This is a genomic window from Pseudarthrobacter sp. NCCP-2145, from assembly GCF_023708005.1.
Taxonomy (GTDB): Bacteria; Actinomycetota; Actinomycetes; order Actinomycetales; family Micrococcaceae; genus Arthrobacter; species Arthrobacter oxydans.
The window spans coordinates 56,219-106,888 of record NZ_BRCG01000017.1 but is presented as its reverse complement, the minus strand read 5'-3'; the positions used below and the strand labels follow the sequence as shown (position 1 = coordinate 106,888).

General features: G+C 66.0%; 52 protein-coding genes. 29 read left to right on the top strand and 23 right to left on the bottom strand.

Annotated features, from left to right (window positions below):
* A partial coding sequence (locus NFU08_RS15240) for a transposase (protein WP_251424489.1) occupies positions 1–217 on the top strand: 217 nt, incomplete at its 5' end.
* A 55-nt stretch (positions 218–272) separates the two neighbouring features.
* Here NFU08_RS15240 and NFU08_RS15235 read toward each other — a convergent pair.
* The 5 genes from NFU08_RS15235 to NFU08_RS15215 form a co-directional block, all read right to left on the bottom strand.
* On the bottom strand, positions 273–614 hold the full coding sequence (locus tag NFU08_RS15235) for a YciI family protein (protein ID WP_251424487.1): 342 nt from the start codon (positions 612–614) through the stop codon (positions 273–275).
* Between the two features lie 28 nt (positions 615–642).
* Positions 643–1,458, bottom strand: coding sequence for a glycosyltransferase (locus NFU08_RS15230; protein WP_174178464.1), 816 nt, complete (start codon positions 1,456–1,458; stop codon positions 643–645).
* A gap of 272 nt (positions 1,459–1,730) precedes the next feature.
* Positions 1,731–2,864: a glycosyltransferase gene (locus NFU08_RS15225; RefSeq protein WP_174178462.1), complete on the bottom strand. Its 1,134-nt coding sequence runs from the start codon at positions 2,862–2,864 to the stop codon at positions 1,731–1,733.
* Positions 2,865–2,956: 92 nt separating this feature from the next.
* Entirely contained in the window at positions 2,957–4,528 is a 1,572-nt protein-coding gene (locus NFU08_RS15220) for a polysaccharide biosynthesis tyrosine autokinase (protein WP_251424485.1), read from the bottom strand.
* A gap of 267 nt (positions 4,529–4,795) precedes the next feature.
* Positions 4,796–7,825, bottom strand: a complete 3,030-nt coding sequence (locus NFU08_RS15215) for an Ig-like domain-containing protein (protein WP_251424483.1) — start codon at positions 7,823–7,825, stop codon at positions 4,796–4,798.
* Positions 7,826–8,225: 400 nt separating this feature from the next.
* On the opposite strand from NFU08_RS15215, the gene NFU08_RS15210 reads away from it, so the two are divergent.
* From NFU08_RS15210 to NFU08_RS15175, 8 genes are all read left to right on the top strand, one after another.
* Positions 8,226–9,647: an amino acid permease gene (locus NFU08_RS15210; RefSeq protein ID WP_251424480.1), complete on the top strand. Its 1,422-nt coding sequence runs from the start codon at positions 8,226–8,228 to the stop codon at positions 9,645–9,647.
* Positions 9,648–9,968: 321 nt separating this feature from the next.
* Positions 9,969–10,274 carry a 30S ribosomal protein S6 gene (gene rpsF, locus NFU08_RS15205; RefSeq protein WP_050683795.1) on the top strand — a complete coding sequence of 102 codons (306 nt, stop codon included), beginning with the start codon at positions 9,969–9,971 and terminating at the stop codon, positions 10,272–10,274.
* Positions 10,275–10,345: 71 nt separating this feature from the next.
* Positions 10,346–10,936 carry a single-stranded DNA-binding protein gene (locus tag NFU08_RS15200; protein ID WP_066272611.1) on the top strand — a complete coding sequence of 197 codons (591 nt, stop codon included), beginning with the start codon at positions 10,346–10,348 and terminating at the stop codon, positions 10,934–10,936.
* Between the two features lie 127 nt (positions 10,937–11,063).
* Complete coding sequence (gene rpsR / locus NFU08_RS15195) at positions 11,064–11,303, top strand: 30S ribosomal protein S18 (RefSeq protein ID WP_003800144.1); 240 nt, start codon at positions 11,064–11,066, stop codon at positions 11,301–11,303.
* Positions 11,304–11,320: 17 nt separating this feature from the next.
* Positions 11,321–11,773: a 50S ribosomal protein L9 gene (rplI, locus tag NFU08_RS15190; protein ID WP_104186774.1), complete on the top strand. Its 453-nt coding sequence runs from the start codon at positions 11,321–11,323 to the stop codon at positions 11,771–11,773.
* Positions 11,774–11,845: 72 nt separating this feature from the next.
* Entirely contained in the window at positions 11,846–12,703 is an 858-nt protein-coding gene (locus tag NFU08_RS15185) for a PhzF family phenazine biosynthesis protein (protein ID WP_251424479.1), read from the top strand.
* Positions 12,704–12,787: 84 nt separating this feature from the next.
* On the top strand, positions 12,788–13,414 hold the full coding sequence (locus NFU08_RS15180; RefSeq protein WP_251424499.1) for an FMN reductase: 627 nt from the start codon (positions 12,788–12,790) through the stop codon (positions 13,412–13,414).
* Positions 13,415–13,637: 223 nt separating this feature from the next.
* Positions 13,638–15,731: an Ig-like domain-containing protein gene (locus NFU08_RS15175; protein WP_174177818.1), complete on the top strand. Its 2,094-nt coding sequence runs from the start codon at positions 13,638–13,640 to the stop codon at positions 15,729–15,731.
* Between the two features lie 58 nt (positions 15,732–15,789).
* Here NFU08_RS15175 and NFU08_RS15170 read toward each other — a convergent pair whose 3' ends face one another.
* Together NFU08_RS15170 and NFU08_RS15165 are read right to left on the bottom strand one after the other, a co-directional pair.
* Positions 15,790–16,359, bottom strand: a complete 570-nt coding sequence (locus tag NFU08_RS15170) for a hypothetical protein (RefSeq protein ID WP_251424477.1) — start codon at positions 16,357–16,359, stop codon at positions 15,790–15,792.
* 3 nt (positions 16,360–16,362) lie between these two features.
* Positions 16,363–16,638 (bottom strand): hypothetical protein, encoded by a 276-nt coding sequence (locus NFU08_RS15165; protein ID WP_066272598.1) that lies wholly within the window; start codon positions 16,636–16,638, stop codon positions 16,363–16,365.
* Positions 16,639–17,299: 661 nt separating this feature from the next.
* Between NFU08_RS15165 and dnaB the strand changes: the two genes are divergently transcribed.
* Positions 17,300–18,682 (top strand): replicative DNA helicase, encoded by a 1,383-nt coding sequence (gene dnaB, locus NFU08_RS15160; RefSeq protein ID WP_066272593.1) that lies wholly within the window; start codon positions 17,300–17,302, stop codon positions 18,680–18,682.
* Between the two features lie 27 nt (positions 18,683–18,709).
* On the opposite strand, the gene NFU08_RS15155 is transcribed toward dnaB, so the two are convergent.
* The gene (locus NFU08_RS15155) at positions 18,710–19,681 is read right to left on the bottom strand and encodes an acyl-CoA thioesterase (protein ID WP_251424474.1); all 972 of its coding nucleotides are present in this window, start codon (positions 19,679–19,681) and stop codon (positions 18,710–18,712) included.
* Positions 19,682–19,883: 202 nt separating this feature from the next.
* The gene (locus NFU08_RS15150; protein ID WP_251424472.1) at positions 19,884–20,318 is read right to left on the bottom strand and encodes a DoxX family protein; all 435 of its coding nucleotides are present in this window, start codon (positions 20,316–20,318) and stop codon (positions 19,884–19,886) included.
* Positions 20,319–20,425: 107 nt separating this feature from the next.
* On the opposite strand from NFU08_RS15150, the gene NFU08_RS15145 reads away from it, so the two are divergent.
* From NFU08_RS15145 to NFU08_RS15135, 3 genes are all read left to right on the top strand, one after another.
* On the top strand, positions 20,426–21,778 hold the full coding sequence (locus tag NFU08_RS15145) for an MATE family efflux transporter (protein WP_251424470.1): 1,353 nt from the start codon (positions 20,426–20,428) through the stop codon (positions 21,776–21,778).
* 55 nt (positions 21,779–21,833) lie between these two features.
* Positions 21,834–22,424: a hypothetical protein gene (locus tag NFU08_RS15140; RefSeq protein WP_251424467.1), complete on the top strand. Its 591-nt coding sequence runs from the start codon at positions 21,834–21,836 to the stop codon at positions 22,422–22,424.
* Between the two features lie 104 nt (positions 22,425–22,528).
* Positions 22,529–22,885 carry a hypothetical protein gene (locus NFU08_RS15135; RefSeq protein WP_251424466.1) on the top strand — a complete coding sequence of 119 codons (357 nt, stop codon included), beginning with the start codon at positions 22,529–22,531 and terminating at the stop codon, positions 22,883–22,885.
* Here NFU08_RS15135 and NFU08_RS15130 read toward each other — a convergent pair.
* Positions 22,882–23,427, bottom strand: coding sequence for an ABATE domain-containing protein (locus NFU08_RS15130; RefSeq protein ID WP_104186797.1), 546 nt, complete (start codon positions 23,425–23,427; stop codon positions 22,882–22,884). The two genes, NFU08_RS15135 and NFU08_RS15130, sit on opposite strands and share 4 nt — an antisense overlap.
* 71 nt (positions 23,428–23,498) lie before the next feature.
* Here NFU08_RS15130 and NFU08_RS15125 point away from each other — a divergent pair, with 71 nt between their 5' ends.
* On the top strand, positions 23,499–24,551 hold the full coding sequence (locus tag NFU08_RS15125; protein WP_251424464.1) for a DMT family transporter: 1,053 nt from the start codon (positions 23,499–23,501) through the stop codon (positions 24,549–24,551).
* Between the two features lie 99 nt (positions 24,552–24,650).
* Here the strand turns inward: NFU08_RS15125 and NFU08_RS15120 are convergent, their stop codons facing one another.
* Positions 24,651–24,914, bottom strand: coding sequence for a WXG100 family type VII secretion target (locus NFU08_RS15120; protein WP_104186801.1), 264 nt, complete (start codon positions 24,912–24,914; stop codon positions 24,651–24,653).
* A gap of 214 nt (positions 24,915–25,128) precedes the next feature.
* On the opposite strand from NFU08_RS15120, the gene NFU08_RS15115 reads away from it, so the two are divergent.
* A complete protein-coding gene (locus NFU08_RS15115; protein WP_174177798.1) occupies positions 25,129–25,401 on the top strand; it encodes a DUF2277 domain-containing protein in 273 nt (90 codons plus the stop codon).
* 23 nt (positions 25,402–25,424) lie between these two features.
* Here NFU08_RS15115 and NFU08_RS15110 read toward each other — a convergent pair whose 3' ends face one another.
* From NFU08_RS15110 to NFU08_RS15085, 6 genes are all read right to left on the bottom strand, one after another.
* Positions 25,425–27,722, bottom strand: coding sequence for a cation-translocating P-type ATPase (locus NFU08_RS15110; protein ID WP_251424462.1), 2,298 nt, complete (start codon positions 27,720–27,722; stop codon positions 25,425–25,427).
* A gap of 25 nt (positions 27,723–27,747) precedes the next feature.
* On the bottom strand, positions 27,748–27,987 hold the full coding sequence (locus tag NFU08_RS15105; protein ID WP_174177794.1) for a heavy-metal-associated domain-containing protein: 240 nt from the start codon (positions 27,985–27,987) through the stop codon (positions 27,748–27,750).
* A 55-nt stretch (positions 27,988–28,042) separates the two neighbouring features.
* A complete protein-coding gene (locus tag NFU08_RS15100) occupies positions 28,043–28,387 on the bottom strand; it encodes a metal-sensitive transcriptional regulator (protein ID WP_066272565.1) in 345 nt (114 codons plus the stop codon).
* A 244-nt stretch (positions 28,388–28,631) separates the two neighbouring features.
* Positions 28,632–29,150: a universal stress protein gene (locus NFU08_RS15095; RefSeq protein WP_251424460.1), complete on the bottom strand. Its 519-nt coding sequence runs from the start codon at positions 29,148–29,150 to the stop codon at positions 28,632–28,634.
* Positions 29,151–29,217: 67 nt separating this feature from the next.
* On the bottom strand, positions 29,218–29,964 hold the full coding sequence (locus NFU08_RS15090; RefSeq protein ID WP_174177788.1) for a class F sortase: 747 nt from the start codon (positions 29,962–29,964) through the stop codon (positions 29,218–29,220).
* 148 nt (positions 29,965–30,112) lie between these two features.
* Positions 30,113–30,811, bottom strand: coding sequence for a hypothetical protein (locus NFU08_RS15085; protein WP_251424458.1), 699 nt, complete (start codon positions 30,809–30,811; stop codon positions 30,113–30,115).
* 293 nt (positions 30,812–31,104) lie between these two features.
* On the opposite strand from NFU08_RS15085, the gene NFU08_RS15080 reads away from it, so the two are divergent.
* The 3 genes from NFU08_RS15080 to NFU08_RS15070 all read left to right on the top strand — a co-directional run bounded on the left by NFU08_RS15080 (position 31,105) and on the right by NFU08_RS15070 (position 32,768).
* Positions 31,105–31,305, top strand: coding sequence for a hypothetical protein (locus tag NFU08_RS15080; RefSeq protein WP_066280037.1), 201 nt, complete (start codon positions 31,105–31,107; stop codon positions 31,303–31,305).
* 61 nt (positions 31,306–31,366) lie between these two features.
* Positions 31,367–32,473 (top strand): exo-alpha-sialidase, encoded by a 1,107-nt coding sequence (locus NFU08_RS15075; protein ID WP_251424456.1) that lies wholly within the window; start codon positions 31,367–31,369, stop codon positions 32,471–32,473.
* A gap of 7 nt (positions 32,474–32,480) precedes the next feature.
* Positions 32,481–32,768 carry a MoaD/ThiS family protein gene (locus NFU08_RS15070; RefSeq protein ID WP_174177838.1) on the top strand — a complete coding sequence of 96 codons (288 nt, stop codon included), beginning with the start codon at positions 32,481–32,483 and terminating at the stop codon, positions 32,766–32,768.
* Between the two features lie 76 nt (positions 32,769–32,844).
* Here the strand turns inward: NFU08_RS15070 and NFU08_RS15065 are convergent, their stop codons facing one another.
* The 5 genes from NFU08_RS15065 to NFU08_RS15045 all read right to left on the bottom strand — a co-directional run bounded on the left by NFU08_RS15065 (position 32,845) and on the right by NFU08_RS15045 (position 37,460).
* Entirely contained in the window at positions 32,845–33,081 is a 237-nt protein-coding gene (locus NFU08_RS15065) for a hypothetical protein (RefSeq protein ID WP_066272548.1), read from the bottom strand.
* Positions 33,082–33,279: 198 nt separating this feature from the next.
* A complete protein-coding gene (locus tag NFU08_RS15060; protein ID WP_066272546.1) occupies positions 33,280–34,509 on the bottom strand; it encodes a pyridoxal phosphate-dependent aminotransferase in 1,230 nt (409 codons plus the stop codon).
* A 109-nt stretch (positions 34,510–34,618) separates the two neighbouring features.
* A complete protein-coding gene (locus NFU08_RS15055; protein WP_251424454.1) occupies positions 34,619–34,780 on the bottom strand; it encodes a hypothetical protein in 162 nt (53 codons plus the stop codon).
* The gene (locus tag NFU08_RS15050) at positions 34,777–36,471 is read right to left on the bottom strand and encodes an alpha-amylase family protein (protein WP_251424452.1); all 1,695 of its coding nucleotides are present in this window, start codon (positions 36,469–36,471) and stop codon (positions 34,777–34,779) included. Before NFU08_RS15050 ends, NFU08_RS15055 begins: the two co-directional genes overlap by 4 nt.
* Complete coding sequence (locus NFU08_RS15045; protein ID WP_174177777.1) at positions 36,468–37,460, bottom strand: TIGR03885 family FMN-dependent LLM class oxidoreductase; 993 nt, start codon at positions 37,458–37,460, stop codon at positions 36,468–36,470. The genes NFU08_RS15050 and NFU08_RS15045 overlap by 4 nt, the downstream gene beginning before the upstream one ends.
* 140 nt (positions 37,461–37,600) lie before the next feature.
* Here NFU08_RS15045 and NFU08_RS15040 point away from each other — a divergent pair, with 140 nt between their 5' ends.
* On the top strand, positions 37,601–38,524 hold the full coding sequence (locus NFU08_RS15040) for an AEC family transporter (RefSeq protein WP_251424497.1): 924 nt from the start codon (positions 37,601–37,603) through the stop codon (positions 38,522–38,524).
* Positions 38,525–38,576: 52 nt separating this feature from the next.
* Complete coding sequence (locus NFU08_RS15035) at positions 38,577–39,665, top strand: ATP-dependent DNA ligase (protein WP_174177773.1); 1,089 nt, start codon at positions 38,577–38,579, stop codon at positions 39,663–39,665.
* A 168-nt stretch (positions 39,666–39,833) separates the two neighbouring features.
* Here NFU08_RS15035 and NFU08_RS15030 read toward each other — a convergent pair whose 3' ends face one another.
* Positions 39,834–41,153 (bottom strand): MFS transporter, encoded by a 1,320-nt coding sequence (locus NFU08_RS15030; RefSeq protein WP_251424450.1) that lies wholly within the window; start codon positions 41,151–41,153, stop codon positions 39,834–39,836.
* 228 nt (positions 41,154–41,381) lie between these two features.
* Between NFU08_RS15030 and NFU08_RS15025 the strand changes: the two genes are divergently transcribed.
* The 9 genes from NFU08_RS15025 to NFU08_RS14985 all read left to right on the top strand — a co-directional run bounded on the left by NFU08_RS15025 (position 41,382) and on the right by NFU08_RS14985 (position 50,670).
* Positions 41,382–42,209 (top strand): IclR family transcriptional regulator, encoded by an 828-nt coding sequence (locus tag NFU08_RS15025; RefSeq protein WP_251424448.1) that lies wholly within the window; start codon positions 41,382–41,384, stop codon positions 42,207–42,209.
* Positions 42,210–42,344: 135 nt separating this feature from the next.
* Positions 42,345–43,226, top strand: a complete 882-nt coding sequence (locus NFU08_RS15020; RefSeq protein ID WP_174177767.1) for a shikimate dehydrogenase — start codon at positions 42,345–42,347, stop codon at positions 43,224–43,226.
* Positions 43,226–45,109: a bifunctional sugar phosphate isomerase/epimerase/4-hydroxyphenylpyruvate dioxygenase family protein gene (locus tag NFU08_RS15015; protein ID WP_251424446.1), complete on the top strand. Its 1,884-nt coding sequence runs from the start codon at positions 43,226–43,228 to the stop codon at positions 45,107–45,109. Before NFU08_RS15020 ends, NFU08_RS15015 begins: the two co-directional genes overlap by 1 nt.
* 62 nt (positions 45,110–45,171) lie before the next feature.
* Positions 45,172–46,044: a protocatechuate 3,4-dioxygenase subunit beta gene (gene pcaH / locus NFU08_RS15010; RefSeq protein ID WP_174177763.1), complete on the top strand. Its 873-nt coding sequence runs from the start codon at positions 45,172–45,174 to the stop codon at positions 46,042–46,044.
* A 16-nt stretch (positions 46,045–46,060) separates the two neighbouring features.
* Positions 46,061–46,624 (top strand): protocatechuate 3,4-dioxygenase subunit alpha, encoded by a 564-nt coding sequence (pcaG, locus tag NFU08_RS15005; RefSeq protein WP_251424444.1) that lies wholly within the window; start codon positions 46,061–46,063, stop codon positions 46,622–46,624.
* A complete protein-coding gene (locus tag NFU08_RS15000; RefSeq protein WP_251424442.1) occupies positions 46,621–48,111 on the top strand; it encodes a lyase family protein in 1,491 nt (496 codons plus the stop codon). The genes pcaG and NFU08_RS15000 overlap by 4 nt, the downstream gene beginning before the upstream one ends.
* Positions 48,104–48,922, top strand: a complete 819-nt coding sequence (locus tag NFU08_RS14995) for an alpha/beta fold hydrolase (protein WP_251424440.1) — start codon at positions 48,104–48,106, stop codon at positions 48,920–48,922. The genes NFU08_RS15000 and NFU08_RS14995 overlap by 8 nt, the downstream gene beginning before the upstream one ends.
* Positions 48,919–49,368: a 4-carboxymuconolactone decarboxylase gene (pcaC, locus tag NFU08_RS14990; RefSeq protein WP_174177757.1), complete on the top strand. Its 450-nt coding sequence runs from the start codon at positions 48,919–48,921 to the stop codon at positions 49,366–49,368. Before NFU08_RS14995 ends, pcaC begins: the two co-directional genes overlap by 4 nt.
* Positions 49,369–49,455: 87 nt before the next feature.
* On the top strand, positions 49,456–50,670 hold the full coding sequence (locus NFU08_RS14985; RefSeq protein WP_251424438.1) for a thiolase family protein: 1,215 nt from the start codon (positions 49,456–49,458) through the stop codon (positions 50,668–50,670).

Here is a 50,670-nt window from a genome sequence, read left to right as displayed (position 1 = left end):
GGAAGCCGCACGGCCGGAGACGAACAGGCTGTACCGTACAGTCTGCCGGTGGTGGAAGGAGATCGAGGTGCTGATCATTACCGGCGCCACGACAGGCAAGGTCGAGGCGAACAACACCGCAATAAAGAACATCAAACGAACCGCCCGCGGGTACCGCAACGCCGCCAACTACAAATCGGTTATTCTCTTGAGAAGTGCCGTCAGGACGGCGGCATGACGCTCATTCCAGGGATCCATTTCCCCACGAACCGCGAAGAGCCAGGTTGCCTCCGTCAGCTCTCGGGGTCGTACTGGAACTGCCGGACCTCTTGGGGGCAGCGGCAGGCGACGGCGATCTTGGCAGCCCATTCAAAGGCCGCTTCCCTGGAGGGCAGCTCGAGGACCGTGTAGCCGCCGTCGGCTACTGCATGGCCTGGGTACGTGCCCTCGGTGACGGTGCCGTCACCGGCCACGCGCACGGGTGCCACGTTCTCATCGATCCCGCCGCCGAAGACGTACACGCCCGCCGCCTTGGCCTCGCCGATGACGGCGTGCGCGGCTTCGACCACCGCCTCGAAGTCCTCGGCGGGGACCACCATGGCGTCACTGGGGAACGAGATCAGGAACTTCGTCATGCGGGTATTCTCCTGCAGGAAGGCCGGGTCAGCCCCTGGCAAATCCTTCGGCCAGCATGCGGCGGCCGAAGGCGCGCCAGCTCTCGGACGCCTCCTCATGAAAGAGTTTGGCCGCGAGGACCGTTTCGGTTCTTCCTTGGCCCATTGCATACTCGATGGCGGCTGCCCACGCCTCGACCTCCTGGCCGGGCACCACGTGGTCCGCCGCGACCAGGAGCCGTGATTGCGGTCCGTACAGTTTCTCAAGGCTCGTCCCGACGCGACCGACAATCGGAACGCCGTGTTCAAGAGCGCGCATGGCTATGCCGCTTTGGTAGAAGCGCTTATACGGGATGACTATGGTGTCGCTGGAGACGATCAGTTCCTCCAGCTCGTCCTCCGGGACGAAGCGGGCATCGACATGCCAACCCTCGACGGGAGGCCAGCCACGGCCCACTATGTCGAGGTCGCATTTCGGGCCAAGCCTGCCGGCCAGTGATTTCAGGAGGTCAATGTCCCGGTCGGCCTTGTACTGGCCCAGCACGCGAACCCGCGGCCTTTTCCCGGACTGCCCGCCAAAGGCGGCGTCCTTGGCTGCTCCGGCCGGGGGAAGCATTGGATGGGGCACCTGCGCCAGGCCCCCGGTGAGTCCGACGGCGTCCATGGCCTGGGCAGCTTCATCGCTGTGTACCACCGTTCCGGGCCGCTTCTTCACCCGTCGAACGAGGCCCGCCACCAGGGGGCTGCTGCCCACGGACCGGACGAGCGGTTGTGGATCGTGGTAAATAACAACCCCTGAGTCGCCGCAAAGGACTTTCATCATCAGGAGGTCCAGGAACCCCAGAACCGGCCACGTGAGGAGCACCCTTTCAGGTGAATTCCTTTTTCGTGTCCGCCGTCCCGCAGCATAAAGCATTGCGGTATATGCGCCGAGCCACTGAAAGCGGCTTTTACCGGACTGGGAAGGTTCGGTAATGGAAAACAATTCTGTTTCTATTCCGGCATCGGCTAATTGATGCAAAAGTGCCTCGGTGTAATGGCTTAAGGCCACTCCCAGGGGATTCAAGACCAGTATTCGGGGGGTTCCGCTGCATATTTGTCCGGCTGATTCAGGTGCGCTCGGGCGTAATCCAAAGGTCATTGACGCACCTCGCTGCCGATCTTGGCCGCTTTCTCCCCCAGGACCGCTTCCTGGAGTGTCAGTTCATATCTCCGGCACACATCGTCCCAGTCATAATGGGTGGCTGCGCGGGCCTGGTTTGCTGCCCGGGCCTTCGCCCGCAGATCGTGGTCAGTCAGCATGCGCCGCAATGCGCTCTCGATGGCAAGCGGATCCGGTGCCACCAGGTGCTCATCCGCCCGCAGGACCTCGGCGTTGTATGGCGTCTGCCGGGCAACGACCGGTGCTCCGCAGGCCATCGCCTGGACCAGGGCTGGATTGGTCCCGCCTACGCTGTGGCCGTGGAAATACGCTCCGGCATGATGCCAGAGTGAGAGGAGCTTCTTGTCATCACTGACGTGGCCGAGCCACTGGACGTTGGGATGTTCACCCAGCCGCTGGGCGGCCTCATCCAGCGGCCCGCCATATCCGCTGGATCCCACGATCACCACAGGATGTTGCTCCGCCAGGCGTTCAGCTGCCTGGAAAAACTCAGACACCGTGTTCTCGGGAACAAACCGGGCCACCATGAGCACATAGGATTCCGGTTCGAGGCCAGGAACAACCTCGCTGGGGCTGGCGAGGTTGGCGCCGTAAGGAATGAAGACGCTCTTGCGCCCGAAGTCCCGCTTCCAGCGGCGCTGGATCTCCAGGGAGTCGCTGATCAGGATGGTGCCGTAACGGGCCGTCAGCCGGGCGCCCAGCCGGAAGACGAACTTGGCGAAGCGGTTCCACTTGGCGCGTTCCCACTCGATTCCGTCCACGTTCACCACGGTTGGTATCCCGCGAAGCTTCAGCAGCGGCAGGAAAAAGCCGTTGGCAACGTTCATGACGAGTGCCACCTGGGGCTTGTGCCACAGGGCGTGGAGGACCGAAGACAGCCCGAAGGAGAGGGTGCTCAGCGACTTGCTCTCAAGCCCCACTGTCCTGGTGGTTCGGATGCGGGGGTCGCGTGCCTCGTCGTCGTCCTTGGTTTGGCCTGCCCGGCAGTAGACGTTGACGTCCCAGCCGGCATCGGCGAGGAATGGTGCCAGGCGCCGGACTGCAGTCTCAAAGCCGCCATAGTAACTTGGGTAGCCGCGTGTCCCGATGACGACGACAGACTTGGACATGGGTTCTCCTAGATGAGTGTGTCGGCCCGTGCGCGCGTGACCGGGTTGGCTCGGATAGGGCGCACGGGGCAGCTGCAGGCGGTGGATGGTGCCTAGTAGGACGTGACGCTCCGCGAAGTCTGTTCCCTGCTGGAACCACGGAACGCAGGGGGGCTTTCGGGCTCAATCACTACAGGTGAGTCGTCCGCGTCGTCCCCGGACGGGTCGCTGTCCGCGGAATCAGGATCCGAGGTGTAGTACGAGTAGCCGTCAAACTCCTTTGCGGGCACGCAGTTCAGAAGGGTTCCAAGTACGGCTCCATGCACCTTCCGGATGTTCCCCAGCGACTTTGTCAGCTGATCCTTGGTTGTCCGGCCAGCCTTTACAACCACAATGGCGCCGTCCGCGATCCTGGCAAGGAGCACGGCATCAGTCACCGGCAGCAGCGGCGGAGCGTCAATGATCACGATGCCTTTTTCGGACAGGGATTCGATCAGCTGTTTCATGGCATGTGAGCCGAGGAGCTCGGTGGGATTGGGCGGGATCCGGCCGGAGCCCAAAATCGACAGGTTGGGCAGATCGCTCCGTTGCTGGAGAACGTCATCTACCTCTGCTTTTCCGGTAAGGACGTCGGTAATGCCTATTCCGGGAATTACGTCAAAGATCTTGGCCATGCTGGGGTGCCGCAGGTCGCCGTCGACAACGATGACCTGTTCCCCTCCGGCCGACATCGCGGAGGCCAGGTTGGCTGCAATAGTTGACTTGCCTTCCCCGCTCACCGAGCTCGTGACGACGATGATCCGGGGCGGGTTGTCCACGTCAAGGAAAGTCAGGTTGGTGCGGAGTTCCCGGAGCGCCTCGGCGAAAGCAGGGCTCTGTGCCCGTGAACCGGGTGTGGGAGCGGCTGGGACGCCTCCCAGGACCTTGTTCTCCCCCGTCAGCCGGAGGTCGACCGGCAGGGCGCCTATGACCGGTACGGAGAAGAGGTGTTCCACTTCAGCCGCGGAATGCAGGCGGCGGTCGAGGCGGTCGCGAAGGAGTGCGGAAGCGTAGGCCAGAAGGAGGCCCAATGCTGCCCCGTACACAGCTGTCATTGCGACGCCGGGAGAGACGGGTGTGGTTGGCAAGGCCGCTGGATCCAGCGGTACAAGGGAGAGCGGCGGCGTGACTGCTTCGAGGGGCTGGCCTGACGCAGCTGTGGCGGCCTTCTCCCTTTCCTGGACCTGCTTGCTCAGTTCGATGATCCACGCATCTGCAACTCGTTGGGCAATCGTCGGATCCGGAGACTCGGCAGTGATCCGGACTTCGGCTGTGTCGCGGGGAACGGTAACAGAGATGGCACCCAGCAGGGCGTCGCTGGACATGTTCAGGCCAGTGGAGAGGCGCACGTTGTCCGCCACGAGCCGGGATTCAGCCAATGACTTGTAGTTCTTTGCCCTTGCTTTGGCCAGGGTGTCGCCGGCCAGCAGGCTGCTGACGTTGTCGGTTCCCACCGCAATAACAACTGCGCTGGCTTCGGCGGCATAGATGCGGGGGCGAAACGTGCTCCACGCCGTGGCCAGCAGGGTGACGATCAGGGTCACAACCGCAATGTGCTTCCAGTACGTCCTCGCGACGCGGGCGTAGTCCCTCAGTCCCATTCCGGCGGCTGGTACGTCGCTGCCGCTAATATCCTGATTACTCAAGGATCCGATCCCTCCTGCAGGTTGACGTGCTGAATGGGCAGGTGCGACGGAAGGGCCTGGTGCGGCCGGGTCGATTCGAAAGACCTTTTCTTCTGCCATGATTGCCCCTTTTCCGGCGGGTTTCCTGTGTCTCTGTGCCGCTTTGGCGTGTTGCAAAGCTAGTACGGGGCCGGATGCCGCGGTCCGATAAAACAGGGGGCTTGTGGCTGCCCGGGGGTAAGAATGTGGAAATTGCGGTTACCTGCAGCCGGGCCGCCTCACCCTGGCCTAGCTCAGGGTGAGGACGAGTTTGGGTGCGGTGGTGCTGCCGGCTTCCTTGGAGGTGAGGTCCAGGCCGTCGGTGCTGGTGGAGTCCAGGGCGAGGGAGAGTTGTTGGCCGAGGTCGCCGGTCAGGGCGTTGGCGGTGAGCGGGACGCTGTAGTTGCTGTTGGCTGCTGTGGGGCCGAGCGTGCCGATGCTGGTGCCGGGCGCGGGGCGGTTGTTGTAGGTGATTCCGCCTTCGGTCCAGCTGTCATCGGTGACGAGTTTGATGTTCTGTTTGCCTATGGACCCGCTGCCGGCGCTGCGCAGTTGCAGTGTTGCGCTCTCCACGGTCCGGCCCGCGTAGGCTGAGAGGTCGAATTTCAGGTAGGTGACCTCCACCGGGCTGTTGTCTACGCTCAGCGAGGTACTCGTGCCGTAGTTCGTTGCTGCCGCTCCGCCCGCGACCCAGCTGTCCGCCGTGGCGGTGAGGGTGACGGTTTCCGGTGTGCCGCCCCCGCCGCCGGCGGTGGCCGTGGTGAAGGTCCAGGTCTTGTCTGAGGCCAGCGCGTTGCCGGCGGCATCCTTCGCCCCGGTGGAGCCGCCCTTGATGGTTGCCGTGTAGGTGGTGTCGGCTGCCAGGTCCGCGCCTGGGTTCAGCGTTGCGGTGTTGCCTGTGCTGTTGTAGCTCACCGCGGCCGTCACCGTCGTCGTCCCTGTCTTGAGGGTGAACGTGCTCGAGGTAATGGTTGATGCGTTCATCGCTTCGGAGAACGTGGCAGTCACGTTTGTGGACACCGCCACGCCGGTAGCACCATCTGCCGGGGACGTGCCCGACACCACCGGAGCCGTCGTATCACCGCCACCACCGCCACCACTGCCGCTCCCGGACAGGGTGAGGACGAGTTTGGGTGCGGTGGTGCTGCCGGCTTCCTTGGAGTTGAGGTCCAGGCCGTCGGTGCTGGTGGAGTCCAGGGCGAGGGAGAGTTGTTGGCCGAGGTCGCCGGTCAGGGCGTTGGCGGTGAGCGGGACGCTGTAGTTGCTGTTGGCTGCTGTGGGGCCGAGCGTGCCGATGCTGGTGCCGGGCGCGGGGCGGTTGTTGTAGGTGATTCCGCCTTCGGTCCAGCTGTCATCGGTGACGAGTTTGATGTTCTGTTTGCCTATGGACCCGCTGCCGGCGCTGCGCAGTTGCAGTGTTGCGCTCTCCACGGTCCGGCCCGCGTAGGCTGAGAGGTCGAATTTCAGGTAGGTGACCTCCACCGGGCTGTTGTCTACGCTCAGCGAGGTACTCGTGCCGTAGTTCGTTGCTGCCGCTCCGCCCGCGACCCAGCTGTCCGCCGTGGCGGTGAGGGTGACGGTTTCCGGTGTGCCGCCCCCGCCGCCGGCGGTGGCCGTGGTGAAGGTCCAGGTCTTGTCTGAGGCCAGCGCGTTGCCGGCGGCATCCTTCGCCCCGGTGGAGCCGCCCTTGATGGTTGCCGTGTAGGTGGTGTCGGCTGCCAGGTCCGCGCCTGGGTTCAGCGTTGCGGTGTTGCCTGTGCTGTTGTAGCTCACCGCGGCCGTCACCGTCGTCGTCCCTGTCTTGAGGGTGAACGTGCTCGAGGTAATGGTTGATGCGTTCATCGCTTCGGAGAACGTGGCAGTCACGTTTGTGGACACCGCCACGCCGGTAGCACCATCTGCCGGGGACGTGCCCGACACCACCGGAGCCGTCGTATCACCCGGCGGAGGGGCCGTTCCAAGCGACCGGTCCGAGAACCAGTAGCGCTGGGTGGCTTTGTTGCTCGCCATCACGACGACGCCTGTGGTGGCGTTGACGCCCTGCTTGGTGGTGGTGACGTCGTTGATGTTCGCAGATGCCCCGTCCTGAATCACGGGGGTGCCGCGGCCGCTGCCAAAAACGGGATTGTCCATGGATGCAGTCTTCTCGTAGATACTGCCGGGGACTCCTGAGTATGCGCATCCCGAAACCGACGTGGATGGTGCAGTGTGGAAGGCCCGCACCACGTTGTTGGTTGTATCCAGCAGGATCTGGGGACGGGTCACGCAATCGGCAAGAGTGGCGATGGTGGATCGCGTGAAGGAGCCGGTTCCCGGCCGGAAGACCAACAGCTGCAATTGCGGAAGCGTCTTGTCAGTCGAAGAATCCAGGCTCGTCTTCACCGCCGCGTACACACGTCCTGCCGAGTCAGCCAGGAGTGCCTTGATATTCAAATGATCGTCGGCCTGGCCTTTGCCCTGTACCGCGGGCTGCACCTTCCATGATGATGCTGCGGAAGGAGAGGTTCCATCCGTGCGGGTGGCCCAGTACACGGTTCCAGCGGGAGCATCGCTCCACATCACACCGATCTTGTTGTTTCCAAAGGCGACGATGGCCGAAATGTCATCCGGAGCCGGGTTCGGATCGGCGACCGGCAGGACAAACGGTGTCCCCCAGGTTGTTGTGCCAGGGTTCACCGAATTGACATAAACGCTGCTGGTGAACCCGGAAGTTGAGCTCCCCGACACCTGCGTCCATGTGGCCCACACAGCACCTGTAGTGTCCTTGTCGATGGTCATGGATTCGCTGCTGTTGTTATTGATGTTGCTGGGAAAACCGGAGTCCAGCGTGTATTTGCCGGCAGCGTAGCTGTATCGGTACAGCTTGGCAGGCTGCCCTGTGAGTGACGCCTTTGAGCCGGAGTCCCCGGAGATGGTTGCCACATGGGAGGCGATGTACAGTTTGTTGCCGTCCCACAACGTGTCGGACAGCGTGCTGCTCCTGGTGTCGTTGGTAACCCCGGTGCTCACCCACGTCTTGGTTGCCCTGTCGAGCCGGTAGATTTGCCAGCCGGTTCCCGTGGTCCACATATCGGCCCACCAGGATCCGTCGTTCCACCACAGCTTGCTCTGCGGCTTGTCGGAGGTCGGCGTGTTGGCCACCCCCGAGTAACTGATGCTCTGGTAGCCGTAATTCTCTGCCGCCTGGGCTGTGCCGCCAGCCGCCATAAGGCCCAGGACAAGGGCAACGGCCAAGGCCAGGGCTTGCGGAACGGGATGGCGAACTATTGCTGTGTGCATATTCAGGTCCTTGGTGGCGCAGGTAGTCCTCGACGGCGTACCGCTGCTCTGGCGTCCCGCTTGAGTGCGGGTGGAAGCCAATGTAGACCTCCAAATTTGCCGGGGGCAATGGGGGAAACCGTGCGGAAAGTCACTAGGGGATACGGGGCTGGGGACTATTTCCTTCGTGTTTCCTTGTTGTCTGGAGGGCTTCTTCTGATTCCTGTGGGTACTCGCACTTGGGCCATGGCCAAAATTGGGTGGCCCAAGGCTGTGCCGATGCACAGCGCATCCACTTCTCCGCGCCATTTACAGTGAGAGAAAGGTGTGACCGGCCCCACTGAGCGGAGCGGTCCTCAATCTCGCCGGCAAGCCCCTGCCTGCCAATACCATCTGCATACCCACGAAGGACGGCGCTCCCATGCCCGCTGACCAGCAATTAGCCAAGTCGCTTAAGCCGCGGCACCTGTCCATGATCGCGATTGCGGGCGTCATTGGCGCCGGCCTGTTTGTCGGCTCCGGCGCCGCCATCCAGCAGGCGGGACCGGGGATCCTGCTCGCCTACATGGCCGCCGGCGTCGTGGTGATCCTGGTGATGCGCATGCTCGGTGAAATGGCCGCGGCCAACCCGGAGACGGGCTCGTTTTCCACCTACGCCGACAAAGCGCTAGGCCGCTGGGCCGGCTTCAGCATCGGATGGCTGTACGCCTGGTTCTGGATCATCGTGCTGGGCATCGAAGCAACGGCCGGCGCGGCCATTATGCACCGCTGGGTACCCGGGATCGACCAGTGGATCTGGGCGCTCATCCTGATGGTCCTGCTGACGCTGACCAACCTTGGATCCGTTAAGTCCTACGGTGAATTCGAGTTCTGGTTCGCTTCCATCAAGGTCGCCGCAATCGTGCTTTTCCTGCTGTTCGGCGCCGCCGCCATCCTGGGGTTCGTCCCCGGCGTCCCGGCTCCGGGGCTCAGCAACCTGATCGACAACGGCGGGTTCCTTCCGAACGGACCGGGCGCTGTGCTGGCCGGCATCCTGGTGGTGGTCTTCTCCTTCTTCGGTGCGGAGATCGCCACCATCGCCGCAGGTGAATCGGAGAACCCGGTGGACGCCGTCAAGAAGGCCGTCAAGTCCACCGTCTGGCGCATCCTGGTCTTCTACATCGGATCCATCGCCATCGTTGTCACCCTGCTGCCCTGGAATGACGCCAGCGTTGCCAAGAGCCCCTACGTTGCAGTCATTGAACTGTTCGGAATCCCGGGAGCCGGCACGATCATGGACATCGTGGTCCTCACGTCCGTCCTGTCCTGCCTCAACTCCGGCCTGTACACCGCCAGCCGCATGCTCTTCTCGCTGTCCAAGCGGGGAGACGCTCCGGCCGCCTGGACCAGAATCTCCCCGCGGGGCGTCCCGGGCGCTGCCGTGCTCGCCTCCACCGTGGTGGGTTTTGTGACGGTAGGCCTGAACTACATTGCACCCGACACGGTATTCCTCTTCCTGGTCAACACCTCAGGTGCCATCGCCCTGTTCGTGTGGCTGGTCATCGCGTCCTCCCAACTGATCCTCCGCAAGCGCATGGGTGCCGCAGGCAAGGATCTGGAGCTGAAGATGTGGCTCTTTCCCTACCTGACGTGGCTTTCCATCGTCAGCATCGTGGCACTGCTGATCGGTATGGTCATCCTGGAATCCACCCGGGAGTCCCTGCTGCTGTCGGTGGCGCTGGCGGCTGTTGTGGTGTCCGTCGGCGTGTGGCGCTACCGCAAGTCCGGTACGCGTCCGGGTGGCGGGGATCTGCGGGATCGCCCAACCCCCGAGCCGGCAGTGGAGTCCACTTCGGCGTCGTAATTTCTTTGCTTGTCCGCCTGGCATTGAACCGCCCGCACCCGCAGCCGCACCTGGCTCGCCGGTGCGGGCGGTTTCTTTATGCAGGAAGGATGCCGGCTGCACGTTTTCCACATAGGAGCCGTGGATGCTGCAACCTTCGCCAGCACGGCCATAACCTTGAGTCAAGCGCGAATCGCCTATCCGGTCCAGATGCACTAAGATATTGAAGTCTGTGCTGCGTCCTGCCTCCCTTCCGGCGGCGGGGCCTTGCATGGCATCGCAAATGAACCTCCTGTTACGGAAATGCCGTAACCGCTTAGCCCAAAGGAGGTGGGTTCACATATGCGTCCTTACGAATTGATGGTAATCATCGACCCCGAGGTCGAAGAGCGTACCGTTGAGCCGTCGCTTCAGAAGTTCCTGAACGTCATCACCAACGATGGTGGAACCATCGAAAAGGTTGACATCTGGGGCCGTCGCCGTCTGGCTTACGACATCAAGAAGAAGTCTGAAGGTATCTACGCCGTGGTGAACTTCACCGCCAAGCCGGACACCGCCAAGGAACTTGACCGCCAGCTGTCTCTTAACGAGACCATCATGCGCACCAAGATCACCCGCCCCGAAGAGCAGAAGGTTGTTGCTGAGTAATTTCAGCACCGATTCTTCATTCTTTACCGCAGGAACGCACCCTTCACCCAGGATCAACAAGGAGGCAGTAGATGGCAGGCGAGACCACCATTACGGTCATCGGTAATCTCACCAATGATCCGGAATTGCGGTTCACACCGTCCGGTTCAGCAGTAGCGAACTTCACCATCGCTTCCACCCCGCGTACCTTTGATCGCCAGTCCAACGAGTGGAAGGACGGGGAAACCCTGTTCCTCCGCGCCGCTGTCTGGCGTGAAGCAGCCGAGAACGTCGCCGAGTCCCTGACCAAGGGCATGCGTGTGATTGTGACCGGCCGCCTGAAGAGCCGTTCCTACGAAACAAAAGAAGGCGAAAAGCGCACCGTTATCGAGCTTGAGGTCGACGAAATCGGCCCCAGCCTGCGCTACGCCAATGCAAAGGTCAACCGCACCCAGCGCTCCGGCGCTGGGGGTGCCGGAAGCGGCGCCCAGGGTGGCTTCGGCGGCGGCAACAGCGGCGGCGGCTTCGGAGGCGGCAACTCTGGTGGAAACCAGGGCGGCAACTCCGGTGGAGGCTGGGGCGGCGGCAACCAGCAGGCTGCGCAGGACGACCCCTGGGCAACGCCCGGCGTCTCCAACGCAGGCGGCTGGGGCAACGGCCCCGATTCCGAACCTCCCTTCTAAACACCCCATTAAGGCCCGACGCCGGGACAGCCGAAAGTGCCTCCAGGCACCGAGGTGACTGCCGCCGTCGGACCACCACCATCCCGTGGATCAACATCCACGGGCTCCCTAGAATAGGAGCTCCACGATGGCTAAGGCTGAACTCCGTAAGCCCAAACCAAAGTCCAACCCCTTGAAGGCCGCTGACATCACTGTCATCGACTACAAGGACGTAGCATTGCTGCGCAAGTTCATCTCCGACCGCGGAAAGATCCGCGCCCGTCGCGTCACTGGCGTCACGGTGCAGGAACAGCGCAAGATCGCTCAGGCAATCAAGAACGCCCGCGAAGTTGCTCTGCTGCCTTACTCCGGCGCTGGCCGCGGCTAAGGAAGGGATTAACTAACATGGCAAAGCTCATTCTGACCCACGAAGTAACCGGTCTCGGTGCTGCTGGCGACGTTGTCGAGGTCAAGGACGGTTACGCACGTAACTACCTGCTGCCGCGCAACTTCGCCCTGACCTGGTCGAAGGGTGGCGAAAAGCAGGTTGAGTCCATCAAGGCTGCCCGCGCTGCCCGCGAGCACGCTTCCCTGGAAGATGCTCAGAAGCAGGCTGCTGCACTGTCCTCCAAGCCGGTCAAGCTCGTCGTCAAGGCCGGCGAAACCGGACGCCTGTTCGGCACCGTCAAGCAGGGCGACGTCGCTGACGCCGTCGAGGCCGCTGGCCTCGGCAGCATCGACAAGCGCAAGGTTGAACTGCCCGTGCACATCAAGTCGGTAGGTTCCTACCAGGCCAACGTCCGTCTGCACGAGGATGTTGCCGCTGTCATCGAACTCGATGTCGTGGCTGGCAAGTAGTCCCTGACTGCTGGAAAGACCCCCGCTGCCGGATTCCGGCGGCGGGGGTCTTTTGCTTGATAGCTTCGTACGGTGAACAGCACCGAAATTCCAGCCCGCAGCCGCCCGTTCCACCAGGTCGACGTCTTCTCCAGCGAGGCCTACCGCGGAAACCCGCTCGCCGTCGTCGCTGATGCAGAGGGGCTGACGCCGCAGCGGATGCAGCAGTTCGCCAACTGGACCAACCTGGCGGAGACCACGTTCCTGTTGCCCCCCACCGATCCGCGTGCGGACTACCGGGTGCGGATCTTTACCGGAAGTGAGGAATTCCCCTTCGCCGGTCACCCCACGCTGGGGTCTGCCCACACGTGGCTTGAGTGTGGGGGAACGCCGCAATCGGAGGACTTCGTGGTCCAGGAGTGCGGTGCGGGGCTGGTCCGCGTCAAGCGCGACGACGGGGGACTCGCCTTCGCAGCTCCCCCCTTGACCCGTTGTGGTCCGGTGGACGGGGCCATCCGGAGCCGGATCGCTGCGGGGCTCCGCCTGCCTGAAACCGATGTGGTGGATGCGTCGTGGCTGGTGAATGGCCCGGAGTGGATCGGTGTGCTGCTGGGTTCCGCGGAGCATGTCAGGGCTGTGAGGCCTGACCTCGCGGCCCTGGGCAATCTCAAGATCGGGATTATCGGTCCGGGGCGGGCGGATGGCGGCGCAGACTTCGAAGTCCGCACGTTCATCCCGGGCGACGCCATGGTGGAGGATCCCGTCACCGGCAGTTTTAATGCGGGTGCGGCGCAGTGGCTGATCGGCAGCAACAGGGCTCCGCGTGAGTACGTGGCGGCCCAGGGGACAGCCCTGGGCCGCGCAGGCCGCGTCCATATCAAAGCGGACGACGGCGGCATTTGGGTGGGTGGACACTCCACCACCTGCATCCGGGGGTCAGTGCTTCTCTAGCGGGAATACCCCGTTGCCTCCTGCTGTTCACCATGTAGATGCATATGCATATATGCTGGAATGATCGAGCAACAGGAGAATGCCATGGAGACCCGCCGCATCACAGTCCTTTCCGCCGGACTCGGCGTACCGTCGTCGAGCAGGCTGCTGGCAGACCAGCTGGCCGCCGCAGCCGAGCGGCACCTGACCGGCGCCGGCCTCAGCGTGCGGGTGGACGTCGTCGAGCTCCGCGACCTGGCCGTGGACATCGCCAACAATTTCGTCACTGGTTACGCCGCACCCCGGCTGGCCGAGGTGATAGCAGGCGTGGAAGCCTCGGACGGGATCATCGCGGTGACGCCGGTGTTCAGCGCGTCCTACAGCGGCCTGTTCAAATCCTTTATCGACGTCCTTGACCCCAAGTCACTGGACGACAAGGCCGTCCTGCTGGGCGCTACCGGCGGCACGGACCGCCACCAGATGGTCCTGGATTACGCCCTGCGCCCGCTGTTCAGCTACCTGCGCACCAGGATTGTTGCCACGGGCGTCTTTGCGGGTCCGCAGGACTGGGGCACCACGGACGACGGCGGCTCTTCACTTTCGGACCGCATCGACCGGGCGGCAGGGGAGTTTACGCGGCTCCTCGAGGGGCCCCAGCCGGGCCGGAAGCCCGCTCCGATGGAGTCCCTCCCTTTCGAGCAGCTGCTGGCCGGCATCTCCGGAAACGGGTGACGCCCGCCGCCCCGCATGAGGCAATGTCCCTTTCGAATTAGGGGTTGCAATTAACGTTTGCACGGTTGACACTGAACGAGCGTGGGGAACCGATGTTCAACTCCGGGGAGCGCACATGGGCGGACATGTCAGAGGTCGGCGTTTTCATGCTGTCAGCCGGGGAGGTGCTTGCCCCGATGATGCGCGACCCCCCCGGCCACGCACCCCATGGCTCACTGCACTGATGGCCGCGCTGATGCTTGCCCTCGGTGCTGTGGTGGTTCCGGTGGGGGCGTCGGCGGCCGAGGGTGACGTGGGGGTCGAGGGCCCGTCCCACTCGGGTACGGGAACGCCGACGGGCACCAAGCGGGCGACAAGTGCGTTGTGGTTCAACGATGGCCTCTGGTGGGGGAACCTCTGGGACACGGCCAGTTCGGATTTCCATATCTTCCGGTTCAATGCCGCCACGAGCGCGTGGGTTGATACCGGAGTGGCAACGGATACCCGGGCGAACACCCATCATGACGTGCTGTGGGACGGGACAACGCTCTTTGTGGCGAGCTACCGGTTTGTCAACGACGGTTTGCCGGCTGAGCCCAATTTCCCGTCGACGATGCGGCGGTTCAGCTACGATCCAAGTACAAAGACGTACTCGCTGCAGAGCGCTACAAACATCAACAACTATCGCGTTGAGACCCTGTCAATCGACAAGGATTCGACCGGCCGCGTGTGGGCCACCTGGCAGCAGGGAAACCGTATCTACCTCAATGTCACGGGCACGGACGGCGCGACCTGGGGGACACCCTTCCCGCATCCCGCGGCGCTGAGCAACGTGTCTGTCGACGACTCGTCCGCGGTGATCGCGTTCGGCCCCGGCAGGATAGGCGTGATGTGGAGCCGGCAGGTCGATGATTCCTCCGACGGCATGTACTGGAGCTACCACGTGGATGGCGCCTCGAATACCGACTGGACTGCGCCAGAGGCTGCTGTCTCGGGACAGCGCAGCGGTGACGACCATATGAACCTGAAATGGCTTGACTCCTCGGGCGGCCGGGTCTTCGCCGCCATCAAGACGTCGTTCACCTCGGCAGCCCAGCCGCTGATCCAGCTCTTGGCGTTGAACGGAACCACATGGTCGGCTAATACGATCGCGACTGTGGCCGAGTGCCCCAACCGGGTGATCGTCCTGATCGACGAGAGCACCCAAATGTTGCGGACCTTCGCCACCTATCCGAAGCCAAGCGGCACCACGAACGCCGGCGTCTGCACCAGTTCAGGCGGTGCGATCTACGAGAAGTCCACGCCGCTGGCCAACATCAGCTTCAGCACCGCCAAGACTGCCCGGATCGTCGATGCCGACCAGTATGTCCACAACGTGACGTCGACGAAGCAGAACCTCAACAGCTTGGCGCGGGGCACAGCCAGCAGCGGCCTGCTGCTGCTCGCGGATGTGAACGCCACCAGCCGGTACTGGCACTTTTATGATCCCAGTGGGGGCAGCGGTGGTGGCGATACAACCGCTCCGGTGGTGACGGGCACATCCCCCGCTGATGGTGCCACCGGCGTGGCGGTGTCCGCGGACGTGACTGCCACGTTCTCCGAGGCGATGGATACGTCGACCGTTGGGTCGGGCACATTTACCTTGGAGTCCGGGACGGGGGCGGTGGCAGCCTCGGTGACCCTCAACAGCGCAGGCAACGTCGCGACGCTGAACCCTGGTTCGGACCTGGCGGCCGGCACCGTGTACACGGCCACGATCGAGGGCGGGTCCACCGGGGTCAAGGATGCCGCCGGGAACGCGCTGGCCTCGGACAAGACGTGGACGTTCACGACGGCCTCGGCGGGTGGCGGCGGCACACCGGAAACCGTCACGCTCACGGCCACGGCGGACAGTTACGTGGCGGGAACATCGACGGCGACGAACTACGGGTCAAGTACCCTGCTGGGAGTGGACAAGAGCCCAGTGGAGGTCACCTACCTGAAGTTCGACCTGTCGGCGTACGCGGGCCGCACCCTGGAGAGCGCGACACTGCAGCTGCGCAGCGCCGGGAGCGGGTCCAAAGGTATGCAGAGCGTCAAGCTGGTGGCCGATGACACCTGGACGGAGGGCGGGATCACGTACACCAACCGCCCCGCGCTGGGGAGCAGCATCGCGACATTCGGCCCGACGACGGCCAACACCAGCTACAACGTTCCGCTCACGCTGGCAGGCCTGGCCGGTGAGCTCGGCCAGCAGCTTTCGCTGGGCCTGGATACCGGCAGCAGCGACGGCCTGGACCTCAGCTCCAAGGAGGCCGGCAGCGCGGCCGCACCCAAGCTCGTCCTGACGCTGAGGTAGCCGTGCAGCACGAGAAGGCGTCTGCCCGACCAAGGCTGGATGAACTGCCCGGAAGGCCTTAGTCGTCCAGCAGTTCGATGAACTCCCGGGCCTGCTTCATGGAAATATCGGAGTGCCGCGTAAGGGCCGAGGCGGCAGCCTCCGTGTCGCCGTTGCGGGCGAGGGTGCGGATCCGGCCATAGATTTCGTCGTTAAGCATGTTGCTGCTGACCTCGCGGGTCACGTCACCCTTGCTGGCAATGGCGCGGTAGCGGTACGGGAACCGCTGCGGCTCGTCATCGTCGTCTTCAGTCTCGGCAGGGGACGCCTCCGCGCCACGGTACGGTTGCGGGTGCGCTGCAAGCGCTCCAACGGCATCGCGTGAGGCGCGCAGTCCGTCGCCGGTGGCTTCGTAGTACAGCTTGATGGCGGCCATGGCCTGGCCCTGTGCGATCAGGGCGTAGAGCCGCCGGTGTTCGTCCTCGGAAAGTTTGGCAGACGCTGTGCGGGCCAGGTCGGCCGCGGTGGCTGCGGGTGCCTGCGGCTGGGCGCCCGCGGAGGCCTTCCGCCTGCTGATGGCGCGGGCCGCCAACGTGACTCCGGCAGCCACGGCCAGGAAGATGAGGACAGGGACCACAAGCGATTCCATTTTCTAACGCCGTTCTGTGTACTTCCTGGCAGGGGCCAGATCTGAATGCATCGCCTGGGTATTTTGGCTTGGCCGCGTGATGGACTCCAGGCGTGCCCGGGCCGCCGTGGCGGCCTGGACCTGGGCAGCATAGTGCTGCGCTGACCGCTCGGCCAGGTCACGCTGGTATTTCTCGGCATCGGACAAGCCCGTGTCCCGCGGACTGAGGGCCGTGGCAAGACCCCAAATGAGCGCCACCAACACAATCGCCGGCAGCAGTACCAGCAGTAGTTCGCCCATGTATAGAGCTTATGCCAGATCCGGTTTATCCACAGCAGTATTCACCTCTGCGCATACTGCACGGTTCACTGAGCCGTCACGCGGGGACGCAGGTGGCACCTGCCGGCTGCGGCCGGGCATGAAGTACATCACGGACCCGGGAGGAGCGGTTTTCCTTGACTGGCCGCGCCACGGGCTGTGGATGAAATTACCCGGAAGAAATATTTGCTCCACATGCCAGCGGGGGTGTTTCCGCAGGTCAGGGGCGCTGAGGCCGCAAAACTTTTTTCCTGTCCACAGCCTTTCCCACAGGCTGTGCACAAGCTATGGCCCTTAGTGCACAGGTTTTCCACAGGGGCTGGCGGCTGTTGACTTTGCCCCTGCGGCACGGGGGACTAGCGTAGCGGGGTACCTGTTTTTCAGGGCTCCTGTGGTTCCGGATGGATGCCGACAACAGCAGCCGTAGAACCTCTGGAGCCCAAAGAAGAAGCCCATTGTGGAAAACCTGTGGATATGGGTATAACTCTCGAAATCCGCGGCGGCAGGGCTGGATGCCCAGCAAGTGTCAGACCCCGCTGGTACACCTGGACGGGTAGCGGATCCCGGCTTTCGGGCAACGCCCCAGCAGGACGGTTAACCACCGGTGCCACCAAGGCCCCGGCTCACATGGAGGACGGCAGCTTTGTCAATCGCGCACCTGGATCCGGTAGAGACGACCCGCGGATCTGAAGCCAGCCGCAAGCCGCCGCAGGACATCCCCGCCGAGCAGTCCGTGCTGGGCGGCATGATGCTGTCCAAGGATGCCATCGCCGACGTCGTGGAAATTCTTCGCGGCCAGGACTTCTACCGCCCGGCGCACGAAACCATTTACGAGGCCATCATCGACCTCTATGGCCGCGGTGAGCCCGCGGACGCCGTGACCGTCTCCGATGAGCTCACCAAGCGCGCAGAGATCAACAGGATCGGCGGCCCTGCCTACCTGCACGAGCTGATCCAGACCGTGCCCACCGCTGCCAACGCCGGCTACTACGCCGAGATCGTGGCTGAGCGGGCCGTGCTCCGGCGGCTCGTGAACGCCGGCACCAAGATCGTCCAGCTGGGTTACGGCTCCGACGGCGAGGTGGAGGACCTGGTGAACCAGGCCCAGGCCGAGGTGTACGCGGTGGCAGAGCGCCGCACTGCCGAGGACTACGTCGTCCTGAAGGACGTTATGGAGTCCACGGTGGATGAGATCGAAGCCTCCGGCCACCGCGGTGAGGGCATGACCGGCGTGCCCACGGGCTTCTACGAACTCGATGAGCTCACCCACGGCCTGCACCCAGGCCAAATGATTGTGATTGCGGCCCGCCCGGCTGTGGGTAAATCCACCTTCGCGCTGGACTTCGCCCGCTCGGCAGCCATCAAGAACAACCTGGCCACCGTGATGTTCTCGCTCGAAATGGGCCGGAACGAGATCGCCATGCGCCTCCTGTCCGCCGAGGCCACCATCGGGCTGCAGGACCTTCGCAAGGGCACCATCAAGGACGAGCAGTGGTCCAAGATCGCCACCACCATGGGCCGGATGAATGATGCCCCGCTCTTCATCGATGACAGCCCCAACATGTCGCTGATGGAGATCCGGGCAAAGTGCCGGCGCCTGAAGCAGCAGCACGATCTCAAACTGGTGATCCTCGACTACCTGCAGCTGATGAGCTCCGGCAAGAAGGTCGAGTCCCGCCAGCAGGAGGTCTCCGAGTTCTCACGTGCACTGAAGCTCCTGGCCAAGGAGCTCCAGGTCCCCGTGATCGCGCTGTCACAGCTCAACCGTGGCTCTGAGCAGCGCCAGGACAAGCGGCCCATGGTCTCCGACCTCCGCGAATCGGGTTCCATCGAGCAGGACGCCGACATGGTGATCCTGCTTCACCGTGAGGACGTCTACGACAAGGAATCCCCCCGCGCCGGGGAAGCTGACATCCTTGTGGCCAAGCACCGTAACGGCCCCACCAAGGACATCGTGGTTGCCTTCCAGGGCCACTACTCCCGGTTCGCCAACATGGCAGCCGACGCCGGCGGCGGGGGCTTCTAGGATCATCCTCCGCCTGGTGCCCCGGGCCTAGCCTTGGGCCAGCAGGTGGTTGGGCAGCCGGTTTCCCGGTGCAGTTCCCCGGATTTCCAGCAGTTCGCGGGCATGGGCGTGCAGTCTCTTGTCCTCTTCGCTGGCCGGCACCCAGGGGGGTACGGGGACGGAGTTGCCGTCGGCGTCGCGCGCCACCATCACCGTCAGGCAGTACGTGGTGAGGTTCATCTCGCGGCTCTTGGGATCGCCTGAACGGACATGTACGGCAATGTGCATACCCTTGGTGCCGGTGTAGACGAGCCGCGCCTCCACCTCCACCACGTGGCCAATCAGCAGCGGACGGTAGAACCGGACGCCGCCGGAGAAGACCGCCACGGTGTCCATGCCGCAGTACCGGGAGGCGCACACGTAGGCGGCCTCGTCGATCCACTTCATGACGATCCCGCCGTGGACCTTGCCGCCCCAGTTCACGTCGGTGGGTGCGGCCATGAACCGTAAGGTCACCCGTTCGGCCGTTCCCGCATCCGTATATTCCTGACGGTTCATGGCTTCGACGATCTGTTCACGCACCTTGATGCGTGCCAGGGCGTGGTCCCGCTGTTCGATCTCTTGGGCGGTGACGGGTTGGAACTGCTGTACCGGGATCGGTTTTCCGTCCTCGCCCACAGCAACGAAGATCACCATGCACTGGCTTCGCATGGTGGCCGGACCGCCCTTGGGATCCCCGGAGGAAACTACGGTGCGGATGTGCATCGACGACCGTCCGGTGTAGACGATGGTGGCCTCGACCTCCACCATGTCGCCGCTGTTGACGGGATCGGCGAAGTGGATGTTTCCCACGTAGGCGGTGACACAGTAGGACTTCGCCCACCCCACGGCTGCGGCATAGGCTGCCTTGTCCACCCACTCCAGGACAGTTCCGGCGTCCACGGAGCCGCTGTGGCCCACATCCGTGGGAGCGGCCAGAAAGCGGAGTGTCACTGAGTTGGAGGCAGGCGTCTCGGTCATGCTGTGATCATACTGACGGCCGGTGTTACCCCCCGGTCGGTGACTCCCGCAAGGCTGTTGAGGCAGCATCAGCCACACCCGGGTGTCGCAGGTGACCGGGGCGGTTGCGGGGCCTGGTGGCGGGTTAACGGCCGACGGCGGACGCGCACCAGGGTGCCCATCCGCCGTCGCGCCTTTCCGGATCCGAGCCGGAGGTGGTGGCTCAGGCCAGGACGGCAAGCTTTGAGTTGCTCCGGCCGAAGAGGGCGCGGTCCAACGACGCGCGGCCTGCGCCGGTCAGTGCCAGGGCAAAAGCTCCAGCTGCGAGGAGCAGCACCAGCTCATACCCGCCGTTGGCGGCAAAAACTCCGGCCGGGGCATGCACCAGGAAGAGGGCGCCAAGCATGTTCAGGGCCAGCAGGGCGGCCACCACGCGGGTGAGGATGCCCAGGACCAGGGCAATGCCTCCTGCAAACTCCAGCACGGCAACGGCCGGGGCGGCAATTTCCGCTGCCGGAACGCCCATCTTGGCGAACGAGGCCTGCGTTCCTGCGATGGTCCATTCGTTGAACTTCTGCCACCCGTGGGCTGCAAAAAGGAAGCCCAGGACAATCCGGAGGGCAGTGATGGCGGTAGTGGTGAGTCGTGACTGATTCATGGTTCCAGTGTCCATCGTGAATACTTGAAGAGTCAACTATTTACTTCATAATGTGTTCCTTGTCATGCAAGTCTGACTGCCTGCGGCTGGCCGATTAGGCTGGCAGCGTGCCTTACCTGCCTGCCTCCGCCACCGCTGCGCCGCGCAAGGGGCAGGCCCGCGACATCCTTCGGCTGGCTGTTCCGGCGTTCGGCGCGCTGGTGGCGGAACCCCTGTTCCTGCTTGCCGATTCCGCCATCATTGGCCACCTTGGAGTGGCGCAGCTGGCCGGGGTCGGACTGGCATCGGCGGTGCTGCATACCGCAGTGGGCCTGATGGTTTTCCTGGCCTACTCGACCACTCCCGCCGTGGCGCGTGCCATCGGCGACGGCCAGCTGGGGAAAGCCCTGGCGGCCGGGCGCGACGGCGTGTGGCTGGCGCTGCTGCTCGGCGTGGTCCTCGCCGTGGCCGGCTTCCTGGCGGCGGATCCGCTGGTCGGACTCCTGGGGGCGGACGGCGAGGTGCGCGCCTTCGCCGTCGATTACCTGCGCTGGTCCATGCCGGGGCTGGTGGCAATGCTGCTCATCTTTGCCGGCACGGGCCTCCTCCGCGGACTGCAGGACACCCGGACGCCGCTGGTGGTGGCCACTGCCGGGTTCGCCCTGAACATCGTGCTGAACCTGTGGCTTGTGTACGGGCTGGGATGGTCCGTGACCGGCTCGGCGGTGGGTACCAGCGTGGCGCAGTGGGCCATGGCCGGTGTCTACCTTCTCATCGTCCGACGGAATGCCGTACGCAGCGGGGTGGGCCTGCTGCCCAGCTGGCGGGGCATCCGCAGCACGGCGCGCGTGGGATCCTGGCTGATGCTGCGCACCCTGAGCCTCAGGATCGCCATCCTGGCGACGGTGGTTGTGGTTACCTCGCAGGGCGCTGTCAACCTTGCCGCCCACCAGCTGGCAATGACCATATTTTCCTTCCTGGCGTTTGCCCTGGATGCGCTGGCCATTGCCGCCCAGGCACTAATCGGCAAGGAGCTGGGGGCCTCGAATGCCGGCAAGGCACGGCTCCTCACCGGAACCATGGTCCGTTGGGGCCTTGGCTTTGGCGCAGTGACTGGACTTCTCCTGGCGGTGGCGGCCCCGTGGGCCGGTGCCCTCTTCACCTCCGATCCCCAGGTGAGGTCGGCACTGGCCCTCGCCCTGTGGGTCCTCGCCGCGGGCCAGCCCCTCGCCGGCTATGTCTTCGTCCTGGACGGGGTGCTGATCGGTGCCGGGGACGCCAGGTACCTTGCCCTGGCCGGCGTCATGAATCTCGCCGCCTACGTGCCGATGCTTGCGGCCGTTGCATTGCTGGGAGCCGGGGGCGGCGCGGGCCTGGCCTGGCTGTGGGCCGCCTTTGCCCTCGGCTACATGGCGGCCCGCGCCGTGACGCTCGGCCTGCGTGCCCGGTCGGACCGCTGGATGGTGCTCGGGTCCGCATGAGTGCCCCGGGATCCCCAAAGTTCGGCCGGTGGCGCGCCGCCACTAAACTGGACCGGTGACGCAACCAAGGACACCCGCAGGCACCACTTCCGGAACCGACGCCAGGCCCGGCCTTTGGCGGCCGGTCCTGCTCCGCTCGGCGGCCGCCCTGGTGTTCGGTGCCCTCACCATCTTTTGGGCGGCGCCCTCCATCGAGGTCATGGGATGGGCCGGAGGGCTGTACCTTCTGGCCACCGGCGTGCTGCTGCTCCGCACTGTTCCCGCCGCCGGGCTGCCCCAGGGAGCCGCGCCGGGCAAGATGCTCGCGGCCGCGGGTGCGGTGATGGCCGGCGCGGGATTTTCCCTGGTGCTGATGCATGGGGACCTGCTGTTTGGCGTGGTCGCTGCCGTGGGCCTCGGCCTGGCGGGAGCGCTTGAGCTGGCCATCGGGCTGACGCTCCGCGGCCGCCATGACCTGGCCCGCGACTGGATCACTTCCGGAATTATTGGCCTCGGCACCGCAGCCCTCCTGCCGTTCTTTATCGGGCTGGGCGCCCACGCGCTGCTGGGAGTGGCCGGCGGAGGAGCGATCATTTCGGGTGTCCTGTGGGTCCTGTCAGGCCTGACCCTCCGGTACGATGCCCGCAGCGCCGCCGGTAACCCGTAAACTAGGAAAGCGCGGTTCTACTTCTTGTAGAAAAATTTGCCGGGCAAACCACCGCAACACTTAAACCAGGCCGGCCGGCGTGCCACCTGCAGGGAGGAACCACCGTGGCAGACCAGCATCCAGGAAAACCGCGCAAGCTGCGGACCTCGGTGAGGGGCCCGCTGATGTTCTCCGCGTTCTGGGCCGTGATCGCTTTCCTTGCCGTCGTCATCTTCGCTTCCGGCGGCAGCGCCCGAGCCCCCCGCTTTGACCTGGCCTTCACCGCGGCCGGCATCGCATTCATCGTCACGCTGGTGGTGGCGGCGATGCTCGCCATGAGCCACAAGGAGAACGCGGAGCACCTGGGCAAAGGCTCCGGCGTGAACCTCAGTTCAGCCCGGAAGCCGTCCCACGGCTTCGGCGCAGCTCCGGGCCCGCAGGACCCGCCGGCCGACGGCACGGACACCCGGGGCAGCCACTAGCCGGTGGCCGCCTGCCGCGCCCGGTAGGCGGCGACGTGCGCGCGGTTGGCGCAGTTGCCGGTATCGCAGTAGCGCTTCGACCTGTTCCGGCTGAGGTCCAGGACGGCAGCATCACAATCCTCCGCCTCGCAGGTCCGCATCCGGTCCATCTCCTTGCCGCGGATGACGTCCGCCAGGGCCATTGCGGCCTCGGTGCTCATCCTGTACACCAGCGGAGCCTCCGGCGTGGTGGCGTGCAGGTGCCAGTCCCAGTCGTCGTGCTTGACCAGCTGGGGCAAGGCGCGTGCCTCCCGCAAGAGGCGGTTTACCGTCTCCACCGCGGCATCTTCGTCTGCCGTCCACAGCTCAGAAAGCTCGTGGCGCAGGCGGCGGACGCTTTCCAGCTCATCCCCGTCCCGGGTGCGGGACCCGCTGAAGCCCTCGGCTGCCAGGAACCGGTCCAGGTCCGCCTGGGTGGCAAGGCCCTCGCTCCCGTTCGCAGCTGAATTGACCAGGTTCACCACGGTCCGCAGCGCCACCTCAGTGTCAGGGGCAAAAACCATCTTGACTCCTTACAGCGCCGTCCCGTACTGTCATGACCATAACCCATTTTACTCCTGACAGGAGCCGATCAATGTCCGCTGCACGCAGCGCGCCCGGCCGTCTGCCCGTGGCCAGGCGCGGCTTCCTCGCCTCCGGCCTGGGCATCGCACTCTTTTCATCCGCGGTCTTCGGCCTTTCCGGGTCCTTCGCCAAGGCCCTCCTGGAATCGGGATGGACTCCGGGGGCGGCCGTTACGGCACGGCTCACCGGCGCAGCCCTGATCCTCGCCGTGCCCGCCATCCCCGCTCTGAGGGGCCGCTGGCATCAACTGCGGGACAACTGGGTGACCATCGCGCTGTTCGGGCTGATCGGCGTCGCAGCCTGCCAGCTTTTCTACTTCAACGCAGTCGCGAGGCTGTCGGTAGGCGTGGCGCTGCTCCTCGAATACCTTGCCCCGGTGATCATTGTGCTCTGGCTCTGGGCCGCCAGCCGGAAGCGGCCGCGGCTGCTGACCTTTGGCGGGACGCTGCTGTCCCTCGCCGGCCTGGTCCTGGTCCTGGACCTGACCGGGGCCGTCAAGATTGACGTTGTTGGCGTCCTTTGGGGCATGGCCGCTGCCGTGTGCCTTGCCATCTACTTCTTCATCACCGCAAAGGAGAATGACACACTCCCGCCCATCGTGCTGGCCTCGGGCGGGCTGTTTGTCGGTGCCGCCGTGATGTGGCTTGCGGCTGCCACCGGCCTGCTGCCCATGGCATTCAGCACGGCCGACACCAGGCTGGGACCCTGGATCACGCCCTGGTGGGTGTCACTGGCGGGGCTCGTGGTCCTGGCGACAGTGCTGGCCTACGTCTCCGGCATCATGGCCGCACGGGCGCTGGGCTCCAAGGTGGCGTCGTTCGTGTCGCTGACCGAGGTCCTCTTCGCCGTCGTGTGGGCGTGGCTGCTGCTCGGCGAACTGCCCGGGGCCATCCAACTCCTGGGCGGCGTCCTGATCGTTGGAGGCGTAGTCCTGGTCCGGGTCGATGAGCTGCGCGGTCCGGGGGCCGGCCGCGCAACACGCGGGGAGGAGCCGCCCGGCCAGGAACTGCCCAGGGCAGCGTCGCCGCTGGAACACGCGAACGACGTCGAACCCGTTCCTTAGCGTGTACGGCACCGGGCGGACAGGACATTAACCGCGGCGGGTCCGGACACCCCCGGGGTGTCCGGACCCGCCTGACGGACCGTGCGCAGTGCGCAGGGACTAGTTGGAGGCCTGCTCCTGCTGTTCGGCGTTGCGCTTGGCCTTGGTGCCGGCTTCCCTGAGCGCGTCGGCAACCTTGGTCAGCATGGTGGTGTGGGTACCGGACCATTCGTCACGGAACTTGTCCGCGTCCGGGCCCTTCCAGTTGGTGCTCTGCAGAAGGCTGTTGAGATTGGACTTCTGGTTGTCGATCTCGGTTGCACCTGCCTGAAGCTTGCTGCCCAGCTGACGAAGCTGCTGAACGTCTGCACCCCAAATAGCCATCAGTTTCTCCTCATAGAATCGTGGATCCGAACCAGGTCGGCATCCCCCTCGGCCCCCCGGCTCATCCGGAAGATCCATTGCCTAAAACCTACCCCGGCCGCTGAGGCAGCGTCGATGGGCAGCCCTGCCCATGCCGGGCTCCCCATGGCCGGTGCTTGCGCGAACCGCTCCGAAGGGGGTCGATCCCAGGCGTTCCAGAGCCTAGCATGGCTGTATGTGCCGGAATATCCGAACCCTCCACAACTTCGAACCGCACGCCACTTCGGAGGAAGTGCACGCCGCCGCCCTGCAGTACGTGCGCAAGATCAGCGGCAGCACCAAGCCGTCCAAGGCCAACCAGGAAGCCTTTGATGAGGCCGTCCACGAGATCGCCCACATCACCCAGCACCTCCTGGACGCCCTGGTTTCGCAGGCGCCGCCCAAGGACCGGGAAGCCGAGGCAGCCAAGGCCAGGGCGCGGGCAGCCGTACGCTACGGCGCCGCCTGAGCGCAGAGGATGCGTCGCCCGGTCTAGCTGGCCGGCGGCTGCTTGCCGAAGCTTCGCAGGCGCAGCGAGTTGGCCACCACCAGGACCGAGCTGGCGGCCATGGCGGCCCCGGCGATCATCGGGTTGAGCAGGCCCAGGGCAGCCACCGGGATGCCCACGGCGTTGTAGAAGAATGCCCAGAAGAGGTTGGTCTTGATGGTGGCCAGGGTCCTGCGGGAGAGTTCGATGGCCTGCGCCACCTGGGCAAGGTTATTGCCCATCACCGTCAGGTCCGCGGCTTCGATGGCCACGTCCGTGCCGGAACCCATCGCAATACCCAGGTCAGCCTGGGCCAGTGCGGCAGCGTCATTCACGCCGTCTCCGGCCATGGCCACGGTGGCACCGCCGGCCTGGAGCCTGCGCACCGCCTCCACTTTCCCTTCGGGCAGGACCCCCGCGTAGACGTCTTCCTTGGCTATGCCGACGGCGGCCGCCACCTGGGCTGCAACGGCCGCGTTATCACCGGTGAGCAGGATGGGGCGCAGGCCCAGCCGCTTCAGGTGCGCAATGGCGGCGGCGGAACCGTCCTTGAAGGTGTCCCGGAGGCTGATGATGCCGGCAACAAGGCCGTCCACGGCAACCCAGATGGCGGTGGCGCCGGAGGCTTCCGCAGCTGCCAGTGAGGCCTGCTGCTCCTGCGGGATGGTGATGTTGTTCTGCTCCAGCCAGCCTGTCCGGCCCGCCAGGACCACCCTGCCCTCGACGGTGCCGGTAACGCCGCCGCCGGGCGCGGAACGGAAGCCTTCCACGGCAGGGAGGGTGCCGTCGTCGTCCGCTGTGGGCAACCCCGTGGTATCCGCACGGGCCGCGGCAGTGATGGCCCTGGCCACCGGGTGCTCCGATGCTGCCTCCACGGCCCCCGCCAGGCGCAGCACCTCGCCTTCCCCGAAGTTCCCGAAGGCAACCGTCGCGTCCACGGCGAGAACGCCGGTGGTCACGGTCCCGGTCTTGTCCAGCAAAATGGTGTCAACGGTGCGGGTGTCCTCCAGAACCTGCGGCCCTTTGATGAGGATTCCCAGCTGGGCGCCGCGCCCCGTTCCCGTCAGCAGGCCAACCGGGGTGGCGAGGCCCAGCGCGCACGGGCAGGCAATCACCAGGACGGCGACGGCGGCGGTGAACGCCGAGCGGAGGTCGTCGCTGCCCACGTCCGGTCCCGTGAAGAGGAGCCAGAGGACGAACGTGAGCGCGGCAATGGCCAGGACCACCGGAACAAAGACTGAACTGATGCGGTCAGCGAGGCGGGCGATGGGTGCCTTGCCGGTCTGCGCCTGCGACACGAGCCGTGCCATTTGGGCAAGGGTCGTCTCGGAGCCAACGCGGGTTGCACGCACCAGCAGGCGGCCCGAGGTGTTGATGGTGGCGCCCGTGACACGGCTTCCCGGGCCTACCTCCACGGGCACCGATTCGCCGGTCACCAGTGAAGCGTCCACGGCCGAGTCCCCATCCGTCACCACGCCGTCGGTGGCGATCTTTTCGCCGGGGCGGACCACCAGGACATCATCCACCTGCAGGAGGTCGGCCCGGATGCGCTGTTCCTTGCCGTCACGGAGGACGGTGGCATCCTTGGCGCCCAGGTTCAGGAGTGCATGCAGGGCATCGCCGGCCTTTTGCTTGGCATTGGCCTCAAGGAAGCGGCCCAGGAGCAGGAACGTGGTGACGACGGCGGCCACCTCAAAGTAGAGGCCGCCGGTTTCCATGCCTTCCATCCCCGGATGTTCAGTCATGCGGGGATCCGCAAACAGCTGCCACGCGGAGAACAGGTACGCCGCCGTCACACCGATGGACACCAGCGTGTCCATGGTGGACGCGAGGTGGCGGGCGTTGACCGCCGCGGCCCGGTGGAACGGCCACGCTGCCCACGTCACCACAGGCAGGGCCAGGAGGGCTGCCACCCAGCCCCAGTGCGGGAACTGGGCTGCCGGCACCATCGAGATGACGAAAACGGGGACTGTCAGAACCGCGGCAAGGATCAGGCGGGGGCGAAGCTTCGCTGCGGACAGGTCCCCGGTTTCACCTGCAGGGCCTTGGCCCTGCTTGAGTGGCTGGCGGACGGTTGCCTTGTACCCCGCGGCTTCCACTGTTGCCGTGATCTGCTCGTCAGTGATGCCTGCCGGAACCGTCACGTGGGCTGATTCCAGGGGCAGGTTGACCGAGGCCTGCACGCCGTCGAGCTTGCCAAGTTTCTTCTCCACCCGGTTGACGCAGGAGGCGCAGGTCATGCCCTCGATGTCGAGTTCCACCACCCGGGTGGCGGGCCGGCGGAGGAGTTCCTGGTTGCTCATGGGGTTCCCTGCTTCAGTGGCGTTCTTAGGCTTCGTTGGCGACGACGAGGTAGCCGGCTTCGGCGACCGCTTCCCCGATCTCTGAAGGGGACAGCTCCGAGCTGGAGGTGATGGTCACTGTGGAGATGCCTCCGGCGTTCAGTTCCACCGACACCTCTTCGACGCCGGCCAGCGCTTCGAGTTCTTCGCTGACCGCCGAAACGCAGTGGCCGCAGGTCATTCCCGAGACGCTGACCCGTGTGGTGGTGGGGGAGGTGGTGCTCATGGCTGCTCCTTCAGGTTTGCCGGCGGTAACCGGCGCTTGTTGGGTAGGTTCTTTGTCAGCGGAGCAGCCGGCCGATGGCGTCGGCGGCTTCCTTGACCTTGGCGTCGATAGCGTCGGCACGGGCTGCCGGGTCCGGTTCGGAAGCCGCGCCCACTACGCAGTGGCCGATGTGCTCTTCCACCAGGCCAAGGCTGACGGCGTGCAGGGCCTTGGTGACGGCCGCAACCTGGGTGAGGATGTCAATGCAGTACTTGTCCTCATCCACCATGCGCGCGATCCCGCGGACCTGGCCCTCGATGCGCTTGAGCCGGCGGAGGTAGGCCTCCTTGTTGCCCGTATAGCCGTGCGGCGGCTGCAGGTCTGCAGCGTGTCCGCTGACTGCTTCTTCGATTCCGCTCATGACCACACCATATACCCCCTTGGGGTATACCCACAAGTACCCCTGGGGGGTATGAAGTGCTCGGGGCGTCTTCGCAACCCGGGCACAAAAAAGCTCCGGAGTGCGTTATTGGGGGATACGCACTCCGGAGCAGCTTTTGGGCAATACCCGGGTTCCATCCTGTTGGAACCCGTCTTGCTTGAATCAGCTTACTGGCTGGTAGTCCGGTCCGCCAGCACCCCGAATAAGTACTTTCGCTTTAGTTTCACGGCCGGTCGTCGTGGGCAGGCATCCGGTAGGGAACTATGAGGACAGGCCTGCTCTGGTGGTGCGTGAGCCAGGCACCCACGGACCCGCTGACGGCTTCTGCCAGGCGATGGGAGAAGCCACGCTCAGAGGTTCCCACGATGATCATCGGCGCGTCGTTTTCGGCTGCGAGCCGGGCGAGGGCGCGGGCGGGATCCCCGGCGAGGGTCTGCAGGGTCCATTCCGCCGCCGCAGTACCGGGCGGGACGCCGGCCACCGCCGCTTCGATTGCGGACTTGAGTTCCAGCGCCACGGCACCGATGTTTGCGTCGTCCGTGTCGGGGTGCAGGGAGAGCCGGTGGGCGGGCCGCGCAGGGTCCCAGTCCACCAGGAAGCTGGCCTCGTCCACATAGGCGCAGAGCAACCGCGTCCCCAGGCGGGCGGCGAGTGAGACGGCGGTCTGCAGGACCTCAACGTGCTGTCCGGGTGCGATGCCCACCACCAGGGGAGGGTTGCTGTTCATCTGTTCCGGGCTCATAGCTTATTTTCAGCCTCCTTGAATGCTCTTGGATAGGGCGGGTGGAGAGCGCGTGCCTTTCGGGCCGTCAGGGAATGGCGGGCGAGGCCGTGACAACCACGTTTTTTCCCCACGGGTCCTCCGTGTAGCAGCTGATCAGGACCAGCCGGTTCGGCACGATCTCCCAAACGGGGCTGTCCTTGAGGGTGGCCTTGAGGTACGTGGTGACGGTGTCCACCTGGTAGGCGATGGTGCCGGCAGCCGTGTCCACCTCAAACCGGTCACCCACTGCTGCCGCTGAACTCAGGTGGTTGAAGGGTGCCTCCGCGCCGTCCCAGCTGTGTCCGATGACGTAGGTGGTGTTGGCCGAACCGTGGCCGGGGGTGCCGAAGGGCGCCAGCCAGTAGCCGTCCTTGGTTTCGGGCGGCACAACGGTCTGTTTGGCCCGGGCGTCGCTGTCCAGGTCCAGGCGGTGGACAGGGACGTCGAAGCCGGCGGACGGGTACCGGATACGGAGCGGCTCGGCGGCTTCGGGCAGCAGGGGGGCCGGGGCAGGACTGGCGGTGGAGTCGAAAGGCGCGGCGGTTCCTTCCGCTGGACCCGTAACCGCGATGGGCGCCGGGTCCGTGGCCGGGACGCCGGCGGCGGTTGGCTTCGCCGCCGTTATGGACCCCTGCGCGCTGCCACCAGGGGCTGAGTGCGTCAGGAGCGGTGCGCCGAAGCTGATGGACAGGAACGCCAGGATGCCGCACATGAGAATGGCCAGGTCCCCACGGTTCCAGCGCCGCGGTGCGCGCTTCGCGCCCACTGCGTGCCGGCTGGGGACCTTGGCCATGGTGCTCCTCGATATTTTGACGAAGGGAGGAATAGACGAGAGGAGGGAAGGCGCCCCGCCGGGCACTGGCGGGACGCCTTCCCTGTCAAGGGCCGCGGCCCGGTCCGTGCTCACCGAGCCACGAGCCGGGGGCTGCGGTGGGGCTGTGTCAGCCGGCCGGGGTGAACGGACGGGACCGGCGGCGGAGAGCCACTGCCGCTCCCGCTGCCGCCAACGCTCCCAGCCCGGCCAGCCATGACGGAATGCTGCCGGAACCACCGACGGCGGTCTGGGCGTTGTACCCCTGGTTGGTACCGAGGCTGGTGGCCCCCGTTACAGCGGTTGGCTGCTGGACGGTTGCCCGCGGAGCAGGCGCAACAGGTGCCGCTGCCTGCGGAGCCGCACCGGGCGCTGCTGCCGGCGGAACCACCACGGATTGTTCGGCAGCAGGAGTCAGCGCGGGCGCCTCCCCGGCGGGTGTTTGAACAACAGGTGTCTCCACCACCGGCGTCTCTACAACAGGTGTTTCCACCACCGGCGTCTCCACAACAGGTGTTTCCACCACCGGCTCCTCCTCAGCCGGCTCCTCCGGCAGTGTTTCGCCCGGCGGCAACGCCGCGCACTTCTCGACGTAGAGAAGTTTTCCGGCGTTGGTCCAGTTCTTGCCGGGCGACTCGGAGGTAGGCGGAATGATGTCCAGCGGGTGCTGGTCGTGGCCATTTAGGCCGTTGATGTTGAATTCCAGCGGCGTCCAGCTGCTTCCGTCGCTGTGGCAGACGATGACTCTTTCAGGCGCTGCCATGGCCGGTGCCGTAACGCTGAGCAGGCCCAGTCCCACGACCCCCACAGTCACAAAGGTACGTTTCATTGTTTTCTCCCCAGGTTTGAATGGTGAAACGGACCATGATGAGGAGGCCAGCACTTGCGCCGAATGCCCCAGCAACACGGTCAGCTTGCTTGAGTTTTCAGGCTAGGGGTGGGGGCTGGAGGCGGTCCTGAGTAGGGGGTACTCGTCTTTTCCGGCGGCCGGACGATGCGGTTACTTGCGGGTACCCGCATCACCGGGGTCGCCCTGCACTGGCTACCTGCCTCCCGCGGGTGTATCTTGTCCGCGCATCCGCCCGGGCCTAACGTTGGAACATACGAAAGGTGCATGAAGTCATGGAAATCTACATGTGGTGGCTGGACCTGGACCTGGCAAGCAAGGAATGGCTGCGGGAAAACCTTCGGGCCGAGGAGTTGCCACTTCCGGTGCTCCAGGGGATTGCGGAAGCGGGCGGCCCCCATCCGGACAATCCAGCGGCCGTCCTGACCCCGGCCGACTGGGACTTTATCGAAACCCAGTCGGAGTTCGTGGACTAGGATTCGGCAGGCCCGCGGTGACACAAAATAACCATTGCGGGCTGCTGTGCTCGGTGGTTGCATGGTGGGCATGGCAACCGCAGAGAGTTTTGTCTTAGCGATCGGGACCAAAAAGGGCCTCTGGCTGGCCACCAGCAGGGACAGGCAACAATGGTCTTTCACTGGCCCGCACTTCCTCATGAGTGAGATCCCCAGCATCGGCATAGACACCCGGGAGGGCCGGACCCGGATCATGGTGGGCGTCCGCAGTGAGCATTGGGGGCCCACCGTTGCGCACTCCGATGACCTGGGTGCCACCTGGTCTGAGCCCGAGCAGGGCGCCGTCAGGTTTCCGGAGGACACGGGTGCCGCGCTGGAGCGCATCTGGCAGATTTATCCGGACGCGGAGGAACGTCCGGGCGTCGTCTGGGCGGGAGCGGAGCCCATTTCCGTGTGGAAATCCACCGATGGCGGTGAACACTTTGAACTGAACCGCGGGCTGTGGGACCATCCCCACCGCAGCGAGTGGGGCGCGGGCTACGGCGGTGCCGCCGCGCACTCCATCGTGGTCCATCCGGCCGGGGAGACGGTGCACGTGGCCATGAGCACGGGAGGCGTCTACCGGTCGCTCGACGGCGGCACCTCCTGGGAGCCGCGCAACCGCGGCATTTCGGCCTACTTCATGCCCGACCCCAACCCGGAGTTCGGGCAGTGCGTCCACAAGATCGCAGCGGATGCCGCCGTCGACGGCCGCCTCTACGCCCAGAACCACCACGGCGTCTACCGCACGGATGACAACGCGGACAGCTGGAACTCCATCGCGGAGGGACTGCCGGCGGATTTCGGTTTTGTGATGCTCACCCATCCCCGCCGGGAGGGCACGGCGTGGGTCATCCCCCTGAAAGCGGACGGCGAACGCATTCCGCCGGACGGCGAGCTGGCCGTCCACCGCACGGACGACGCCGGGTCCACTTGGAAAAGGCTCAGCAACGGCTTGCCCGCCGGGGAATACAACAGCGTCCTGCGCGATGCTGCCTCGGTGGACACAGCGGAGCCGGCCGGGGTCTATTTTGGGACGCGCGGCGGCTCGGTCTACGCGAGTGCGGACGAAGGGGCGACATTCCGGGAGGTTGTGTCCCATCTCCCGGATGTGCTCTGTGTCCGGGCAGCCGTGATCTCAGGTGCCTGACAGCAGCGTGCGGGAAATCAGGGTGGTGCTTCCCAGCGTCCTGCAGCCGCTGGCCGGCGGGCAGTCCGTCCTGACTGCGCCCGCCGACGGGCCGGTTTCGGTGGGAAAGCTCCTCGATGCGGTGACCTCGGACTTCGCAGTGCTGGCCCGGCGGCTCCGTGACGAGACCGGCGCGCTGCGGCGCTTCGTGAATGTGTACGTCGGCGGGGACGAGGTGCGGCGGTTGCAGGGCCTGGAAACCGAGGTGGCTCCAGGCCAGGAAGTACTGGTCATCCAGTCGGTAGCCGGGGGTTGAACGGCTATGGTGCCGAAGGTTCCGGTGCGGCGGGCAGCCCTTGCTGGCTACACCCGGGCCGCGGATCCCGACAGTTTCAGGCGAGCCGCCAGACGCTGCATTCGTCCGTATTGATCGCTTTGCGCAGGCCGGTGAGCCGGTCCAGGATCCAGACCACGCCGATGCCGGGCGCGGTTTCCTGGACACTTCCGCGGCGGATCACAACGTCGTCGTAGGAAGGGCCCACGGAGAGGCGGGCTTCGATCTCGTCGCCGCGGTGGAGCTGGTCCAGGGCGCGGACTCGTGTCACATGTGGTGTCGCTTTCTGCTTCATGGCGGGGCCTCCTGGCTGGGGCTGGTGCCGGCTCTTGCCTGCAGAGTCCAGTGTGCCGGGGCAATGTTGCGCCCGCGTTTCCCCGCGGTTAGGCGCCGGTTAGTTCTTCGCGCCGGAGCTGTTTCCCGAACTAAATTTCCCGGGCACCACGGCAGAACAGGCGGGCAGGGCCCGACGGCGGTGCGGCCTTGGGGGGCCCTACGGCAGTTCCACGCTGGCGCGGTATGCCGCCAGGAAGGTGGAGATGCGGTGCACAGCCTCCCGGATGTCCAGGACGGACGGAAGGATCACGAACCGGAAGTGGTCCGGCGTCGGCCAGTTGAACGCGGAACCGTGCGAGACGAGGATCTTCTGGTCCTTCAGCAGGTCCAGGACAAACTGTTCGTCGCTGCTGATGGGGTAGAGCTCCGGATCGAGGCGGGGGAACAGGTACATGGCGCCCGCCGCGGGGACACACGTCACGCCCGGTATCTCGGTCAGGAGCTGGTAGGCGAGATCGCGCTGTTCACGGAGCCTGCCTCCGGGCCGCACCAGGGCGTCGATGCTCTGGTAGCCGCCAAGGCAGGTCTGGATGGCATGCTGGGCCGGAACGTTGGGGCACAGCCGCAGGGAGGCCAGCAGTTCCAGTCCTTCCCGGTAGGCGGCGGTGGCGGCAAGTGGCCCGGTGACGGCAACCCAGCCTGCCCGGTAGCCGGGCATGCGGTACGCCTTGGACAGCCCGCTGAACGTCAGGCAGCAGACGTCCTCGGCCACGGCCGCGGTGTGGATATGCTGGGCCTCCTCATACAGCACCTTCTCGTAGATCTCGTCCGAGAACAGGACCAGGTGGTGTTTCCGGGCCAAGGCCGCGAACTGCTCCAGGATGTGCCGCGGATAGACGGCGCCCGTGGGGTTGTTGGGGTTGATGATCACAATCCCCTTGGTGCGGCTGGTGATCTTGGCCTCCACGTCGGCCATGTCCGGCCACCAGTTCTCCCCTTCGTCGCAGAGGTAGTGCACCGGCTTGCCCCCTGTCAGCGTGACCGCGGCGGTCCACAGCGGGTAGTCCGGTGCCGGCACCAGGATCTCGTCGCCGTTTTCCATAAACGCCTGCAGGCACATGGAAATGAGTTCGCTGACGCCGTTGCCGATGAAGATGTCCTCCACCCCGATCTGCATCAGGCCGCGCGTCTGGTAGTACTGCGAGATGGCGGTCCGCGCTGAGAAGATCCCCTTCGAGTCGCTGTATCCCTGGGCGCCCCTCAGGTGGTGGATCATGTCCACCACCACGGACTCCGGCGTTTCCAGGCCGAACGGCGCGGTGTCCCCAAGGTTCATCTTGAGGATCCGGTGCCCTTCCGCCTCCATGGCCTTGGCGGCCTGGAGGATGGGTCCGCGGAGTTCGTACCGGACGTTTTGGAGCTTGCTGGAGTGCTGCATGGGGCGCATGGTTGATTTTTTCACACCCGGACGGCGACGGCGTCCCGTCTACGGTCCGGGCGCCTGGCCGTGGTGCGGTTCCGGCACAGTTGCGTGGTGCTTCAAGACTGCCTGCTGCCTACCGTCGGCGGTCCCGGCGCACGCCGCGGACGCCGAGGGTGACCCCACCGGCCACGAGCACCGCACCGATGCCCTGCAGGCCCGGGGAATCATCGGCGCCGCCGAGCACGAAGACGGCCCCGCCGAGCACCACGACGAGCAGCGGGACCACCCACCTCATGGTGCCAGCCTGTCGCCTTTGCGGTGGAGGCGGTACCAGCGGTAGCCGTAACGTTCCAGTTCAACGGTGAAGCCGCCGTCGGGATCCAGGGTGATGTTGTCGCCGTCGAACAGGTCCAGCAGGGTGGCGTCCCGGAACGCATTCGCTGGCCCGTCCTCCGGGGCCACTGTGCCGTTTACCTTCACGGGGGCCTCCCCGAAGTTGTGCAGCAGCACCAGTGTGCCGCCGTCCGAACTGCAGGTGTGGGCAAGGACTGCAGGCTCTGGCTGGTCGATGATGGCGAACTCGCCCCAGCCCAGCTCCGCCGATTCGCGGTAGCGGCGGATCAGCGTGACCATGAAGTTGAACAGCGAGCCGGGATCCCTCTTCGCGGCCGCGGCGTTGACGTGCTCGGGACCGTATTCTCCCCGGGCCAGCGGCGCCACCAGGTCCGATACCTTGGCCGTGGAGAAGCCGCCGTTCTTTTCGCCGTTCCACTGCATGGGGGTGCGCACGGAAGCCCGGCCTTTCTGCCGGAGGTCCTCTCCCATGCCGATCTCCTCCCCATAAAAGAGCACCGGAGTGCCCGGCAGGGCGAACATCAGCGAGTACACCATGCGGATGCGCCCTGCGTCGCCGCCAAGCATCGGGGGAAGGCGGCGGCGCAGGCCGCGGCCATAGATCTGCATGTTCTTCTCCGGCCCAAACGCGGAAAAGACCTCTTCCCGCTCACCGTCGCTGAGCTTGTCCAGGGTGAGTTCGTCGTGGTTCCGCACGAACATGGCCCACTGGTTGTCCGGGTGCAGCGGCGGCCTGCTCTTCAGCGTCTCCGCCAGTGGACGGGCGTCCTGGCGTGCCAGCGACAGATAGATGTGCTGCATGGACATGAAGTCGAACTGCATGTTGAGTTCGTTCCCGTCCGGACCGCCGAAGTACTCAAGCTGCTCCTTGTACGGCAGGTTCACCTCGCCCAGGAGGATGGCGCTGCCGTTGCGCCGGCTCACGAAGCTGCGCAGTGCGGCCAGGTACTCATGCGGATCCAGGTTCGCGGCCTCGTCCTTGGGCTGGCCGCGGGTCTCCAGGAAGAAGGGCACCGCGTCCAGGCGGAAGCCGTCCAGGCCCAGTTCCAGCCACAGGCCCATCGCCTTGGCAATCTCGTTCCGGACGGAGGGATTGGTGACATCCAGGTCCGGCTGGTGCTTGGCGAACATGTGCAGGTACCACTCGCCGGTGGCTTCATCCTTTTCCCACAGCGAGTCCTCCTCGCCAGGGAACACCACCTCCGAGGAGGTGTCCGGGGGAGTGTCGCTCCGCCACACGTAGTAGTCGCGGTATTTGTTGTCCTTGGATTTCCTGGCCTCGACAAACCAAGGGTGCTGGTCCGAGGTGTGGTTCACCACGAAGTCGGCGATGACGCGCATTCCACGGTCCTTGGCCGCCCGGATGAACTCCACAACGTCCCCCATGGTGCCCAGCCGGGGATCCACGGCGAAGAAGTCCGTCACGTCGTACCCGTCGTCGCGGTCCGGGGAGGGGTAGAACGGCATGAGCCAGATGCAGGTCACGCCCAGTGCGGCGAGGTAGTCCACGCGCTGGGTCAGTCCGGCAAAATCGCCGGTGCCATCGCCGTCGTCGTCAAAGAACGTCTCCACGTCCAGGCAGTACACCACGGCGTTCTTCCACCACAGGTCCGAAGTTTCGGCGAGCCTCATGCGGGTGCCTGCGCCGGCGCCTGGACCTTCGAGCCCTGCAGCTGCGGAAGGACATCTGCCGCAAACGCATCAATGAACGGGGCCTGCTCCTGCCCCACGAAGTGCAGGTAGAGCTCGTCGAAGCCCAGGGCCGCGTACGCCCCCAGCCACTCGGCGTGCTGGTCCAGGCTTGCCGAGACGTTGACCGCCTTCCGGACCTGGTCCTCGCCGATGTGCCCGCTCACGCCGTCGAAATGCCCGGCCGTGGGAAGGTCCCACGGGACCGGCGGGGCGAAGGTGTTGGTCCGCCACTGGTCCAGCGCAATGGCTGCCGCGTCCTGTTCACGGGGGGCCCAGGACAGGTGCACCTGCAGCGCGGTCCTGCCGCGGCCGCCGTTGTCCCGGTATGCCGCCAGCATGTCCTTGAGCTTGCCGGCCGGCTGGTTGATGGTGACCAGGCCGTCCGCCCAGGCTGCAGAGCGGCGGGCGGTCTCCACACTGATGGCCGGTGCGATAATCGGCGGCGGGGAGTCCGGCACGTCCCAGATCCGGGCCTGTTCAACGGTGACAAGGCCGTGGTGGGTGACCTCCTCACCGCGATGCAGCCGGCGGATCACCTCAACGCACTCCTCCAGCCGGCGCTGCCGTGTTTCCTTCGGCGGCCAGGCGTCACCGGTGACGTGCTCATTCATGTTCTCGCCGCTCCCGGTGGCCATCCAGAACCGTTCCGGAAACATGCAGGCTAGGGTGGCCGAGGCGTGGGCGATGATGGCGGGGTGGTACCGCTGGCCCGGGGCGGTCACCACACCGAAGCGCAGGCTGGTGGTGGCCAGCGCCGCGCCCAGCCAGGACCAGGCGAACCCGGAGTGGCCCTGCCGGGCGGACCACGGCTCAATATGGTCAGAGCACATGGCGGCATCGAATCCTGCCTGTTCCGCGTGCTGGACGTCCTTGAGCAGCTGGGCGGGACTGATCTGTTCGTGTGAGGCGTGGAAGCCGACGGTAACCATCGTTAACCTCTACCGTCCGCAGGGGTGCCGTGTCGAGGGCTGGCCTGCCCGGCGCCACTTGTCAGATAAGTTTGAAGCCTGTATTACTGCGCATCCCGGAATTCCTGCGCAGGCGGCGGAGCTGGAAGGACGTACCACTCGTGGGCGGTGTGCTGGTGGGGCTGGCGGTAATCGGCGCCGTCATCGCCGTGGGCTACATTGCCGCTCGCTGCGGGCTGGGCGGGGAACCCACGGTCTCGGCGCTCACCCGCACTGCCTTCTTCATCACCAACCCCGTCCTGCTGTTCACGGTGGTCCTGGAATCGGACCTCACCGTGGTCTTCTCCGCCTATGTTCCGTTGGCCATTCTGACGGCGTCGGCCACGGCGCTGCTGTACGTGCTGGCCAGCAGGCTGTGGTTCCGGCGGCCGCTGGCTGAGACCGCCGTCGGCGCGATGGCCAGCTCCTACGTCAACGCCAACAACATCGGCATCCCCATCATGCTGTACGCCCTGGGCGACGCCACCCCGGTGGCACCGGTCCTGCTGGTCCAGCTCCTCCTCTTGGCGCCCGTGGTCCTCACCCTGCTGGACCTCTCCGCCGCCGGCCGGGTGTCGCCCAGGCTGCTGCTCTCCCAGCCCTTCCGCAACCCGATGATCATCGCGTCCCTGCTCGGCGTGGTCCTGGCCGCGTTCCGGGTGGAACTTCCTCCACCTGTGATGGCACCCCTCTCCCTCCTGGGCGGGGCTGCCGTTCCGGTGGTGCTGCTCGCCTTCGGCATGTCCCTGCACGGCACCCGGATGCTGCGCAGCGGCGGGCACACGGCCGAAATCCTGACGGCCACGGCGCTGAAGTCCGCCGTGATGCCCGCGGTGGCGTTCGCCGTCGGACGCTTTATCTTCAACCTGGACCAGCACATGCTCCTGGGCGTGGTGCTGATGGCCGCCCTTCCCACAGCCCAGAACGTGTTCCTGTTCGCCGGCAAGTACGGGCGCGGGGTCGCAGTGGCCCGCGAAACGGTCCTGCTGTCAACGGCGGCAGCGGCGCCGTCCCTGATCCTCATCGTGTGGCTGCTGGCGGGGTGAGCCCGCGGGGCGGGGTTACGCAGGGGCACGTCCCCGGGCAAGAATGGGCAGCATGGAACTTCCCGTGATGCCGCCCGTCCCGCCCATGCTCGCCAAGGCCGTCAGCGGCATTCCTGGTGTTGCAGGGGGCGGGGACCTCAGCTATGAGCCGAAATGGGACGGATTCCGGTCCATCATCTTCCGGGACGGCGATGAGCTGGAGATCGGCAGCCGCAACGAGAAGCCCATGACGCGCTATTTTCCCGAGCTTGTTGAGGCGCTGAAGGAGAACCTGCCGCCACGCTGCGTGGTGGACGGCGAGATCATCCTGGTCGGTTCCTCCGGCGACCGCCTCGATTTCGACGCCCTGCAGCAGCGCATCCACCCCGCAGCCAGCCGGGTCAAGCTGCTCGCTTCCCAGACACCGGCCTCCTTCGTGGCGTTCGATCTTCTGGCCCTCGGTGACGACGACTACACCGGCCGGCCCTTCACCGAACGGCGTGCGGCCCTGGAAAAGGCGCTCGCGGCAAGCAAGGCCCCGGTCCACCTCACCGCCGCCACCACGGACAAGGAGACGGCGGAGCAGTGGTTCCGCCAGTTCGAGGGCGCCGGGCTGGACGGCGTTGTGGCCAAGCGCCTGGACGGCCGGTACGAGCCGGACAAGCGGGTGATGTTCAAGACCAAGCATGAACGCACCGCTGACTGCGTGGTGGCCGGTTACCGCCTGCACAAGAGCGGGCCGGATGTGGTCGGTTCGCTGCTGTTGGGGTTGTACAAGGACGACGGCGGCCTGGCCAGCGTGGGCGTGATCGGCGCCTTCCCCATGAAGCGGCGCAAGGAGCTGTACGAGCAGCTCCAGCCGCTGGTAACCACCTTCGATGACCACCCGTGGGCGTGGGCCAAGCAGGAGGAGGGGGAACGGACGCCGCGCAACGCCGAGGGCAGCCGCTGGAGCGCCGGCAAGGACCTGTCCTTCGTACCCCTCCGCCCGGAGCTGGTGGTGGAGGTGCGGTACGACCACATGGAGGGGGAACGGTTCCGGCACACGGCCCAGTTCAACCGCTGGCGGCCGGACCGGGACCCGGAATCGTGCACGTACGCGCAGCTGGAGGAGCCGGTCAGTTTTGACCTGGCGTCGGTGCTGGAGGCCGGCCGGCCCTAGGTTTTGGGGAGGCCGCCGGCGTCCCCGGCCACCCGACGTCGTGCCTGCTGCCCCGGGCGGCGCCGGAACAGCCCATTTTTCAACGGGGAAAAGCCCGCCATATGGGGGGAATGGCGGGCTTTCCGGTTCCAAAACCGGGCTGGACGGTACTTCCAGCCGGGCGGGGTTCTACTTGAGGCCGAGCTGCGTGGTGGGGGTCTTGTAGGACTCCTTGGCAGTCAGGGCGGAGATGGCCGCGATGCCGCAGATCACGGCGGTGAAGATGCTGATCTGGACCCAGCCGCCGGGCCTGATCCCGCCCATGGCCGCCACGATTGCAGGTGCGAACCCTGCCATCAGGAAGCCCAGCTGGGTGCCGATGGCCAGGCCGGAGAAGCGGACCTTGGTGCTGAACATCTCGGCGTAGAAGGACGGCCAGACGGCGTTGGAGGCTGCGTAGCCGCAGGAGAAGAAGCCGATGGCGGCCAGGAACATCAGCGGCACGCTGCCGGATTCCAGGCTGAGCAGGAAGACGGGCGTCAGGATGGCGCTGGCCACAGCCCCGTATATGAAGACGGGCTTGCGGCCGATCCTGTCAGCCAGCATGCCGAAGAGCGGCTGGGTGCCCAGGGCCACGAAGTTGGCGCCGACCACGAGCCAGAGCGTGGTGGTGCCGTCGACGCCCGCCACGGTCTTGGCATAGCTGATGGCGAGGGTGCCGAACACGGTGGAGACGGCGGCGATGAAGGCGCAGCAGATCACACGGAGGACGTCGCGCCAGTGGGCCTTGAGCAGGTCGGCAACCGGGAGCTTGGAAATTTGGGCGGTCTTCTGGGCTTCCTCGAAGGCCGGCGGCTCGTGCAGGGTGCGCCGGATGAAGAAGGCAACAACAACCACCACGGCGCTCAGCCAGAACGGGATGCGCCAGCCAATGCCGTACTTGATCTCGTCCGGGAGGGCCAGGACGGGGATGAAGACCAGGGCTGCGAGGATCTGGCCGCCCTGGGTGCCCGTGAGGGTCCAGGAGGTGAAGAAGGAGCGCCGGTTGTCCGGGGCGTGCTCAAGGGTCATGGAGGAGGCTCCGGCCTGTTCCCCGGCGGCGGACAGGCCCTGGCAGAGCCGGGCCAGCACCAGCAGGGCGGGAGCCCACCAGCCAACCGTGTTGAAGTCCGGCAGGCAGCCAATGAGGAAGGTGGAGGCACCCATCAGGAGGAGGGTGAACATCAGGACCTTCTGCCGGCCCACCCTGTCACCGAAGTGCCCCAGGATCACGGCGCCCACGGGGCGCGCCACATAGGCGAAACCGAACGTGGCGAAGGACATGATGGCCGCGTTCGCGTCAGCATTGGGGAAGAAGACCGTGGGGAAGATCAGGGCTGCTGCGGATCCGAAAATGAAGAAATCGTAATATTCGACGGCGCTGCCCAGGAAGCTGGCGAGGGCTGCCTTCTTCGGCGTCCCGGCCGGGGCGGCAATGCCTGGCTCGGCGGACGAGAGTGTCTGGCTCATGGAGTTCCTTAGATGTGACGACTTTGTCGCGGATGGATCAGGGGGGCTCGCGGCCGGCGCTGCCTTCAGGTGGAGGCGCGGCTCGGCATTGGTGCGGGATAACCCGGGCAGTAGCCACATGGTGGGAGCTACTTGTGCGATACAGCAATAGTGACTGTGAGTGCGGTCACCTGTCAAGAAAATAATCACTATCTAGAAATAACTCTCACTATGTGGGAGCATCGATCCATGAGTGTGAACCAAGCCACAGCGGACAACGACGTAACTGCTGACACCCCTCCTGAGGCCAAGGCGGCCAAAGCGGACCGCACGGACATGGTGGGGAAGGCCCTGGGCCTCCTGGTCCTTCTGGGCGATGAGCCGCGCGGGGCCAGTGCCGCAGAGATCTCCCGACGGGCCGAGCTGCCCTTCAGTACCACCTACCGCCTGCTGGGGTCCCTGACCCGCGACGGCTTCGTGGACTACGAACCGGACGGCCGCCGCTACCACCTGGGCCTGCGGATCTTCCAGCTGGGCCAGCGGGTCTCCAACCATCACGGCTTCGCCGGCACGGCCATGCCGGTCCTCCGCCGGGTCACCGAACAGACGGGCGAGGCCACCATCCTCAGCGTCCGCGACGGCCACCACCACCTCACGGTCAACAAGGTGGACGGTCCGCAGATGTTCCGGGTGACCAGCGACCCCGGCCACTTGGGCTCCCTCTCCACTACCGCCGTCGGAAAAGTGCTGGTTGCCTTTGCGGAGGACGCCGACCGCGAACGGCTGCTGGAGGATCTCCCGCTGGAGCAGCTCACGGAAAAGTCCATCACGGAGCGGGACGCCTTCCGCGCGGAAATCGATAAGGTCCGGCGCCAAGGATATGCCGTGATGGACGAGGAAAACGAGATGGGCATGCGTGCCGTCGCCGTTCCGCTTCTCAACTCCCAGGGCCACGCCTTCGCTTCCCTGGCAACGGCGGTCCCCGTCTTCCGCATGGGCCTGGAGGAACTGGCGGCGTGCGTCCCGCTGCTGCGTGAGGCGGCCGCCGAGCTTGCGGCCCGCCTGCCGCAACGCTGACTCGGCTATTTGTTCGTATGTGGAACAAGAGTGCGCTGATAGAACAAATGATGTACCGTAACTTTCAACACCGCAGCAGCAGCACCCGCCTGGCGCACTGCTCCTGCCCGGTGCCGTACCAAAGGAGCTGCACGGATGAGTAATCGAACTGAGTCCTACCTGGTGGGACTGGTCGGCGATGGTGTGATGCCGTCACTCACCCCGCCCATGCACGAGCGCGAAGGGGATGTCCAGGGCCTGCGCTACCTCTACCGGCCCATCGACCTCGTGGAACTCGGCCTTCCCGGCGACTCCGTGGGAGAGCTGCTGCGCAGTGCCAGGAACCTCGGCTTCAACGGCCTGAACATCACGCACCCCTGCAAGCAGCTGGTCCTGCAGCACCTGGACGAGGTGACGCCGGACGCCGTGCGGCTCGGTGCGGTCAATACCGTGGTGATCGACGGCGGCCGGTTCATAGGCCACAACACAGACTTTTCCGGCTTTGCCGCAGCCCTCTCCTCAGGACTTCCCGGCGCCAGGCTGGACCGGGTGGTCCAGCTGGGCGCCGGCGGGGCAGGTTCCGCCGTGGCCTACGCCCTCCTCACCGCCGGGGTCCGCCACCTGGACCTCGTGGACATGGACGCCGCCCGCAGCGCCGCCCGGGCAGCCGAACTGGCCGGCTTCTTCCCGGACAGCACCGTTGTGGCGCGCACGACGGCGGAGCTGCCGCAGCTGATGCCGCTGGCCGACGGCCTGGTGCACTGCACCCCCGTGGGGATGGCCGCCCACCCCGGCGTTCCGCTGGACCTGGAGCTGCTGGAGTCCCGGCACTGGGTGGCGGACATTGTCTACCGCCCCATCGACACCGAGCTCGTCCGGGGCGCCCGCGCCAAGGGCTGCGAGGTCCTGGACGGCGGCCGGATGGCAGTGGGCCAGGCCGCAGATGCCTTCCGCATCTTCACGGGCCTGGAACCCGATCCGGACCGCATGCGCTCGCACTTCCTGGAGCTCGTGGCCGCAGAAGAGGTGGCTGCCTGATGCGCACCGGAATCGCCACCGTCTGCCTCTCCGGCACCCTGAAGGAGAAGATGCAGGCCTGTGCCATCGCAGGGTTCGACGGCATCGAAATCTTTGAACAGGACCTGGTCACCTCGCCGCTGAGCCCCGGGGACGTCCGGTCCATGGCAGCAGACCTTGGCCTGGGGCTAGACCTCTACCAGCCATTCCGGGATTTCGACGGCGTGGCCCCGGACCTGCTGAAGGCGAACCTCCGGCGGGCGGAAGCGAAGTTCAACCTGATGTCCCGCCTGGGCATGGACACCATCCTGGTCTGCTCCAACGTTGCCACGGCCACGATCGACGACGACGCCGTCCGCGCCGAACAGCTCGCCCAGCTGGCCGGACTTGCCGGCGACCACGGCATCAAGGTGGCCTACGAGGCCCTGGCCTGGGGCAAGCACGTGAACGACTACGAGCACGCCTACCGCCTGGTGGAGATGGTGGACCACCCCAACCTGGGAACCTGCCTGGACTCTTTTCACATCCTGTCCCGCGACTGGGACACCGCACCAATAGAAAAGCTTGACCCGGAGAAGATCTTCTTCGTCCAGGTTGCGGACGCCCCGAAACTCACCATGGATGTGCTGTCCTGGAGCCGCCACTACCGCGTGTTCCCGGGCGAGGGGCAGTTCGAACTGGCCAAGTTCATGGGCCACGTGGTCCGGGCCGGCTACTCCGGCCCGGTCTCCCTGGAGGTCTTCAACGACGTCTTCCGCCAGTCGGATGTGGACCGCACAGCCGTGGACGCCATGCGCTCGCTCATCTGGCTGGAGGAACAGAGCGCCAAATGGCTGGCAGGCAGCGCGGAAGCCGCAGAGGGCGGCAGTGCTGCCTCCCGCCGTCGTTATCCCATGGAACTCGCCACGCTGCCCAAGGTCAGCGAACCGGCGGGCTTCAACTTCGCCGAGGTCAAAGCGGACGATACCGCCCGGCTTGAGAAGCTCCTGGGCCAGCTCGGCTTCGGGTTCGAGGGCAGGCACCGCACCAAGGACGTGCAGCTGTGGACCATGGGCCAGGCGCGCGTGATCATCAACGAGCAGGCGGCATCGCACGCCGAACCGTCGATCGCCGCCCTGGGGTTCGACGTCGATTCACCCGTGATTGCCTCGGCCCGGGCGCAGCAGCTCAAGGCTCCCGTAGTGGCCCGCAAGGTCCAGGCCGACGAGGAAGTCTTCCAGGGCATCTCCGCGCCCGACTCAACGGAAATCTTCCTGTGCCAGGGCAGCCCGGACGGCACGGCAGCCTGGACCCGTGAATTCGGGGAAGGCCTGGAACACCGCACTCCTTCCGGCGGGCCGGGTGCGGCTGCGGTCATCGACCACGTCAACCTCGCCCAGCCGTGGCAGCACTTCGACGAGGCCGTCCTGTTCTACACCAGCGCCCTGGCCCTGGAACCGCAGCCCTTCGCCGAAGTGCCCAGCCCCAGCGGGCTGGTGCGCTCGCAGGTGATGACCACCTCCGACGCCGCCGTCCGGCTGGTGCTGAACCTGGCGCCGGTGCAGCAGGCCCGCGGCGAAGTCCGCAAGACCTACCAGGAGCACATCGCATTCGCCGTAAAGGACCTCGTGGCCACTGCCCGGGCCGCCCGGGACCGGGGCCTCGAATTCCTGCAGATCCCCGCGAACTACTACGAGGACCTGGACGCCCGGTTCGACCTTGACCCCGGGTTCCTGGCCACCCTGCAGGAGCTCAACCTCCTCTACGACCGCGATGCGGACGGCGAATTCCTCCACTTCTACACCGCCACGGTGGGCAGTGTGTTCTTCGAAATGGTGGAACGCCGCGGCGGCTACAACGGGTACGGGGCGCCCAACGCCCCGGTCCGGCACGCGGTCCAGTACGACTCGCTGCACCGGACCTGAGCCGGCCGCCGAACTGACCAACTGCCCCACGAATCACAACGAAAACCAGAAAGGAGCCAGCCGTGCCGGAAGAAACCAACGCCCAGCTTGATACCGACGAGTCTGTGCCGCCCGCCGAGCCGAAGGCCGCACACATGCCCCTTGACCGCGCCATTGAAACCCAGGCTGACCTCAGTGCAGAGATCAACGCCCTGGGCGAAGCCTACGCACGGGCCCTTAAAGAGGGTTCCCCCGCCGAAACCCAGCCGCGGCTGGACTACCCGCCCTACCGCTCCAGCATCCTGCGGCACCCCACCAAAAGCCTGCACCACGCGGACCCGGAAACCATCGAGCTGTACTCGCCGGCCTTCGGCCACCAGGACGTGCACGCCCTTGAGTCGGACCTGACCATCCAGCACAACGGCGAGCCCCAGGGCGAGCGGATCATCGTGGCAGGCCGGGTCCTGGACGGCGACGGCCGCCCCGTTGCCGGTCAGTTGGTGGAGATCTGGCAGGCCAATTCCTCCGGCCGGTACATCCACAAGCGCGACCAGCACCCGGCGCCGATCGACCCGAACTTTACGGGCATCGGCCGCTGCATCACCGGCCCGGACGGGTCCTACCGGTTCACCACCATCAAGCCCGGGGCGTACCCGTGGAAGAACCACCTGAATGCCTGGCGCCCGGCGCACATCCATTTCTCCCTGTTCGGAACCGAGTTCACCCAACGGATCATCACCCAGATGTATTTCCCGGGCGACCAGCTGTTCCCGCTGGACCCGATCTACCAGACCATCGTGGACCAGGACGCCCGCGACCGGCTGGTGGCCACCTACGACCACAGCCTCACCGAGCCCGAGTGGGCCCTTGGGTACAACTGGGACATTGTCCTGACCGGGCCCAAGCGGACCTGGACCGAAAACGAGGCACTTGGTGCCGCAGGCGACGAGGAATAGGCAGAGGACCAGCCAGATGAACAACCAGACCAAACTCGTCCCCACTCCCGGCCAGACCGTGGGCCCGTTCTACGGCTACGCGCTTCCGTTCGACAAGGACGACGAACTCCTGGCCCCCGGCTCACCGGGCTCCATCCGCCTGCAAGGCACGGTGTATGACGGCGCCGGCCACACCATCCCGGACGCCATCCTGGAAATCTGGCAGCCCGACGCCGAGGGCAACGTCGTCCAGAAGACCGGCTCCCTGGTCCGCGACGGCTACACCTTCACCGGCTGGGGCCGCGGCGCCGTGGGGAACTCGGGAGTCTTCACTTTCACCACCGTGAACCCGGGCCCGACGTCGCCGGGTTCGGCGCCCTTCATCTCCGTGGCCATCTTCGCCCGCGGACTCACCAACCGGCTCTTCACCCGCATCTACCTCCCGGAGGACACCGAGGCCCTGGCCAACGACCCCCTGCTGAGCTCCCTGGACCCCGAGCGCCGCAAGACGCTGATCGCCCGCCGCGACGCCGACGGCGGCCTCACCTGGGACGTCCGCCTTCAGGGCGAGGGCGAGACAGTCTTCCTGGACTTCCAGTGACCGGGTCCGCCGGCCTGGGAGATGCGGGCGCCTTCGGGGAGGAGGGCGACGCCGGCCTGCTCAGTCCCGTCTCGGCGTCACCCCTGGTGGGTGCGCTGACGGGCGACCGGGCCGTGCTGGCGGCGATCCTCGCCGTCGAGTCCGGCTGGGCCGCCGTGCTCGAGAAGGCGGGCCTGGCGCCCGCCGGTTCCGCCGCCGTCGTCTCCGCCGCGGCCGAGCCTGGCAGGTACAGCGTGGCAGGCATAGCCCGACGCGCCCAGGGCGGGGGCAACCCGGTGATCCCGCTGCTGGCGGACCTTCGGAAAAACGTCCAGGCGCTGGACGGCACCGGCATCGGCGCCGGAAGGGCAGTGCACACGTCCCTGACCAGCCAGGACGTGCTGGACACGGCCTTGATGCTGCTGGCCCGCAACACCGTTGAAGCGCTGCTCGGCGACCTGAAGCGCACCTCGGCGGCACTTGCCAGTTTGGCCGAAGAGCATGCGGACACGCTGTGCGTGGGCAGGAGCCTCACCCAGCATTCGCTCCCCTTCACGTTCGGGCTCCGGGCTGCGCAATGGTTCCATGGCGTCGCCGCCGCGGGACGCCAGCTGGAGGGCCTGGCCTGTCCGGTCCAGTTCGGCGGCGCTGCGGGAACCCTGGCCGCCGGAACCGTCCTGGCCTCCGGCTCATCAAGCACCCCCTTCAGCCTGGCGGATGCCCTGGCGGCACAGCTGGGCCTCGCCGCCGCCCCGGCGCCCTGGCACACCAACCGGCTGGTGGTGACGTCGCTGGGCAACGCCCTCGCCGCCGTGCTGGACGCGTTCGGCAAGATCGCCGCCGATGTGCTGTTCCTGAGCAGGCCCGAGGTGGGCGAGCTGGCCGAACCGCGCGCCGCCGGCCGCGGAGTCTCCTCTGCCATGCCGCAGAAACAGAATCCCGTACTGTCTGTCCTGGTCCGCAGCGCGGCGCTGCAGGCACCCCAGCTCGTGGCCCAGCTGCACCTGGCGGCAGCCAACTTCAACGATGAGCGCCCGGACGCCGCGTGGCACACCGAGTGGCCGGCGCTCCGGCAGCTCCTGGCCCTGGCACTCGGGGCGGCCGGACACATCCGAGAACTCGCCGGCGGCCTTCAGGCCTTCCCGGACGAGATGCGCCGCAACCTGGACCTCGCCGGTCCGCTGCTCCTGGCCGAGGGGGTGGGCGCGGCGGTAGCGCCCCTGCTGGGGGCAAAGGACGGCCTCACCGGGAAGGAACAGCTGCAGGCCGTGGTGGACCAGACCCTGCAGGCACCCTCCGGGGAGCAGGCTGCCACCTACCGCAAGCTGCTCCGCGACGCCGTGCCGGCCGGGGTGCTCACCGACCTCCGGCTCGAGGAACTCCTCAACCCCGCCAGCTACCTGGGCGAGGCGGCAAATATTTCCCGCCGTATCCTGGCCGCTTTCCCGGAATACGCGGCGCCCCCCGAACCATCCCTTACCGACGCGAACGGAGACCCCCGTGGCTAAACCTGCCCTGAAAGCAGCCCTGCTCTCGCCCCAGCGCCCGCTGGGTGACCATCCGCTGCTGGTGGTGGGACCCTCCCTGGGCACCTCCACCATCCTGTGGAACCGCACCGCCTCGGTGCTCGGCAACGATGTCGACGTCGTGGCCTGGGACCTGCCCGGCCACGGGATCTCACCGGCAGCCACCGGGACCTTCGATGTTGCCGCCCTGGCTGATGCCGTGGTTGACCTTGTGGACTCCATCGCCCCCGGAGAGGCCTTCCACTACGCGGGCGTCTCCTTGGGCGGCGCCACCGGCCTGCAGCTGGGCATCAAGCACGGGGAACGCCTCAAGAGCCTGTCCGTCCAGTGCAGCGGCGCCAAGCTGGGAACGCCCGAAGGGTGGCTGGAACGGGCTGAGACGGTCCGCAGCCAGGGCACCCCGGTGATGATCCAGGGCTCGGCGGAACGCTGGTTCGCCCCCGGTTTCATGGAGCGCGAACCGGAGCTCAGCAGCTTGCTCCTGCATGCCCTGCGCGATGCCGACCGGTTCAGCTACGCCTTCTGCTGCGAGGCACTGGCCGCGTTCGATGTCCGGGAGGACCTCGGCAGCATCCGGGTGCCCACCCAGGTCATCGCAGGGGCGCTGGACGGGGTGGCGCCGCCGTCGTTCGCTGAAGAAGTGGCGGCCGGCATCACGGCCGGCGGCGGGACGGCCACCGCTGTCACCCTGGAGGGCGTGGCCCACCTTGCCCCGGCAGAAGCTCCCGCCCACGTGGCCGAGCTGATGCGCAGCCTCATCACCTGGACCGAATCGCGGGGGGTAGCCAAGTGAACGGCACCGGCGCGAAGAACCCCGAACGCAACGGCGCCGTCCAGCCCGGCGCCACCAGCCAGGACATTTACGACGGCGGCATGAAGGTGCGGCGCGAAGTGCTGGGCGACGCGCACGTGGACCGGGCCAACGCCGCCAAAGACGAATTCACGGACGACTTCCAGGACATGATCACGCGGATCGCGTGGGGCGGGATCTGGACCCGGCCCGGCCTCACCCGGCAGATGCGCTCCGCCGTCACCATTACCGCCATGGTGGCGCACGGGCACTGGGAGGAGCTGGCCATGCACATCCGGGCTGCCCTCACCAACGGACTCAGCAGGGACGAGATCAAGGAAATCCTGCTGCAGACCGCCATCTACTGCGGAGTGCCCTCCGCGAATACGGCTTTCAAGACCGCCCAGCAGGTGTTCAAGGACATGGACGCGGACACCCCACCCAACTAGGTAGCAGCAGATGTCGCTCTGGGCCCCCAAAACGACATCAACTGCTACCTGGTTGGGCAGACCAGTCAAGAATGTAGAGGAACAGTGATGAACCAGGCTTTTGTGTACGACGCCGTGCGCACCCCGTTCGGCAAATTCGGGTCCGGCCTTGCCGCCGTCCGCCCGGATGACCTTGCCGCGCATGTGATTAAGGAATCGGTGAAGCGGGCCCCCGGGCTGGACCCGGAGCGGATTGATGAGGTGGTGTTCGGCAACGCGAACGGTGCCGGTGAGGAGAACCGGAACATCGCCCGGATGGGCACGTTGCTGGCCGGCCTGCCGGTGTCGATCCCGGGCACCACGGTCAACCGGCTGTGCGGGTCTTCTCTGGACGCGGCGATCATCGCGTCCCGGCAGATCAACGCCGGTGACGCCGAGCTGGTGCTGGTGGGCGGGGCGGAATCGATGTCCCGGGCCCCGTGGGTGCTGCCCAAGACGGAGAAGCCCTACCCGGCCGGGGACATGACCCTGGCCTCCACCACGCTGGGCTGGCGCCTGGTGAACAAGGCCATGCCCACGGAATGGACCATCTCCCTGGGCGAGGCCACCGAGCGGCTCCGCGAGAAGTACGGCGTGACCCGCGAAGCGCAGGATGAGTTCGCCGCGGACTCGCACAACCTCTCTGCCGCGGCGTGGGACGAGGGGTTCTACGACAACCTCGTGGCCCCGGTACCGGGCACGGACCTGGTCCGGGATGAGGGCATCCGTGCCGGTTCCTCGGCGGAGAAGCTCGCCGGGTTGAAGACCGTGTTCCGGACCGAGGACGGCACGGTCACCGCCGGGAATGCTTCGCCGTTGTCCGACGGCGCCTCCGCGGCCTGGGTGGGCAGCGAGGCTGCCGCCGGGCTGCTGGGCCTGGACCCGCTGGCCCGGATCGCCGGGCGCGGCGCGCACGCGAACGATCCCCAGTTCTTCGGGTATGCCCCCGTGGAGGCGGCGAACAAGGCCCTCGCGAAGGCGGGCATCGGCTGGGACCAGGTGGGCGCCGTCGAACTTAACGAGGCGTTCGCCGCGCAGTCCCTGGCGTGCATCAACGCCTGGGGCATCGACCACTCCATTGTGAACCGGCACGGCGGCGCGATCGCCATGGGCCACCCGCTGGGGGCTTCCGGAACCCGCATTCTGGGCACCCTGGCCCGGTCCCTGCAGGCCTCCGGCGAACGCTGGGGTGTCGCGGCGATCTGCATCGGCGTGGGCCAGGGCCTCGCCGTCGTCCTCGAAAACGTCACCGCCTCCGCAGGCACCAGCACAGGAAAGGCCTAG

Coding starts and splice junctions, on each gene's coding strand:
- NFU08_RS15235 (WP_251424487.1), bottom strand. CDS start 614: ATGACGAAGTTCCTGATCTCGTTCCCCAGTGACGCCATGGTGGTCCCC.
- NFU08_RS15225 (WP_174178462.1), bottom strand. CDS start 2,864: ATGTCCAAGTCTGTCGTCGTCATCGGGACACGCGGCTACCCAAGTTAC.
- NFU08_RS15215 (WP_251424483.1), bottom strand. CDS start 7,825: ATGCACACAGCAATAGTTCGCCATCCCGTTCCGCAAGCCCTGGCCTTG.
- NFU08_RS15210 (WP_251424480.1), top strand. CDS start 8,226: ATGCCCGCTGACCAGCAATTAGCCAAGTCGCTTAAGCCGCGGCACCTG.
- rpsF (WP_050683795.1), top strand. CDS start 9,969: ATGCGTCCTTACGAATTGATGGTAATCATCGACCCCGAGGTCGAAGAG.
- NFU08_RS15200 (WP_066272611.1), top strand. CDS start 10,346: ATGGCAGGCGAGACCACCATTACGGTCATCGGTAATCTCACCAATGAT.
- rpsR (WP_003800144.1), top strand. CDS start 11,064: ATGGCTAAGGCTGAACTCCGTAAGCCCAAACCAAAGTCCAACCCCTTG.
- rplI (WP_104186774.1), top strand. CDS start 11,321: ATGGCAAAGCTCATTCTGACCCACGAAGTAACCGGTCTCGGTGCTGCT.
- NFU08_RS15180 (WP_251424499.1), top strand. CDS start 12,788: ATGGAGACCCGCCGCATCACAGTCCTTTCCGCCGGACTCGGCGTACCG.
- NFU08_RS15175 (WP_174177818.1), top strand. CDS start 13,638: ATGGCCGCGCTGATGCTTGCCCTCGGTGCTGTGGTGGTTCCGGTGGGG.
- NFU08_RS15170 (WP_251424477.1), bottom strand. CDS start 16,359: ATGGAATCGCTTGTGGTCCCTGTCCTCATCTTCCTGGCCGTGGCTGCC.
- NFU08_RS15165 (WP_066272598.1), bottom strand. CDS start 16,638: ATGGGCGAACTACTGCTGGTACTGCTGCCGGCGATTGTGTTGGTGGCG.
- NFU08_RS15155 (WP_251424474.1), bottom strand. CDS start 19,681: ATGACCGAGACGCCTGCCTCCAACTCAGTGACACTCCGCTTTCTGGCC.
- NFU08_RS15150 (WP_251424472.1), bottom strand. CDS start 20,318: ATGAATCAGTCACGACTCACCACTACCGCCATCACTGCCCTCCGGATT.
- NFU08_RS15130 (WP_104186797.1), bottom strand. CDS start 23,427: ATGGTTTTTGCCCCTGACACTGAGGTGGCGCTGCGGACCGTGGTGAAC.
- NFU08_RS15125 (WP_251424464.1), top strand. CDS start 23,499: ATGTCCGCTGCACGCAGCGCGCCCGGCCGTCTGCCCGTGGCCAGGCGC.
- NFU08_RS15120 (WP_104186801.1), bottom strand. CDS start 24,914: ATGGCTATTTGGGGTGCAGACGTTCAGCAGCTTCGTCAGCTGGGCAGC.
- NFU08_RS15115 (WP_174177798.1), top strand. CDS start 25,129: ATGTGCCGGAATATCCGAACCCTCCACAACTTCGAACCGCACGCCACT.
- NFU08_RS15110 (WP_251424462.1), bottom strand. CDS start 27,722: ATGAGCAACCAGGAACTCCTCCGCCGGCCCGCCACCCGGGTGGTGGAA.
- NFU08_RS15105 (WP_174177794.1), bottom strand. CDS start 27,987: ATGAGCACCACCTCCCCCACCACCACACGGGTCAGCGTCTCGGGAATG.
- NFU08_RS15100 (WP_066272565.1), bottom strand. CDS start 28,387: ATGAGCGGAATCGAAGAAGCAGTCAGCGGACACGCTGCAGACCTGCAG.
- NFU08_RS15095 (WP_251424460.1), bottom strand. CDS start 29,150: ATGAGCCCGGAACAGATGAACAGCAACCCTCCCCTGGTGGTGGGCATC.
- NFU08_RS15090 (WP_174177788.1), bottom strand. CDS start 29,964: ATGGCCAAGGTCCCCAGCCGGCACGCAGTGGGCGCGAAGCGCGCACCG.
- NFU08_RS15085 (WP_251424458.1), bottom strand. CDS start 30,811: ATGAAACGTACCTTTGTGACTGTGGGGGTCGTGGGACTGGGCCTGCTC.
- NFU08_RS15080 (WP_066280037.1), top strand. CDS start 31,105: ATGGAAATCTACATGTGGTGGCTGGACCTGGACCTGGCAAGCAAGGAA.
- NFU08_RS15075 (WP_251424456.1), top strand. CDS start 31,367: ATGGTGGGCATGGCAACCGCAGAGAGTTTTGTCTTAGCGATCGGGACC.
- NFU08_RS15065 (WP_066272548.1), bottom strand. CDS start 33,081: ATGAAGCAGAAAGCGACACCACATGTGACACGAGTCCGCGCCCTGGAC.
- NFU08_RS15060 (WP_066272546.1), bottom strand. CDS start 34,509: ATGCGCCCCATGCAGCACTCCAGCAAGCTCCAAAACGTCCGGTACGAA.
- NFU08_RS15055 (WP_251424454.1), bottom strand. CDS start 34,780: ATGAGGTGGGTGGTCCCGCTGCTCGTCGTGGTGCTCGGCGGGGCCGTC.
- NFU08_RS15050 (WP_251424452.1), bottom strand. CDS start 36,471: ATGAGGCTCGCCGAAACTTCGGACCTGTGGTGGAAGAACGCCGTGGTG.
- NFU08_RS15045 (WP_174177777.1), bottom strand. CDS start 37,460: ATGGTTACCGTCGGCTTCCACGCCTCACACGAACAGATCAGTCCCGCC.
- NFU08_RS15035 (WP_174177773.1), top strand. CDS start 38,577: ATGGAACTTCCCGTGATGCCGCCCGTCCCGCCCATGCTCGCCAAGGCC.
- NFU08_RS15030 (WP_251424450.1), bottom strand. CDS start 41,153: ATGAGCCAGACACTCTCGTCCGCCGAGCCAGGCATTGCCGCCCCGGCC.
- NFU08_RS15025 (WP_251424448.1), top strand. CDS start 41,382: ATGAGTGTGAACCAAGCCACAGCGGACAACGACGTAACTGCTGACACC.
- NFU08_RS15020 (WP_174177767.1), top strand. CDS start 42,345: ATGAGTAATCGAACTGAGTCCTACCTGGTGGGACTGGTCGGCGATGGT.
- NFU08_RS15015 (WP_251424446.1), top strand. CDS start 43,226: ATGCGCACCGGAATCGCCACCGTCTGCCTCTCCGGCACCCTGAAGGAG.
- pcaG (WP_251424444.1), top strand. CDS start 46,061: ATGAACAACCAGACCAAACTCGTCCCCACTCCCGGCCAGACCGTGGGC.
- NFU08_RS14985 (WP_251424438.1), top strand. CDS start 49,456: ATGAACCAGGCTTTTGTGTACGACGCCGTGCGCACCCCGTTCGGCAAA.